This window comes from Christiangramia sp., from assembly GCF_029937855.1.
Lineage (GTDB): Bacteria > Bacteroidota > Bacteroidia > Flavobacteriales > Flavobacteriaceae > Christiangramia.
In genome coordinates this window covers 1-57,671 of the sequence record NZ_JAPYPC010000020.1, presented here as the reverse complement: position 1 = coordinate 57,671, position 57,671 = coordinate 1, and the positions used below count along the sequence as shown (strand labels likewise).

Genomic DNA, 57,671 nt, shown 5'->3' with positions numbered 1-57,671 from the left:
AGGGAATACCTTCTCCTCTATCAAGTTCAAGGATCCAACCCGCGACATTATCTAAAAAGTAACGGTCGTGCGTTACAGCGATTACAGTTCCCTTATATTGAGCTAAATGATGCTCTAACCAATGAACCGATTCTGCATCAAGGTGGTTGGTGGGCTCATCAAGCAACAAAACATCAGGTTCCTGAAGTAAAAGTCGGCAAAGTGCCACTCTCCTTCTCTCTCCTCCTGACAGCACAGAAATTTTCTTGTCAGGTTCAGGAGTCCTTAAAGCATCCATAGCAATCTCCAGTTTGGTGTCAAGTTCCCAGGCATTGCTGGCATCTATCTTATCCTGAAGTTCTGCCTGCTTATCCATAAGCTTCTGCATCTTATCTGCATCCTCATAAACTTCTGGAAGGCCAAACATATCGTTAATCTTATTATATTCATCCAGAATAGCAACTGTTTCAGCAACCCCTTCTTTTACAACTTCCAGTACGGTCTTTTCTTCATCAAGTTCCGGCTCTTGCTCTAACATTCCAACGCTATAGTTAGGGGAAAACACTACATCGCCCTGGTAATTTTGGTCGCGCCCGGCGATAATATTCAATAAAGTAGATTTACCAGATCCATTAAGACCCAGAATTCCAATTTTAGCGCCATAAAAAAAACTGAGGTATATATTCTTTAGAACAGGCGTATTCGCATTTTTAAAAGTTTTGGTAACTCCAGACATGGAAAAGATTACCTTATTATCGTCTGCCATATATTTTTAAATTTTGTTTTTTAATACTAATTTGAGATTGCAAATATCCTGAATTTTTCAGAGAAATCAATTATCATAAACTCCCAATAATCTCTGAATTAATAGCAATTGCCCGGTATGATACGCGGTATGCTCAATTACTAGTAATACTTCACGCAACAGGCTATGCTCCTCTGAATTTTTTACCGGTTTATTCAGGTCATTTTTAGGATCCAGAATATAATCCTTAAACAACCTACGGTCTTCAAAATATTCAGCTATTAGATCTTCCCATTCCTCCTCGTCATCTGGCGCTGGTTTTTCCGGCCAGTAATCATCGGGCCAGTTATGTGTTTTATAATTTGCAGAAATAGTATATTCCAGAATATCTTTTTGCGCAAAAGCAATATGAAAAAACACCTCATAAAATGAATAAGGCAAAGCTTCCGGTCTCACTCCAATTTTATCAAAAGGGATCGCATCCAGAAAACTTTCAATTGAAGCATACGCCAGGCCGCCTTCCAAATGTTTGACTAATTGTTTTCTTTGTTCTTCTTCTACTTTCATCTCTCTTAATAATTAAACCCTTCCTTTCAAAGCATTAAATACCCAGGATATAAAGAAAAATCCTATTCCTGTTACCGAAAAACCTATTGCATAATCTATATATTTCAACACCCCTAAAAGTATCAGGGCGGTTCCTACAAGAAATATTAAAAATGATGCCCATCCAAAAATGGAATTTTTGTTCATTGCCATGAATTCTGTTTTATAACAAATATCGGCTAATTTTTTATTGATTCTTTTAAAGCATAGAATTGATGTGATTTTGTATTTTAGCGGAAACCCATTTCTGGATTGAAATTCATAATATTTCTTCAGAAATCAGATTAATTTATAATTAATCACATTAAAACAATCGAATTCTTATAAATAGTTCAAAATAATGGATATCAACTTCAATAAAAATGATGATCATAATAAGCTTCTAGTTTCATCCTTTAGGCAAAAACTTGCCAAAGTGAAATTGGGAGGTGGTGAAAAGAGAATTGAAAAACATCATGCCAAAGGAAAGATGACCGCGCGAGAGCGCATTGATTTTCTTTTAGACGATAAGGAAAAATCAATAGAGATTGGTGCCTTTGCCGGAGAAGGAATGTATAAGGAACATGGTGGCTGCCCAAGTGGAGGTGTTGTGGTAAAAATTGGATATGTTTCTGGAAAGCAATGTATCGTTGTTGCTAACGATGCCACGGTGAAAGCCGGAGCCTGGTTCCCTATTACGGGTAAAAAGAACCTCCGCGCTCAGGAAATAGCGATCGAGAATAAACTGCCCATTATTTATCTTGTAGACAGTGCTGGTGTTTTCTTACCAATGCAGGATGAGATATTTCCAGATAAGGAGCACTTCGGAAGAATTTTCAGAAATAACGCGGTGATGAGCAGTATGGGAATTACCCAAATCGCCGCGGTAATGGGAAGTTGTGTAGCAGGAGGTGCTTATCTTCCTATCATGAGTGATGAAGCATTGATCGTAGAAAAAACCGGGAGTATCTTTTTAGCGGGAAGCTACCTGGTTAAGGCAGCTATTGGTGAATCTATAGATAATGAAACTTTAGGAGGAGCTACAACACATTCAGAAATTAGCGGAGTGACCGATTATAAGGCTAAAGATGATAAAGATGCCTTAACAAAGATCCAGAATATCATGGATAAAATCGGTGATTTTGATAAAGCTGGATATAGCCATAAAAAACCGGCCAAACCGAAAGAAGATCCTAAAGACATCTACGGAATCCTTCCAAAAAAGAGAAGTGACCAATATGATATGCACAAGATCATTGAAAGACTTGTGGATGATTCAGAATTTGAAGAATATAAAGAAGGTTACGGACAAACCATTATTACAGGTTATGCCAGAATAGATGGCTGGGCTGTCGGAATTGTGGCAAATCAGCGTAAGATCGTAAAGACCCAAAAAGGAGAAATGCAGTTTGGTGGAGTGATCTATTCAGATTCTGCAGATAAGGCTACCCGTTTTATCGCAAATTGTAATCAGAAAAAAATTCCCCTCGTATTCCTACAGGATGTAACCGGATTTATGGTAGGCAGCAAAAGTGAACATGGTGGAATTATTAAAGACGGTGCTAAAATGGTGAATGCCGTTAGTAATTCTGTAGTTCCAAAATTCACCATTATAATAGGAAATTCCTACGGCGCCGGAAATTATGCTATGTGTGGAAAAGCGTACGATCCAAGGCTTATCGCGGCATGGCCAAGTGCAGAACTGGCGGTAATGGGAGGAACCCAGGCTGCAAAAGTACTTGCACAAATAGAAACTGCTTCCCTATCAAAAAAAGGAGAAAAAGTAGACGAAAAGAAAGAAAAGGAAGTTTTCGAAAAAATGAAAGCCCGGTATGATGAGCAAACCTCTGCTTATTATGCCGCAGCAAGATTATGGACAGATGCTATCATTGATCCTCTGGATACCAGAAAATGGATATCTATGGGGATTGAAGCAGCCAACCATGCTCCTATTGAAAAAGATTTCAACATGGGCGTAATTCAGACTTGATTTATGAAAAAAATATTTTTTTGCATTACCGCATTTTTATTTGCGGCAAATATCAATTCTCAAATAGTAGGTTCCAACCATTCCAACTATACCGAAGCGGATACCTTAAGAGGTTCACTTAGGCCTGAACGCACCAATTTCGATGTTCAGAAATATCATTTAAAGCTTAAAATTGAACCGGAAAAGCAATTTATTTCTGGATCAAATACGATCAAATTTAAAGTACAGGAAGATTTACCTGTGATGCAGCTGGATCTTTTTAAGAATATGAAGATTGATTCTATAATTCATGGAAAGAAGTCATTAGCCTATGATCGCAAACATAATGCTGTATTTATTGAATTTGAAGATGCTTTAAAAAAAGGATCTTTAGATTCTATTCATTTCTATTATCACGGAAATCCTCTTATAGCTAAAAATGCACCCTGGGATGGAGGTTTTGTATGGACGCAAGATGAAGAAGGAAATCCCTGGGTAGGCGTGGCAGTCCAGGGAACAGGGGCCAGTCTTTGGTATCCCAATAAAGATCACCAGAGTGATGAGCCGGAAGAAGCGCAAATGGATATCGCTGTCCCTAACGGACTCATGAATGTCTCCAATGGAAGATTAATAGCTGAAAAAGATCTTGGGAATGGCTTCACCGAATGGCGCTGGAAGGTGGTGCACCCCATAAACAACTATAACATAATGATCAATATTGGGAATTACACCCATTTTTCAGATACCTACCAAGACCTTGATCTGGATTATTATGTATTGCCTTACAATCTTGAAAAAGCGAAAAAACAATTCGGTGAAGTTAAGGATATGATGGCCTGTTTTTATGAAAAAATGGGGCCTTACCCATTCCAGAAAGATGGTTTTAAACTGGTGGAAACACCTTATCTAGGGATGGAGCACCAGAGTGCTGTGGCTTATGGAAACCAGTATAAAAAAGGATATTTAGGTAATGATCTATCCGGGACCGGCGTGGGCCTAAAATGGGATTTTATTATTATCCACGAATCCGGCCACGAATGGTATGGCAATAGTATTACCGCCAAAGATATAGCTGATATGTGGATACATGAAGGATTCACAAGCTATACGGAAGCTATTTATATTGAATGCAGATGGGGGAAAGAAGATGCTTTGAAATACCTCAAGGGAATAAGACAGAATATCTCCAATGCCAATAGTATTATTGGCGATTATGGGGTAAATGCAGAGGGATCTGGCGATATGTATTATAAAGGCGCTAATCTTTTAAACATGATTAGAAGCATCTATAATGATGATGAATTGTGGTGGAATACTCTAAGAGATTACACGGAAACTTTTAAACATCAAACGATCACCACCAATGATACTGAAGATTTTTTCAATCAGGCTACAGAGGTTGATTTAAAACCGGTTTTTCAGCAATATTTAAGGAATGCTTCATTACCCGTTCTTCAGCTAAAACAAGGGGATGACCAGATATTGTACCGATGGAAAGCTGATGTTACCGATTTCAAAATGCCCGTAGACGTTTTCATTGATGAAGAAGAAATTAGACTACATGTAACTTCTGAGTGGCAATCCTACAAAACCGGAGAAGAATTAGATGAGCTGGTGGTTAATGATTTTGAATTCTATATTGAGAGCGAGATAGTGCAATAATTAGTCCTGTCGAGACTAAAATTCCAGCTTCATCATTTCTATATTATATTGATTTTTAGTAAATTAATGTAAATTTTCTATTATGTTAAGTATAAAATCACTTAATAAGTGGGCCAATGCACATACTTATTACTGGTTAGATGTATTGAGGGTGGCGCTGGGGGTTTTCTTTTTCATTAAGGGGATTAATTTTATTTCCCAAACAGAGACACTTGTTCAATTAATTGAACCTCTTAAAGGTTTTGGAGGAACGATGCTGGTTGTTCATTATGTCGCATCAGCGCATCTTGTAGGCGGAATTTTAATTGCTTTCGGATTACTTACCAGATGGGCTTTGATCGCTCAATTGCCAATTTTACTGGGAGCAATTCTCATTAATTTTGTGGGGGTTATGAATGCTTCTAACCTAATTCTGGCACTTATTGTATTTGCTTTTACTATTTTCTTTATTTTCTATGGTTCCGGAAAACATTCCGCAGACTATATGATGAAAATGGGATATTAGGCCTTACTTTTTATTAATTCTCTACTTCTTCCGAAGGGATTAGTATAAGATCCCTTTGCCTGCCATTTACATATCTAAAGCCGTCTTCTCCCCAAAAGCCTGCCTCTTCCAGCATGATCCTAATGCTTTTATTCCATTCAGAAATCTCAACTTCAGTATTAAGTTCTATGGCATAAACCGTATTTTCATATAATGGATAATCACCAGCACCGGGCACCCCTTCCTGTTGATCCCACATTCCTATAGTAGGACCGGCAGAATGCCCATACAGGCCAAGCGGATGCGTATATATGGAGGCTTTCAATCCTTCTTTTTGTGCTTCTTCCAGGCTTTGATGTAAGATTTCATTACCACTTAAACCGGTTTTGAAATTAGAAGTAAGAATATCCTGTAGTTTATTTCCTTTATCCAAAGCTTGCTGAAGAAATTCCGGGGCTTCAATTTCATCATTCTTTAAGACATAAGCCATTTGCTGGCAATCGGTATTTAACCGAAGATAGGTAACTCCAAAATCACAATGCAAAAGATCACCGGGAAGAATTACACTACTACCTTTTTCATCTGAAAACGCTGTGATATGATCTACCAGCTCTTCTTCATTTCTCTGAATATCTACCGTAGGATGAAACCAGGTTTCCAATCCAAGCTCCGTAACTTTCTGCCGCATCCACCAAACCACATCATCTGTGGTTGTCACTCCAGGCTGAATAACTTCTAAACTGAAAGCTTCTGCAATAATATCATGGGTGAGTTCTACCAGAGAGCTATAAATCACCATTTCCCGGAGTGTCCTCGTTTCTATCCATCCTACCGACAAATCTTCGGCAGATGTAATTCTACTTTTATATTCCTCGGGTAGTGCGGTAATAAATTCATCATAGTCGGTTTTGACCAGTCCATCTGCGATTCCAAAATTTTCTGAAATATTCAGGGCAATCTTTCCTGGATCACGATCTTTGATAATGTCAATAAGAGCCTGCCATTGATCTGGTTGCTTTTCCTTATTCCAGGCAGATTCAATATTTTCACCAATATTATATCTGGCAATAGCCAGTTTTTCAATAGTATCCTGAGCGGGTGGTTTATAAAAAACCAATATAGTTCTGCGTCTTGCATTTAACCAGGTTGCCGGCAGCATAGTCCTTAAAACCGGGTCTTCATTATATTCCCTAGAGATCAGGATCCACATATCAACATCGGTTCTACCCATAAGTTCTGGTAAAACTTCATTGAAGCGTTCTGCCAGGATCTGGTCTACAACTTTAGCTCTCTCACGTTCTTCGAGGATTTGGCTTTGTATTTTGTTAATACTCAAAAGCACTAAAAGCAGGAGTATTTTTTTCATGTATGTTATGCTTTAACTCACCTTACTTTTCAGGGTATGTTCCCGGTGAATTTTTCCGTTTGGAGTTTCTTCGAATTTTTCCACAAGATAAATCTTCTTAGGTCTTTCATATTTATCCAGCGATTTTAAATCATCAATAGACTTTTTAAGATGATCCAGGGTTTCTTCAGAAAAATCATCTTCTACAAAAAGAACTAATTTCTCACCCAGGGAATCGTCCGGCATGGAAGTTATAAAGAACCGGTGATCCAGTATTTTATTGATCTTTCTCTCGATCTCCTCGGGATACAATTTTATACCTCCTGAATTAATGACGTTATCATATCTACCTTTCCAGATAAATTTCTTGTAGGTAATAATTTCTACCACATCATTGGTAATTATTTCCTGCTCCAGAATATTTGGTGCTTTTATGATCAGGCAACCCCTCTCATCCTGTGCTATACTAATACTGGGAAGCAATTTAAAAGCCTTACCTGGTTTTTTCTTTTTAACAGGGTTTAATCTTCTGGCAGCGATATGACTGCAGGTTTCGGTCATTCCATAAGTTTCATAGATCTTAGCATCTACTTCCGCTAGCATCTTAACAATTCTTGGAGAAACCACTCCACCACCAATAATCATTTTTTTTACCAGATGAAGGCGTGCAATAGAATTATCTAATTGAAAAGGTGTCATTGCAGAAAAGTCATAGACTTTAAAAACCTGATCAAGCGGATTTGAAGATGGTGGAACTGTATCCAATTGCCATCCCAGGAACATCGCCCTTACCAGCATCATTTTACCGGCAATATATTCTGCAGGCAGACACATCAAAGCTTTGGTATGAGCGGGTAGCTTAAAAAATTTAGAGGTAGCCAAAGCAGAATTGATCATATGCTGCTTTTGCAAGCGTATCTTTTTGGGTTTCCCTGTAGAGCCAGATGTGCTAACCTCAATAAAAGAAGTTGACTTTAGCCAATCTAAAAGAAAACTTCCTATTTGTTGTTCGAATGGCTCTCCTTCCTTGATATAACTATAAGCCACTTCTTTTAGTTCTGCATTGGTAAAGTAGCGTTTGTTAAGTCGAAAATGAGGATGGGTTTCAGGAATTTTATACTTATTTGTCATATTTCAGTCCAAGTTGATAAATAACTGATTACTGAAAGTTAACAATTTGTAATGAATTTTTTAAATTTCTTCTGAAACATTTATGAGATATGGCTATTACACCATTTACAGGATTGTTGAAAACTTCGAAAATCAGCATTCAAATCACCATATTTCAAGTCTTCCGAAAATCGGAAATAGATTATTACAATTCAGTTTAAAAATTTTTCATTCTGCACATGTATAATTTCAGGCTTCTCCACTCTTCCGAATAACTTTTCCTTCCAATTGGTCCACTTATACTTTTTGGCCATGATAAAAAGAAATAAAGGATATATTCCCAGAACCGGAATTAGAACATCCCAGCCTGCAGAAGGTTCAGAAATATCTTTAAAGATTGAATTAGTTTGAAATGCGGTCCAGTCGGCAGTCACCAGTAATGCAGTTAAAAGGTTATTTGCAGCATGGAATCCCAGCGAAAGTTCGATCCCTTCATCCATCAGGGCCATGATACCCAGCATAAATCCGGTACCTATATAATAAATCATAATAATGTTACCCAGTTTGGTCACTTCAGGATTAAAAAAATGGAGTCCGCCAAATATTATAGAGGTAATTACCAGTGGCAACCACCTGTTTCTTGCCAGAACACCTATCCCCTGCATTAAATAACCCCTAAAGAAGTATTCTTCAAAACTGGTTTGAAGAGGTACAAAAATAACCGCTATTACTAATAAAATTAGAAATGGCTTCAACTCGAAATTCCACTGATAATCCTGCGGATTACTATAATAATCCCCTACTGTAGTAATAATTATGAACACACTTACCAATGCAAAAGCAAACCAGAATCGGCTCCAATCTATTTTATTTCTAGAAGTGGTGAGCGATCGCAAAGTTTGGCCGTGAACCTGTTTAACTGCGATAAATAAAAATCCCAGCGCTATTGCAAAAGATAACAACATAAGAAACAGGAAATAATTAGAATCTAAGGCTGTCATCATCTGGCTTTCAGTTAATGTTACCGTTTCAGCCACGCCCAGCTCCATAAAAAGTGCTACGGTCAATGGAATCTGACCTATAAAAACTCCTGCCAGCACCATGATTACACCTATGATATATCTCCAGAAATCGTGTTTATAATTAAACGCCTGTGCTATAAACATATATTATATTTAAATTTTTATTTCCCACTCCCTGGCAGGATTATATTGAATTTGCCCATTTTTCACCTCTAGCGGAGACTCAAAGTTATTGGTATATAAACTTCCGGTTCCCAGGCCTTGCGGCAAATCTGAATCTAATGTAAAGGTAAATTGTGAAATCGCATTAAGACCTATATTACTTTCCAACGCACTGGTAATCCACCATTTTACTCCTTTTTTATCACACGCTTTTATCCATTCATTAGTGCCCTTAAAACCACCGATCAAACTAGGCTTAAAAATGGCATATTGAGGCGCAATTGTTTGTATAAGGTTTTCCTTTTCTGTTACATTGGTAAGCCCAATAAGTTCTTCGTCCAAAGCAATTGGAAGTGGAGTTTTCTTACAAAGTATTGTCATTTCTTCTATTTGTCCCTGCCTTATAGGTTGCTCTATACTGTGTAATTTAAGCCGGGAAAGCAGATCGAGTTTCTTCAGCGCATCTTGTGGTGAAAAAGCACCATTGGCATCCACTCTTAATTCAATTTCATCTTCTGAAAAATTACTGCGTATGGCTTTTAGAAGATCCAGTTCAGTCTCAAAATCTATAGCTCCAATTTTTAGTTTAATACAATTGAACCCCTGCTCTATCTTTTCTGAAATTTGCTCCTTCATAAACTGCTTATCTCCCATCCAGATAAGACCGTTTATGGGAATCGCTTTCTTACCTGAAGTAAATTCAGAAGGAAATAATAAGAAAGGGGTTTCAGCTTTTAAGCTTTTAAATGCCATCTCTACTCCAAACTGAATGCTTGGAAATTCCCTTAGCTCTTCCCAAAGCATTTCAGCGCCCATATTGATATTATTACACACCCATTTTAATTTCTCTTCATAATCTGGGCGATCATCATAACTCAGGCTTCTCAGAATTCCACATTCACCTATTCCGAAGTTATTTCCATCTGAAATTTTTAAAAACCAGGTTTCTTTTTCAGTAAGAACGCCCCGGGAAGTTCCGCTGGGGCGTTTAAATTTGAGTATATACTTTTTATAAGATGCTGTCATATTAGAATCTTAGAATTCTTGATATTTAGACGCCCTAGAAGCTCCTTCAGAAATATTGGACGGTATAGAAACACTTGATCGTCTTAGCTGGGTTATTAGCCCGAATCTTTCAGATGCTGGAAAATCAAAAGTTACTTCATAAATATCCTTGCAAAATTCCCGACTTTGTTTCCAAATTTCTAATTCTTTTAATCTGTGCATTTCTTATAGTCCAGTGTTCTAAGTGATCTGAAAATCCAGTTTAAAGTTCTATTGATTCACCAATATCCAGCAACATCAAATCCTTCCCTTTTTCATAAAATTTCTTTTTTGCCTCTTCATGATCTATTTCAATATAACCGAAAGTATCATAGTGGCAGCCAATAATTTTATCACATTCTATAAAATCACTAGCAATAATGGCATCTTCCACACCCATGGTAAAATTATCTCCAATAGGTAAAACCGCGATATCGAGCTTGGTATGAAGCGGGATTAATTTCATGTCCATCGTTAATGCTGTATCCCCGGCAATGTAAATATTTTTATGTTCTCCTTCAATTACGAATCCGCCGGGTTGCCCGCCATAACTTCCATCTGGGAACGAACTGGTGTGAATAGCATTTACATATTTTACTTTTCCAAATTCAAAATCCCAGCTTCCGCCGTGATTCATAGGATGTACTTCAAAGCCTTTGTCTTCGTAATGATTAGCAATTTCAAAATTACTTACGATTACCGCTCCGGTATTTTTAGCGATGGCTTCAGCATCTAAAATATGATCCTGATGGGCGTGAGTAAGCAAGATATAATCAGCTTTTAGATCGTTGATATCCACCTTATCCTTGGAAAGATCATTTCCGGTAATAAATGGATCTATTATAACATTACTATCCCCTATCTCCAATCCAAGGCTGTTCTGACCATAAAAAGTAATTTTCATAATTTAAATTTTTCGGTTTTCTTAAAAATAAGGATTCACATAAAAACCTGCTGAATGCCTCATATATAATTTTGTTAAACTTGTTCTGAGAATCACCAAATCAGGCCAAGGGCAAAAAGCAGTGCAATACCAAAAGTAGAGAGTGCTACAATTTTTAATTCAGGATCGAGTTCTCTGGGATCTTCATTTACCACTACTCGTTTTAAATGAAAAATTAGGGGAATAAACCCTAATAGATAAATAAAATCATTAAGCTCTGATGAGGTTATCGCGGAGTAAATTAACAAACAAAACAAGGCTCCAAGAATAAGTGCATAATGATAATCTTTCCCTTTTTTATCACCCATCTTAACCACCAGGGTAATTTTACCGGCTTTTTTATCTGAAATACGATCCCTTAAATTATTTAAATTTAGAACAGCTACACTTAAAAGCCCCATAGAAATGGCAGGAAAGAGGCTAATAATCTCATGGTCGTGACTATACAGATAGTAGGAGCCGTACACCGCGACCAAACCAAAAAATAAGAAGACAAATAAATCTCCCATTCCTTTATAGCCATAGGCCGAATTTCCCACTGTATATTTAATCGCAGCCACAATCGCGGCAACTCCCAGAATAAAAAATATTAATGCAGAAAACAGTTTTTCACTTCCAAATGATGCATAAATTAGAAGTACTGCCAGAAGCAACGTAGCAGCAGCGGTAATTACCATGGCCTGCAACATATCTTTTTGGGTGATCAAACCACTTTGAATCGTTCTGGCTGGTCCAATCCTATCTTCATTATCGGTTCCCTTAACACCATCCCCATAATCATTGGCAAAATTGGAAAGAATTTGTAAACCAAGGGTTGTCCCCAGTGCCAAACTAAATATGGCTAAATCAAAATAGCCATTGTAGGCGGCTATGCTACTGCCCACGAGGATTCCGGAAATTGATAACGGGAGAGTTCTGAGTCTTGCGGCATTTAACCAGGAGGAAATTCTACTCATTTTTAATGCATTATTTTAACCAGAAGTTCTTTCAATAAATCTCCCTGTGACACATTTGTCGCCCCTACCCCTTTGCTTTTTACGTCTGTTTCCTGAAGCAAACTTATGGCATGACTTACTTTCTTCATAGGATAATTCCTGGCAGCGGTTACGTAATCACTCACAAAATACGGACTCACTTTTAATTGTTTGGCCACAGCTCCCTTCGATTTGTCATTTAATCCATGATATTGTAGAATCTGAGAAAAATAAGAAAACAGTAAGGAAATGGTAACCACCATAGGATTATCTTTAGGATTCTGTGAAAAATAATTCACGATGCGATGTGCCTTTAAAGAATCTTTTTCCCCAATTGCCTTTCTTAACTCGAAATTATTGAAATCTTTACTTATTCCTATATTTTCTTCAATGATTTCCGGACTTATCGTAGTTCCACCGGGACAAATTAACTGAAGCTTTTCAAGTTCATTATCGATTTTTCCAAGATCGGTTCCCAAAAATTCTACCAGCATCTGGGCTGCTTTTGGGGAAATAGAATAACCTCTGCTTTTTAAATTTTTAGTGATCCAATCTCCCACCTGATTCTCATACAATCGCTTTCCTTCAAAGATCACCCCCGCTTTATCTATAGTTTTATAGAGTTTTTTACGCTTATCGATCTTTTTGTATTTATAACAAAGGACAAGTACAGTGGTAGGCTGCGGGTTTTCGGCATAATCAACCAGCTTTTCTATAGTTCTGGATAGATCCTGGGCCTCTTTAACGATCACCACCTGTCTTTCAGCCATCATAGGATACCGCTTGGCATTACTAACAATTTCATCGATACTGGTATCTCTTCCATAGAGCAGCATTTGGTTAAAGCCGCGTTCTTCTTCAGACAAGACATTGTCTTCAATAAAGTCTGAAATCTTATCTATATAATAAGATTCCTCGCCCATGAGGAAATAAATAGGCTTAATATTTCCCTTTTGAATGTCACTAACAATCTGTCTGGCTTCGTCCATACGAAATTATGCGGGGGTTTATGCTGAAAGAAATCTAAACAAGTAACTTGCAAGCCTGTAATATTGTTTATTACTTTTGAAGTATGCAAAAATTGAATTTCCCTCAATATTCATTTCGGTTCAAAAATAATCAAAATAAAATAGCTGTTTTTGATGATCTCAGGAAAAAATTCGTGATCCTTACACCGGAAGAATGGGTGCGCCAACATTGCGTGAAATTTTTGCAAACCGAAAAGAATTATCCCCTCAGCCTGATCAATGTTGAAAAACAACTTAAAATTGCCGGTCTTACAAAAAGATATGATATCGTTGTTTTTGAGCCAGATGGAAACATTCAATTAATTGTGGAATGTAAAGCACCTAAAATAAAAATCACCCAGGAAACTTTTGACCAGATTGCGCGTTACAATTTAAGCCTGCAGGCAAATTTTTTAATGGTCACCAACGGAATGGCTCATTATTTTTGTAAAATGGATTATGAAAATAAAAATTATATTTTCTTAAATGATATTCCTGAATATTCCAGAGCATGAAAATAGCAGTCGTTATATTAAACTGGAATGGCAAGTATCTGCTGAAAGAATTTTTACCTTCGGTAATCACCTATTCCAAAGAAGCTACGATTTATGTGGCCGATAATGCTTCGAGCGATGGTTCAGTAGAATTTTTAAAAAGGGAGTTTCCAGAAGTAAAAATCATTCAGAATAAAAGGAATGCTGGTTATGCAGGCGGGTATAATCTGGCTTTAAAATCGGTAAATGAACCTTTATATATTCTATTGAATAGTGATGTGGAAGTTACCGAAAACTGGTTAAAACCAATTATAGAAGTCTTTGAGAAAGAGCCTGACACGGCTGCAATACAGCCAAAAATCCTGGATTATAAAAAAAGAGATCATTTTGAATATGCTGGTGCTGCCGGGGGATATATTGATAAGTATGGATACCCTTTTTGCCGGGGAAGAATTTTTCAGGAACTCGAAGAAGATCATGGACAGTACAATGAAGATCAATATATTTTCTGGGCGAGTGGAGCTTGTTTAGCTATTAGAGCAGAAGTTTTTGATAAATTAGGAGGTTTAGACGAAGATTTCTTCGCCCATCAGGAAGAAATAGATCTGTGCTGGAGGCTTCTTAACCAGGGATATAAGATCAAATATATTGGCAACTCCAGTATTTTCCACGTGGGCGGCGCCACTTTGCAGGAAATGAATCCTAAAAAAACCTTTTTCAACTTCAGAAATGGCCTTTTTCTTCTTTTAAAGAATGTAGATCCTTCCCGATTATATTATGTTCTATTCATACGCATGATCCTGGATGGAGTTGCCGGGTTTAAGTTTATTTTTGAAGGAAAATTCAATCATTTCTTTGCCATATTAAGAGCTCATGGCAGCTTTTACAGGCAGTTTGGAAAGATGCATAAAAAAAGGCCGCAAGAATTCATCTTCAGAAAATACTATCTGATTTCTTCCGTTGTATATGAACATTTTATACTGAAAAAAAACAGGTTTCATGAGCTTAAAAAATAAATAAAAAAGGAAATGTTAAAATAGCTTTCCAGCTTACTAATTTTTTGATATTTTTGGCTCACCTAACAATTTAAATTTAAGAAACAAGTTATGAGAAAATTCATGCTTTTGTCGGCAACAGCTGCCATTTTGCTTTCTTCTTGTGTTTCACAGAAAAAATACAACGAACTGGAAACCAAGCAAAGAGAAACACAGGATCAATTAAATACCGCTACGGTTAAATTGAACTCTTGCCTGGATGAAAAAGGTAGAATGACTGAGACTATCTCCAGATTAAATAATACAAATGCTGCATTGTTAAATAATGTAGGAGATCTTGCTACCCTTTCTAAGAAAGAAGCTGAGAACCTTGAACGTTCTTTAGAGAGCATTAAAGAAAAAGATCTTGCTATTCGTTCTATGCAAGATGCTTTAAACAAGAAAGATTCGGTAACCCTTGCACTTGTAACCAGCCTTAAAGGAGCTCTAGGAAATATGAGTGATGAAGATATCGAGATCAATGTTGAAAAAGGTGTTGTTTACGTATCTATTTCAGATAAACTTTTATTTGATAGTGGTCGTTACAATATTACACCACGTGCAAAAGAAGTACTTGGAAAAGTTGCAACTGTAGTAAAAAACAAACCAAATATTGAATTTATGGTAGAAGGTCACACAGACAATAAACCAATTAGCACTTCAATGTTTGAAGACAACTGGGATCTAAGTGTAAAACGTGCTACTTCGGTAGTACGGGTTCTTCAGGATGATTTTGGTGTGGAACCAGCTCGTATGACTGCTGCAGGTAGAAGTTATTATATTCCTGTTGCCTCGAACGAAACTGCTGAAGGCAGAGCTAAAAACAGAAGAACAAGAATCGTAGTTCTTCCTAAATTAGATCAGTTCTATAGCATGATTGAAGAAGGAATGGAGAAAGCGACTTCCGGAGAGGAATAAGCATTCGATTTTTATGATAATTGAAAAGCCTCACAAATGTGGGGCTTTTTTATTTTTACTATTTTAAATATTCATTTTCAGTATTTTGTATTATTTTTGAGTATCCCTACACCTAAACATTGAGCGTATGAAGAAGACAGGAATAGGTATCTGGTGTTGTGGTATGTTATTAATTATCTTTGCTTTACAATCCTGCTCGAAAGAAAAAATTGGTTTAGAAGATCAGAAGAAAAATCCTATAACTTCTCAAAAAAGTTTCTCTCCAATATCCAAAAGTTTCTATTCTGAACCAGAATTGGTAACTTATTCGCTAAGCAACAGGTTCTATGATGAATCACTTGTTGCAACTCCTTGTGAAGCCACAGAGTTTGGAAATGTACTTTCCGGATATTTCGAAGATCTTCTCAAGGACCCCCTATTCAATTTTGAACTTTTAAATTATTACTTAGAACTTAACAGGAAATATGTCACTTATTATGTGGGTGATAATTATTACGGGGAAGACGGAGAATTTAATCAACTGGGTAAAAAAAGAATGCGGGAACTTACCAAATTCTGGAATTTAAATCGTGAAATTATATTAAATGGTCAGCATACTGCTTTTCTTAACGACAGGGAAATTCTTACAGATATGATAGAAAGTTTTGACAGATCGGTACGGAATCGTGAGGAAGCTTATGCAAAAGCTGATCTCCTGCTTGCTTTTAATGAATCTTCACCAAACTTTCCAGAAAATCCATATTTCGCATTCGATGCATTTACAAAATCTAATGGATTACTGGTTATTGGTGATGGACTTTTAAAGAGTATTACCGATATTGGAATTGATAGTAAACTGGCATTTACAGCAGTTCTTGCCCATGAATGGTGGCACCAGGCCCAATTTGAATATGATGAAGAATGGGACTATATAGATCAATTCTCAAATTCTGCTGAAATTTCTAAATTTTCAGAATTAGAAGCTGATTTTGCAGCCGCCTATTTTCTAGGCCACAAACGAGGAGCTACCTATAACTGGAAACGGCTCGAAGAATATTTTAGACTATCTTTTAATGTAGGAGATTGCCTCACACAAAGTCCTTCCCATCACGGGACTCCCCAGCAAAGACTTTTAGCTGCAAAATTCGGTTATGAACTGGCAGATTCTGCTCAAAAAAAAGGTTTTATTTTAAGCCCTTCTGAGGTTCATTCTGCTTTTCTAGAATTTTACGAAGCCATGGGTATATAAAATAAGCATGCCCCATTAAATGTTGATATTTTCATTCACTCATCTCCGGTTGAAGAAACTAGACCGCTTCGCTTTTAGATATTAGAAGTTAGACCGGGACTTCACTTCCTGATAAACAAAGCTGATGTTATCGCAAAGACCTCCTACTTTTTTTAGGCAGACTCCTTTATTTTATGATTTTAAAAAGTCCAGTAAAATCTTATTGAATTCTGCAGTGTGAGTCAATACAAGTCCATGTGGAGCTTCTTCGATTACATGATATTCACAATCCGTGATCATATCGGCACTTTTCTTTCCTGAAATTTCTATAGGCACAATTTGATCTGCATCACCGTGCACAACTAAAGTTGGTATATCAAATTTCGTTAAATCTTCCCTAAAATCAGTCAGACCAAAAGAATCAATACATTCCAGGGTAGCATTTGAAGAACCTCTACAGGCAATAGACCAGTAGTAATCGGCCATTTCCTCACTTATTCTATCCCCCACTTTTTCAAAATTCACAAATTTCTTTCCGAAGCCTTTTAAAAATCCTGGGCGATCTTTTTTTATTTCCTCTTTAAAACCTTCAAAAACATCTTTCTCAAGTCCATCTGGATTGTCATCTGTTCGGAGCATAAAAGGCGGTACCGCAGAAATTAATGCAGCTTTAGATAAATTAGCAGTTCCGTATTTTCCAATATATCGTGCTACTTCTCCTCCACCCATGGAAAAACCAACGATAGTCGTTTCAGACAATCCCAATTTGGTTATTATATCGTTAAGGTCCTTTGCAAGACTATCATAGTCATAATTGGTCCAGGGTTTATCACTATCTCCAAAACCTCTTCTATCATAGGCAATACACCTGTAACCAGCTTCCACTATTGTATTAATCTGATATTCCCACATCCGGTGGCTCAAAGGCCAGCCATGAATTAGAATTACAGGTTTTCCTTCTCCGTAATCTTCATAATACAATTTGATGTTTCTTTCTTTTTCCTTACTTGTAGTTTCTATAAAACTCATAACAAATCTATTTTTCACTTAAAATATGATTGTTAATCCTTTTTATAAAATATAAGATATACTTTAATACGCAATTAACTAGAAATGCAGGGATTTTAGCAGGTTTTTACATTATTTCGATACTTCCCTTACCTTCTCTAATTACTTGGGGAGTTTCAGTGGTAAGATCAATAACAGTAGAAGGTATATTATCACCATAGCCACCATCGATGACGATGTCTACCAGATGATCCCATTTTTCTTTTATAAGTTCAGGATCAGTTCCATACTCCAGAACCTCATCATCGTCTCTTATAGATGTAGACACAATCGGGTTACCAAGCCCTGCCACAATAGCTTTGCAAATGTTATTATCTGGCACGCGTATTCCTACCGTTTTTTTCTTTTTAAAAACATTAGGAAGGTTATTCCCCCCTGGCAAAATAAAAGTGTATGGTCCCGGGAGGCAGCGTTTTAAAATTTTAAAAGTTGCAGTGTCTATTTGCTTTACATAATCTGAAAGATTACTCAAATCTTCGCAAACAAAAGAAAAATTAGCTTTTTCTAATTTTACATTTTTGATCTGTGCGATCTTTTCCAATGCAGAAACATTAGTAATATCGCAACCCAAGCCATAAATGGTATCTGTAGGATAAATAATCAGTCCCCCATTCCGAAGGCTTTCAACTATCTTATTTATATGCTTGGGAGCGGGATTTTCGTCGTAAACACGCAGTAATTCAGCCATGATATTATTTTTAGTATTACTAATTTACAATTTTTAAGGAAAGCTTTGAACAAATAAACTTAATCTGCCTTATCAACTTCACTTTCCAGCTTTAATACTTTGCTGCCATCTTCCTGTTCTATAAATAATGCTTTATTACCTTCTTTTCCATCCCGGGTAATCTCGCTCCCCTCTATATGTTTTGTTATTTTCTTAGTATAAGTAGAAACTACTTTTCCTTTTGCTGTTCCATTTCCCCACTTCCATCTTACAATACTGCCTTCTCTAATCATTTTTTCTTTTCAAGATATAAAATAACTTATAGTTGCAGAGTATTATTACCCTCACAGTATCACTTTTAAAAGATTTTTAACAAGTTCTAAATTTAGATAAATAATCAAATAAAAAAAGAGACCTGATTCAGGTCTCTTAAAAACTTTGTTTTTGTTTGATTTTTGAACTTTAAATAATCGGTAGGGCTTTCTTTAAAGCTCGATGCAATATATGTAAAATTTACATTTTTACAAATTACCGATTTAAGAAAGTACCTTAAGCTTGGCAAAACGCAAAAGAAGTTTTTTAATTCCGCCTTTGTCAAAATCAATTTCGGCCTTTCTATCCTGCCCCACGCCTTCTAACTTCAATACTTTACCTTTTCCAAACCGCATGTGTTCTACTTCATTACCCTCAGAAAGATCTAATGTATTCCGAGCCCTGGAAGGCTCTGGAGAGGCAGGTTTCAATTTTCTAAGTTTTCTTAGTTGCTCTTCTGAAGGTTTATGGGCGGGAGGTGGAGTTCCACTTTTAGGCTTGCTTTGTCTGAGCCTACTTTTATCTACCTCGTCACCAAATATATCGGTGTCTATCAGGGGCTTATATTTATAGTCATCCTGAGGCACCATTAAGTCTAAATATTCCTGGTCTATCTCTTCAATAAAACGACTTGGTTCTGCATCTACTAATTTACCCCAGCGATAACGTGATAAGGTATAGGTTAGGTAGGCCTGTTTTTCTGCCCGGGTAAGCGCCACATAAAAAAGGCGGCGTTCTTCTTCCAGTTCACTCCGCGTATTCATACTCATGGCAGAAGGAAAAAGATCTTCTTCCATACCCACGATATATACAAAGGGAAATTCCAGTCCTTTTGCCAGGTGAATAGTCATAAGTGCTACCCTATCATCGTCTCCAGTGTCGTTGTCAAGATCTGTTGCCAGGGCAACATCTTCCAGGAATTCTGCCAGGGATCCGGTAGCATCGGCAAGTTCTTTCTGACCTTCCACAAAATCCCGGATACCGTTTAATAATTCTTCAATATTCTCAATTCTGGCAATTCCTTCAGGTGTTCCATCTTTTTTTAATTCCTGAACCAAGCCGGTTTTTTTGGTAACAGTTTCCGCAATTTGAAAGGCATCACTGGTTTCATTCATGATTGCAAAACTGCGGATCATATGCACAAAATTCTCCAGTTTGGTTTGCGTTCCCCTGTTGATCTTCAAATCGAGTTTATCCAGATTCTGAATTACCTCGAAGATGGAGCGATTATGCTGATTGGCTGCAATGGCCAATCTATCCATCGTAGTTTGTCCAATTCCGCGGGAAGGATAATTAATAACCCGCTTTAAGGCTTCTTCATCTTTAGGGTTTAAAATAAGCCTTAGATACGCCAGCACATCCTTGATTTCCTTTCGCTGATAAAATGAAAGGCCTCCATAAATCCTATATGGAATATCTTTTTTCCGCAAAGCGTCTTCCATTGCCCTGCTTTGAGCATTGGTACGGTAGAGAATAGCAAAATCACCATTGCCCATCTGGTTTTGCATTTTATTCTCAAAGATAGAACTGGCAACATAACGTCCTTCATCCCCATCGGTAAGCAACCTGTTCACGATAATCTTTGGGCCGTCTTCATTCGCAGTCCAGACGATCTTATCCAACTTTGTTTTGTTCTTATCAATTATAGAATTAGCTGCATTTACAATATTTTTAGAAGACCGGTAATTCTGCTCCAGGCGATACATCTGCACGTTATCATAATCCTTCTGAAAGTTGAGAATGTTATTGATATTCGCGCCACGAAACGCATAAATACTTTGCGCATCATCTCCCACCACACATATATTCTGAAATTTATCTGAAAGTGCTCTTACAATCAAATACTGCGAATGATTGGTATCCTGGTACTCATCCACCAGAATATATTTAAAACGGCTTTGATATTTATGCAGTACTTCCGGAAACCTGTTCAGGAGCTCATTGGTTTTTAGTAAAAGGTCATCAAAATCCATCGCTCCGGCCTTAAAACACCTGTCTACATAGGCCTTATAGATTTCGCCAAGACGTGGTTTTTTAGACATCGCATCAGCCTCCTGAAGTTCGGGATTCTGAAAATAAGCCTTTACGGTAATAAGGCTGTTTTTATAAGAGGATATTCGGTTATAAACCTGCTTGTATTTATAAACATCCTTATCTAGCCTCATTTCCTTAATGATCGCTCTTATCACACTATGGGAATCCTGGGTGTCATAAATGGTGAAATTGGAAGGATATCCTAATTTATCGGCTTCAAACCTCAGAATCTTTGCAAAAACCGAGTGGAAAGTTCCCATCCATAGATTTTTTGCTTCACTGCTGCCCACGATCTTCGAGATCCGCTGTTTCATTTCCCGAGCTGCTTTATTGGTAAAAGTGAGCGAAAGGATATTGAAAGCATCTACCCCCTGATTCATCAGGTAGGCTATTCTATAGGTAAGTACCCGTGTTTTGCCAGAACCCGCCCCGGCAATTACGATCATTGGCCCATCTTTTTGCAGCACCGGAGCCCTCTGTGCATCATTCAATTCAGCTAAATAAGCTTCCAAATTTTCTCCGTTTTTAAAAGCTGAAAGGTAACCAAAATGCATAAAAAAGGAAACCGGATGCTTAGCGTTTTTTAAACAATTAATTTATTGGAAGCCACAAAGAATTATAAATTGATATCTTTAAAATCCAAAATTCAGGATTTACAAAATCATTTATGAAGAAAATATTATTTATCCTGCTTGTTTTACTTTCTTCTGCTTCCTTTTCCCAGCAGTTAGAAGCAGGAAATCTAATCCCGGAGTACGGGAAAACATTTAAAATTGCTTCTCCCGGTTTTAAAACAGATACCAGTGCAGTATTCAAAGTGGTTTTTGATGTGGATAGAAGATTTCAAGCTTCAGAACCAAATGCGCTTATTGAAACGGCTGCAAGATTTCTAAATATGCACGAAAAAGCCGGTGTAGATCCCAAAAATATGCAAGTTGCGTTAGTGATACATGGAAAGGCGGTTTGGGACGTCCTGAAAAACGAATATTACCAGGAAAAGAATCATGAAGTGAGACAGAATCCAAATCTGGATTTAATTGAAGCTCTTTCAGAGGAAGGTGTAGAAATAATTATTTGCGGGCAAAGTGCCACTCATTATAATGTTACCAGGGAGAAAGCAAGCGAAAATGTGAAATTTGCGCTTTCCGCGATGACCGCCTTGGTACAACTTCAAAACAACGGATACCAGTTAATCAAATTTTAAAATATGAATATAAAGAACCTCTTTTTAATTACCGGAATGTTAATTACGTTCCTCACTCAGGCACAGCAGAGCATTACTTCTGAAGCTTTTAAAAATATTGAAGACAAGGTTATTGAATGGCGGAGAGATTTTCATGAGCATCCAGAACTTTCCAACCGTGAATTTGAAACTGCAGAAAAGATCGCTGCACATCTCAATTCCCTGGGTATTGAAACGAAAACCGGGATTGCCAAAACCGGCGTAGTTGGGATTTTGAAAGGTGCTAAACCCGGCAAGACACTGGCTTTAAGAGCAGATATTGACGCGCTGCCAGTAACTGAAAATAATGACCTGCCATTTAAATCTGAAGTGAAAACCGAATTCCTCGGTGCTAAAACGGGAGTAATGCATGCCTGCGGCCATGATACCCATACGGCCATCCTGATGGGCGTGGCCGAGATCCTTTCCCAACATAAGGATAAGATCAACGGAACAATAAAATTTATTTTTCAACCTGCTGAAGAAGGACCGCCACCAGGTGAAGAAGGAGGTGCGGCTTTAATGATCAAAGAAGGTGCTTTAAAAAATCCTGATGTGGATGCAATTTTTGGTCTACATATTAATGCGGCGACGCCGGTAGGAACTATTAAATATAAACCTGAAGGCACCATGGCTGCGGTGGAAAGATTTGTAATAAACGTAAAAGGAAAGCAGGCCCACGGTTCAGCCCCCTGGAGCGGAGTGGATCCCATCCTTATTTCAGCTAAGATCATCGACGGACTTCAGACCATTATTAGCCGGAATGCGGAGCTTACAGAGTCGGCTTCGGTAATCACCGTAGGAAAGATCACCAGCGGGGTTAGGTTCAATATAATTCCTGAAACTGCTGAAATGATTGGTACAGTTAGAACCCTTGATCCTGAAAATAAGAAACTTATTCTTTCCAGAATGAAGGAAATGGTGCCTGCAATTGCCGCGGCGTATGGGGGTGAGGCCACTATAGAAATTCAGAATAATACCGCTATCACTTATAACGATCCCGCGCTTACTGAAATGATGCTCCCGAGCCTTAAAGAAGTTGCCGGGGAAGAAAATGTGAATTTGATGAAAGCGACTACCGGAGGTGAAGATTTCTCTTTCTTTCAGGAAGAAGTACCGGGATTTTATTTTTTCCTGGGAGGAATGCCAGCAAATGCAGAACCCACCAGGCACCACACCCCAGACTTCTTTATTGATGAAAGCGGACTATTACTGGGTGTGAAAGCTATGACCCAACTAAGCCTGGATTATTTAAACCAGAATAAATAAAATCAAAATACTGGCAGTATTCCTCATGCAGATTACCTTCGATTTCTTAGTAACTTCATCAGGAATATTGCCATAATAGCATCATCTAAGGAAGGATTTAGCAGTATCTGATACATTTTTTCCTTCTTGGATAAAGTAGATAACAAATCAACCTCAGCACTAAATATATCACAAAAATTTTGGCTGCTGCTTTCTCATACCATATAGATGAAGTACTTTCGGCCCTGTAGGAGAGTTGGTGGAATGTGATTATTTAGGCCAAAACCTTTACCTTGAACATCTGCGAAAATTTAAAAAAACCGTAGATTAAATTTTTATTTTCTGATGAACGAATCTGAAATTCTCGATTTTTTATATGCCATTTTACCGGCAGCCGTTGTTGGACTTATCTCTTTTTATTTTTTTCATTCCTATATAAAGAATGAAGAGAACAGGAGAAGGTTCCTGCTGCTTAGAGAAAAGCAAAAAACTTCTTTACCTATCCGGTTCCAGGCTTACGAAAGACTAGCCCTTTTTCTTGAAAGAATTTCACCCGGAAAAATATTGTTCAGGGTTCAGCCAACTTCAGAAGATGCCGATTCCTACGCTACGTTATTAATTGCCAATATCGAACAGGAATTTGAGCATAACCTTGCGCAGCAAATATATGTTAGCAATGAATGCTGGGATTATATTAAAACAGCCAAAAATGCAACTATCACTTTAATTAGAAATGCAGTAGCCAAAGAAGAAATCAGCACTGCAAACGGACTTCGGGAAATAATTCTGAAAAATTTAATGGAAAAACAGTCTCCAACCGATGCTGCGCTTTCCTACATTAAAAAGGAAGTTAGAAGCCTAGCTTAAACCAGGAAGATTTAGCTGCTTTTTTCTCCATCTCTATTTTCTCAGCATATTCATATCCCTGCTGCCACCATTCTGTCATTGCTTTTTTATTGAAGACCAATGAGTTTTCAGTAAGTTTTGTAGGTGTATAATAGATATTCAACTTCACTTTTTTATTCATTGCAGCCAGTTTTCCTTCTACAATATCATGATATTCCACCTGATCCAGCAAAAATCCAAAAAGGTTCACCATTAATGAAAATGGATTTTTCCCCAGGATCTTATTATATTCCATGTTTTCAGCTTCAAGGATAATAGCATCCACTTCAGTAGCCCCTCTTTTTATCGCTTCCCTAATAGGCACCACACAACCCAAACCTCCATCGGCATATTCAAATCCATCCTTTTTTGCAAGGCTCATAAATGGAATATAATTACAGCTTATCCAGATCCAGTCGCAAAAATCATCATATTCAAAATCATGGATAGACTTATATTCCACCCTGTTTTTTGAGAGGTTAGAAACCGTTACCACCACATCTTTTACTTTACCTTTAAGATCATTGAAATCTTTATGAGAAAAATTCTTCCTGATATTTCGCCTTAATGCCTTACTCTCTCCAAATGTTCTACGCTGCCTTACAAACTGCCAGAACATATTTAAATAATTTATCGTTACAAATTCCCTCCCATCCTTCTTTTTTACTACAAAGGGATTGATGCTGAAGATCGTACGTTGATTTACGTTAGTATAAATATCATATACCTTCTGAATATTTCCTGCCGCCAGGTGAGGTATTAAAAGGCTACCTGTGGAAGTACCCAAAAACAGATCATAATTTCTATTCTTCTCCTGAATTAAATATTGTGCTACGCCACCGGCAAAGGCTCCCTTGCTTCCTCCACCAGATATTACCAATGCTCGCATTAAGGTTCAATTTGGTTTAATTCTTTATTTCTATGCTGGGCAAATTCATAACCACTCTCCCACCATAATTTCATCTTCTCCTTATCAAAAATAAGGGAATTAGTAGTCAATATGGTGGGAGTGTAGTAAAAATTGAGAATAGCATCTTTATTAGCAGCTGAAAACTTTCCGATCTTGATATTTTGCGTTTCGATCCTGTCCAGCATAAAAGCAAATAGATTGGTGATTAAAGAGAAGACGTTTTTTGAAGGCATTCTGTTAAAATAGGTCACTTCTGTTTGTAAGATAATAGCGTCTACCTCTGTAGCACCTCTTTTAATGGCTTCTTCTATTGGAACCATGGATCCCAGGCCACCATCGGCATATTCACATCCATTCTTTTTTACCAGGCTCATAAATGGGGTATAATTGCAGGAAATCCAGATCCATTCTAAAAAATCTTCATACTCATAATCCCGAATAGATTTATATTCTACTTCATTTAGGGATAGGTTAGATACGGTCACCACAATTTCTGTTGAACCTGCCTTTAGTTCTTCAAATTCTTCTTTTGTAAAAGTGTTTTTGATCAGTTTTTTGAGATTCAGACTTTCACCAAAGGTCTTTTTTCCTTTTAAAAAATTGAGAAATACATTAAAATGGTCAATGGTGATATTTTCATAACCATGCTTCTTTTTAATCTGAAAGGGACGGTTACTGAAAATACTGGACTGGTTTACCGAAGTAAAAACCTTTTTAACTTTCCCAGCCTTTCCTAATGCCATGTGAGCGAGTAACAAACTTCCAGTAGAAGTTCCTATTAAAAGGTCATAGTCTCTTTTTAGTTCCGCAGTGAGATATTGAGCCACACCACCGGCAAATACTCCTTTGCTGCCACCTCCAGAAATTACAAGAGCTCGCATATTATCGGTTTATTTTAGATCTCAAATAAGAGGTTTCCTCCGCGGTCATATTCTCTGAAATTTCAACTAGTTGCTGCCGATATTCTTCATTCTTAAGAAGTTCATTTAATAATTCCCTGCAATAATTCCGAAAACCATAGATATGATGCCGGGTTCCTTTGATCAAACTCTCCAGGCTTTCAGGATTGAAGGCTCCAAGCTGATACAAATAACTAAAGGCATTTTCCCTTAACTGAAAAGGTTGCCAGGCGGCTGTATAACCGGCCAGTTCTTCATAATAATCCTGAGTGTGGTTCGGTTCAAATTCCGGAGTCACCAGATTTAAAGTTAACCATAGCATCCTGATATTCTTATTATAAAAACCCTCTAAATTCCTGGTTTCTTCCAGGTATTTTTTCCTTTCTGCCGGAAATTGCTCCCATAGTTTAAATAACGCGGCTTCAATGCTAAGGTAAGATTCGTCTTGAAGTAAAGATTCAAACTCCGGTTTTAGAGATTCCGGAATTTTCTTCATAGTGAGAGCAATAGCCTGACGCACGAAAATATTATTGGTTTCAAAAGCCTTTTTATAAAGCTTAAAAGCCGATTCAGACTGAAGTCCGGCCAATTGATTCACTGCTTCCTGGCCTATATAATCATTTACCGGGAAATCCAGTGCATCTTCTAAAAACTGGAATTTTTGTTCCAGCGAAGTTTCCCTGAGAGCAGCGATATTCAAATAATTTACTATAAATTCAGATTTTCTTAAAGACTCCAAAGATTGGGTGGCTTTAAAAGCAGATTGCTCCAGCCAGTCTTTTACGTACTGTGAAAGATCCATGCCCGAAGCTTTTTCCATTTCCGCAATGAAATTATCGGTCTCCACATTTCTAAAGCTATAAAGTTTTAAATAATTTTTAATACCATTCCTAAAAGCTTCATCGCCTACTCTTTCCCTTAAAATGTGCAACGCCCAGGCTCCTTTTTGATAAAAAGTCAGGGAGCTAGCCTTCGGATTCATCAGCGACTCTCCTTTTCCTGAATCACTTAATTCCTTCAGCTTTTCCGCAGTTTCATAAAGTTTCCAATAGTAATAATCCTCTCCAAAAATTGCCTTTTCTGCCAGTAAAGCATAATAGGTGGCAAAGCCTTCATGTAGCCAGTGATGTTTTCCATTCGTTGCAGTTACGAGGTTACCAAACCATTGATGTGCCAGTTCATGCGCATTTACATTTACATAGTTCCTGTCTTTGAATCCTATGGAATCGGTTAGGAAGCTGGCTGAAAAAATAGTTGCACCCGTATTTTCCATACCACCGTGTAAAAAGTCCATCACCGGAACTTGCTTGTAATTTTGCCATGGATAAGGCATGCCAATTTCCTGCTCTAAAAAATCAAAAATTTCCACAGAATATCTATAGGTAGGCTCAAACAATAAGGAATCCTCCGGATTATAATAAAGCTGAATTTCGTCGCCGCTTGAAGAAGTCAGTCTTTTAGATTTATAATTTCCTGCCGCCATTCCCACCAGATAACTACTCATAGGAACCGTCATATCAAATTTCCAAATTCTCGTACTGTCGGTTTCTTTCACAGTTTTTAATGCGCCATTCGCTATGAGCTGATAATCCCTGGGAAATTCAAAACTGAGATCAAACTCCACCTTTTCAGTCATATCATCAAAACTGGGTAGCCAGGTAGAAGTATATTTTCCCTGGCCCTGCGTCCAAACCTGTTTTTTTGCTTCCTCGTTTTGCGACAAATCCCAATTGATAAAATACATTCCGGAAGTCGGCTTTACCTCGTAATTAAAAGTCAGTTTCTTGTTTTTTGCCGGTAAAAAATCGAAAAGTATATAAATTCTATGTTCATCAGAATAAAATTCGACCGGTTGCTCGTCAAGAAAAACATCGATAAATTCCATATTTCTGCCATCTATACGCAACGTATCTTCCTGTGCCAGTACGTCGAAAGTATAATCAACTTTTCCTTCCACACGTTGAATGGAAGGTAAAATTTGTATATAAGCATCAAGATTCTTAAAATCGAACTTTTCAGTTTGAGGAATTTTGTTTTCCTGAGCCATTAAAGTAACTGAACTGAGGATAAACAGGAAAGCAAGTATTTTTTGCATGTAGATATGAAAAATAACTTCTGCAAAATACAAAATTGGAACTTATTACATAAATATTGGAGTTTAAACATCTTCTGCTTATAGTGGCTATTCAAAAATCAAACGCTTTTAATATCTTCGTTTTATGATCCAGAATCTGCTGCAAACCCCTATTGAGTACTTAAAAGGCGTTGGCCCCAATCGTGCCGAAGTCTTGAAGAAAGAGCTCAATATTCAGTATTACAGAGATCTGATCAATTTCTTTCCTAACCGGTATATAGACAAGACAGGCTTTTACAAAATAAACCAGCTACAGCGAAATTCTTCTGAAGTTCAAATCGTTGGTAAGATCGTACATTTAAAAACTGTAGAACAAAAAAGGGGCAAACGTCTTGTAGCAGATTTTATAGATGATACAGGAAAGATGGAACTTATCTGGTTTCGCGGCCATAAATGGATACGTGAAAACCTTAAATTGAACACGCCTTATGTAATCTTTGGAAAAACCAATTGGTACAATGGCACTTTTAGTATGCCTCATCCCGAGATGGAACTGGTAGCAGATTATAAAAAGAACCTGAGAACTGCCATGCAACCGGTTTATCCTTCCACAGAAATGCTGCTAAAGAAAGGGATTACCAACCGTGTTATCATGAAATTGATGCAGGAAGTTCTTCAGCAAACCGGATTAAAATTTTCTGAAAGCCTCAACAAAGAACTGATTGAGGAATTAACGCTAATTCCAAAAGCGGAAGCACTCTTTAATATTCATTTCCCTAAAAACCAGGAATTATTGGCAAAAGCGCAATTCAGATTAAAATTTGAAGAGCTTTTCTTTATTCAACTACAGCTTCTTCGGAAGAATATGCTGCACAAACAGAAGATCAAAGGATTCAATTTTGACCAGATAGGAAATCATTTTAATAATTTCTACCAGGAGCATCTTCCTTTTGAACTCACCGGTGCCCAGAAACGGGTGATCAAAGAAATTCGTGCCGATATGGGAAGTGGCGCGCAAATGAATCGACTGTTGCAGGGAGATGTTGGTTCAGGAAAAACGATCGTCGCGCTAATGTCTATGCTTATCGCTCTGGACAATGGTTTTCAGGCCTGTTTAATGGCTCCAACAGAAATTTTATCCATACAGCATTATAATGGCCTGCTCGACCTTTGCAAAGATTTGAACATTCAAATATATCTTCTTACCGGCTCTACTAAAACCGCAAAAAGGAGGGAAATTCACGAAAAACTGGAAAATGGTGAGATTGATATATTGATTGGTACTCATGCTCTACTGGAAGATAAAGTAAAATTTAAGAACCTTGGATTGGCTGTAATAGATGAACAGCACAGGTTTGGAGTAGCACAGCGGGCGAAATTATGGAAGAAAAATCATATTCCGCCGCATATTTTGGTGATGACCGCCACGCCTATTCCGCGTACGCTCGCCATGAGTTTATACGGAGACTTGGATATTTCAGTTATAGATGAGCTGCCACCGGGAAGAAAACCTGTTAAAACTGTACATAGATTCGATAGCAATCGGCTTAAAGTATTTCGTTTTATCAGGGAGGAGATTGAAAAAGGAAGACAGATTTATGTGGTGTATCCCTTAATTCAGGAGTCTGAAAAAATGGACTATAAAGACCTCATGGATGGTTACGAAAGTATTGCCCGTGAATTTCCTGATTTTCAAATTTCCATAGTTCATGGCCAGATGAAACCAGCCGATAAAGATTATGAAATGGATCGCTTTGTAAGAGCTGAAACACAGATAATGGTAGCAACAACTGTTATTGAGGTTGGAGTAAATATTCCAAATGCCAGTGTGATGATCATTGAAAGTGCTGAAAGGTTCGGATTATCCCAATTACATCAATTACGGGGAAGAGTAGGTCGTGGTGCTGAACAGAGCTTTTGTATCTTAATGACCGGCCATAAACTCGCCAACGACAGCAAAACCAGGCTGGAAACCATGACCTCCACCAATGATGGATTTGAGATTGCCGAAGTAGACCTGAAGCTGCGAGGTCCCGGTGATCTTATGGGAACTCAGCAAAGCGGAGTACTAAACTTAAAGATTGCTGATATCGTTAAAGATAATTCCATACTTAAATCGGCCAGGTATTATGCTGCAAAAATTTTAAAGGAAGATCCAAATCTTTCCCAGGATAAAAATATCATGGTAAAAAATGCCTATTCCCGACTGGTTAAAAATAAAACGATCTGGAATTATATAAGCTGAATTAGAAAGATCAGCTTTTCCGAAATTTCATTTTATATCATCCTGGAGAATATTATTTTATTTATTGATATACAGCTACTTAAAATGTTTTTATTTATATTTGTCTAACTCCCCATATCTTCCGGTTTAGCCCGGCATATTTTAATTTCGGCTTCCAGATCTCTTTGCTTTTGCCCCCCGAATAACTTCTGAATATTAATTCTTAAAAAATAGAAATTATGGGTGCATTAATTAAATTACGATGGAGCATTTGCTTATTGATACTATGCTTCACTACCTCGCTTCTGGCGCAAAAGGACGCTCAGGGAGATATGATGGAAAGTCTTTATAATGCTTATAAAACTAATGGTGCTAAAGAAGCACTAAAGGTATATGAAAAGAATAATCCAAATAAGGAATATGAAGGAATGGCGGAACCCTTAAATATGTTAGGCTATCGCTTAATGCAGGAAGACGAAGATTTAAAAGCTGCTGAAATTATTCTGAAAGCTCAAATCGAGGAATATCCTGATGAAGCAAATCCTTATGATTCGTATTCTGATGTCCTTTTAGAAATGGGTAAACATGAAGAGGCTATCAAGTACATTGAAAAATCATTAGCAATTGCTGAAAAACATGAACACGAGCAGGACGACCTCATCATCGAAGCCGGAAAAGCTAAAATGGCCATTATGAACAACAAGGACAAACAGCTGAATTTTCTTGTGGGAAACTGGGATAATGAGACTAAAGTTTTTCAGAATGGAGAAGAAACCAATAATTCAAAAAGTTCTAATGAAATATCTTTTGATTCCGCAGGGTCTATGTTAATCGTAGATCATGATACAGCAGGTGATAAACCATGCTGTAAAAGAGTGATGGTATACAATCCTGCCAATGATGAATTTGACGTGGCTTTTATGAGGAAGAATCAGCCTATTGGGATAAGAACCTCAAAAATTCAGGTAACTGAAGTATCTCCAGATCATTACGAACTTATGGAAAACTATATAAATGAAAATGATGAAGAGGTAAAACTAAAACATGATATTAAGAAAAATTCTGATCAGGTGGAGTGGATTACCTATAATTCAAAGGATTCGGGATGGGAAAAAGTTAGCGCTATGAATTTAAAGAAGAAAGATTAATTTTCAAGATCTCATAGTAAATAAAAAGGCTGTCTAAAAAATAAATTCGGCATCATTACAAATTCAGGAAAGTAATCTTAACCTCAGATGGAAACAGAGATTACATCAAACCTTGTAACGCCAATAAACGGATTCTTTTTAGCCAGCCTTTTTGTATGGATATACTCTAAACAAAATTATTTTTCAGATTATGACAAAACCATTCGTAATACTATCTTTGCTGCCTGAAAAAGATTATTCATGAAGATTTCATATAACTGGCTGAAACAGTTTATTAAATTACCTGAAAGCGCTCAAAAAACAGGTGAGCTACTAACCGACCTTGGGCTTGAAGTTGAAGGTATTTCTGCATTTCAAAGTGTGAAGGGTGGCCTCGATGGTGTTGTGGTTGGTCATGTTTTAAGCTGTGAGTCACATCCTAATGCAGACAGGCTAAAATTAACCAAAATAAATCTTGGTAATGGCGAAGAGGTGCAAATAGTTTGCGGTGCGCCCAACATTGGCGCCGGACAAAAAGTACCTGTGGCGACCATTGGAACTGTACTTTATGATGAAAAGGGAGAATCCTGGGAAATTAAGAAAGGGAAGATTCGTGGTGAAGCTAGTTATGGAATGATCTGTTCAGAAAAAGAATTAGGCCTTGGCCAGAGCCATGAAGGCATTATGATCATGAATGATGAACTGCTGCCTGGAACTAAAGTGGCAGATATTTTTGAAGTAGAGAATGACGAGATCTTTGAAATTGGACTCACACCTAATAGGGCCGATGCGATGAGCCATTGGGGCGTGGCCAGGGATCTAAAGGCTGGTTACCAGCAAATGGGAAAACACCTGGAATTGATCACCCCTTCGGTAAGTAGTTTTCATGTGGACAGCCGTAGTCTCAAAATCCAAATTAAAGTGGAAGATTCTAACCTGGCTCCGAGATATTGCGGAGTTACTTTATCTGACATTAAAGTAGGAGAATCTCCAAAATGGCTTCAAAATAGATTAAAGGCGATTGGTCTTACACCAAAAAATAATGTCGTGGACGCGACAAATTATGTAATGCATGAACTGGGACAACCCCTTCACGCCTTTGATGCAGGTAAAATTGCCGGCAATGAAATAAACGTTAAGACCCTAAAAGCAGGAACAAAGTTTACTACTTTAGATGATATTGAAAGGGAATTGCATGAAGAAGACCTTATGATCTGCGACGCTGAAAAACCTCTGGGTATTGCAGGAGTATTTGGTGGTATAGGAAGCGGAGTTACTGAAGACACTACAAATGTGTTCCTGGAAAGCGCTTATTTTAATCCTGTTAGCGTTCGTAAAACAGCAAAAAGACATGCAATAAATACAGACGCTTCTTTTAGGTTTGAAAGAGGTATCGATATAAATTCGGTAGAATTTGCCCTGAAACGTGCAGCGCTTTTAATAAAAGAAATTGCCGGTGGCGAGATTACAAGTGACATTGACGATCTATATTTTAAAAAAATTGAGGATTTTCAGGTTTTTCTCACCTTCGAAAAAGTAAACAAGCTTATTGGTGAAAATCTGGAAGAAGAAACCATTAAATCTATTCTGGCTTCCCTGGAAATTCGAGTGAATAATATTACTGAAACAGGAATGGGTCTTACCATCCCTTCCTACAGGGTAGATGTTCAGCGTGAATCTGATGTTATAGAGGAAATTCTAAGGGTTTATGGATATAACAACATAAAAATTGGTGATAAGCTTAGTCTTTCTGTGGCAAATTCATCAAAATATGAAGATTATAAGATTCAGAATCTAATTGCAACTCAATTAACTGCTCAGGGATTCTACGAAACAATGGCCAATTCTCTTACCACGGCCGCTTATAATAATTTAAGTGAAGAGTTAAAAGAGGAATATCAGGTTGAAATGCTCAACCCCTTGAGTCAGGATCTTTCAGTGTTACGGCAAAGCATGATATTTTCAGGGCTGGAAGCGATTAGTTATAACCTGAATAGAAAAAGGAATAATATCAAAATCTTTGAATTTGGGAAGACATACCATTCTTATGTAAGTGGAAGAGAGGAAAACAAACATCTTTCTTTATTTATTTCAGGTGAAAGAATGGCGGAAAGCTGGAATAGCATTCCTGAAAATGGAAACTTCTTTTTTCTAAAGGGAACGATAAATTCAATTTTTGAAAAACTGGGAATCCGTGGATTGAAAACTAAAACGGTAAAGTCTGATATTTTTTCCGAAGGATTACAATTGAGTAGTTCCAAAGCTAAACTTGTAGAATTTGGAGTGGTAAAAAAATCCCTGTTAAAAAAGTTTGATATTGAACAGGAAGTAATTTATACAGACTTTAATTGGGATGAAGTGCTTGAAATGACCAGGCAACAAAAAATAAACTTTACTTCTATTCCTAAGCATCCAAGTGTAAGAAGGGATTTTGCCCTGCTCTTAGATCAATCTGTTAGTTATGATGAGATTAAACAAATTGCCAGGCAAACCGAAAAGAAAATGCTTACCAATGTAAATCTATTTGATGTTTACGAAGGTAAGAACCTCCCGGAAGGCAAAAAGAGTTATGCTGTTAGTTTTATTTTTCAGGATGAGAATAAAACCCTTACCGATAAACAGGTAGATAAAATGATGAAAAAACTTCAGCATAGATTTGAAAAAGAACTTAATGCTGAATTAAGATAAAAAAAACCGTGTGAAATTTCACACGGTTTTTCTATTGCTAAAGTTATAATAACTTTAAAATAGTTCTTTAAAAATATCGTCAATATATTCTCTGGTTTCACGTTCCAGTCTTCTGGTTCCGATCGTTTCGTCTAGAGTACCCCTCCATAAAATCTCATTAGACCTTCTGTCTATAAAATCTATTACAATAGATCTTTCCTTATAAGGCACCTGATCTACTCTTGGGCCATTAATACGTTGAATGGTAAAATAATTGTCATACATAAAATCCCTGTAATAAGGACCTACATAAATACCGGGACGATAATATGAATAATTGGTATACACGGGATTTGCATTTACCGAGACCTTCTCATCAAACATAGGGTGAACATACAATAAAACATCTGGCAAACGCTTATCCAGGCTAAAGCCATTCTCACGCATGTTTGCGTTAATGGTTTCAATGATCGTTTGGTTAATTGCATCATTATCATAATCCCTGCTTATAATAGTATCATTATTAGGTAAATAGGCATAGGTGTCGTAGGATTTTAATTTTTTTACATCATCCTTAACTGTTGGCCCACTGGATCCACAAGAGGCCATTAAAATGGTTATTATAAGTAAAATATTTACTTTTATAAATTTCATAGCTTTAAATTTTTTCATTTTAGACAAAATAACCTCTAACCTGGCAATAAAAAAGAAACCCCGGGTTATTTGACTTTTATTTAACGGAAAAAGCGGCAAAGAGCCGCTTTTCCTAAATTCTATTCACAAATGTTCTTATTTTCCTGGTAAAAGAACCGTATCTATTACGTGAATTACTCCGTTAGACTGATTTACATCAGCGATAGTTACCGTTGCAACGTTTCCAGCCGCATCTTTAAGCTTTACTTTTTCGCCATCTAACATTGCTGTAACTTCTCCTCCACTTACCGTTTTGAAAGTCGCTTTTCCCTTACCTTTATTTATAGCGGCCACAATTTCTGCTGCTTTATAATTTCCGGTCAATACATGGTAGGTCAATACCGTTTGTAATTTTTTCTGGTTTTCCTTTTTCAATAAAGTTTCTACCGTTCCTTCTGGAAGTGCTTCAAAAGCAGCATTAGTTGGAGCGAAAACTGTGAAAGGACCATCACTTTGAAGAACCTCTACCAATTCTGCCGCTTTAACGGCAGCTACCAGTGTGGTGTGATCTTTAGAATTCACAGCGTTCTCAACAATATTTTTAGTGGGATACATTTCTGCACCTCCTACCATTTTAGTTTTAGCCATTCCATTTTGACCAAATGCTACTGTTCCCACAAAAAGAAACATACTTAAAACAGTTAAAAATCTCAGATTTTTCATAATTATAGTTTGATTATTTATACTGAAAATTACGAGCAGGAGGCTTGCGTGGTTTTTAAAAAGTATGCAATTGGGATAGAATTAACAATTGTGGTATTAGGGGGAGATGTTTTTTAAAGTTTTGATCATTGCTATTTTGAGCATAAATGTCTAATTTAGTGTAGCTAAAGAAACGATCATGAAGTTGAAAATTCCCCGCACCAATATCGAACAACAACTGCTTAAAGTTCGAAATAAAAGCCTTACTGAAAATAAAATATTAAACGATGTTCATTCCATTTTAGATCAACTGGATATTCGGGATGAAGTTATTCAGAAGGAATTAAACCAGGGTAAAAACATCAGTAGAAATAATTTTGATCCAGATCTCCTGGAAACCAATCGAATATTTCACCTGGACGATATTTATAATATATGTGTAACCTATAGATTAAGATTTCTTGACTCTCGCTTTTTCAAAGCTGAGATTCCATATGAGGCTCTCATGGAAATTAAGAAGCTTGAAAAAGCTCATAACACCAGTCTTAGAGGCTTTAAAATTATCGCCCCTTCTAAACTTTTTAAGCTGGAAAATGCAGATGACCCGTTACTTTTTGTGCCTATAGGTAACAATTACTATTATCTTGTACATAAATGGGGAAATGATCTTCATCCTTTAAGAAAGATAATGATGTGGCCATTTAAAACTTTGGAAAACTTTGTTTCCTTTTTGCTGGTTACAAGTTTTTTAACTGCCTTATTTATTCCTGAAGGCTTATTCTCTCCGCAACAGTCTACAACTCAATTTTTAATGATATTCTTCTTTATATTCAAATGGTTTGCGGGACTTTCAATTTTTTATGGCTTTAAAATGGGCAAAAATTTTAGCACTGAAATTTGGAACAGTAAATTTTATAATGCATAAGTTAATTTCAGACTAAATTATTGCAAGAGACAGCTGCTTATTTGTAATTTAGTTAGCTAAACTAACAATTATGAGTGACGAACAAAGCTATAAAAGAGTTTATACAGGTCCTGAAACGAATGTCCAATACCTTCAGGAACTATATGAAGAAGCGGGAATAACTTTCAGAGTCCGGAATGATTTCGAATCAAGTCTCCGCGCAGGTTTTGGATCTACACCCGGGCAGGTTTTATTATTCGTTCTAAAAAAGGATTACGAGGAAGCTTTAAAAATTGCCATGACCACGTTCCCAAAAGATTTTACAGATGAGTAATCAGGAAATTAACGAAGAAGAACCTCAACCGCAAAAGAATATCTGGAACTTAGTATTGGGGATTGTTTTTTTGGGATATGGAAGCTTCAGGCTTTATCAGAAATCTCAACTTGATGAAGCTGATACCTTCGGGATTATCTTGGCTATAGGTTTTATAATTTTCGGCATTTATGATCTCTATAAATATTTTAAAGGAATATAAAAAAGCTGTCTAAAAAAATTAAAGTCCGGGTAAAGAGACTAGACCGCTTCGCTTTTAGATATAAGAAGTTAGGCCTGAACTTAACTAACTGATAAACAAAGTACGTTTGAAATTGTGTTTTTCAGTGAATGCCACAATTCAACCATTTGTAAAAGCAGGGTATAGAAAGTAGTAAAATCCTTTTAACTATTAAAAATACCGCGTTCAGGGTCGTTCTTTAAAATTTCTCTCAGACATCACTTGCCTAGAAAGTGAAAACATATCTTTTTAGACTGACTTTATTTTTTACCATTTTATAATAGCGCTCCCCCAGGTAAATCCACTACCAAAAGCAGCCAACACGACTACATCTTCATCTTTGATCTTACCTTCTTCCCAGGCTTCAGTTAGCGCAATAGGAATAGAGGCGGCCGTAGTGTTACCATATTTCTGAATATTATTATATACCTGATCGTCTGAAAGTTTAAACTTTTGCTGAACAAATTGCGAAATCCTGAGGTTCGCCTGATGCGGGATCAACATATCCATATCTGAAACCTCCAGGCCGTTTTCTTTTAAGCCTTCATTAATTACTTCAGAAAAACGCTGAATGGCATTTTTAAAGACAAACTGCCCATTCATGTATGGATAATAAGGAATATCATCACCCTGCGGATTATCTGCAATGATTTCTGGCACCCAATAATTAGTACTGGGACCTTTTAAGGATAATTCCAAAGCATGTTTCCCTTCAGAATGTAAATGGGTAGAAAGTATACCCTGCCCGTTATGGTCACTTCTGGTAAGCACCGCCGCTCCCGCACCATCTCCGAAGATCACAGAAACCGAACGACCCCTGGTGCTAAAATCCAGTCCGCCACTATGGTTTTCACTTCCAATTACCAGAACATTTTTATACATCCCGGTTTTTATAAATTGATCTGCTACAGAAATGGCATAGATAAATCCGCTACACTGGTTACGTACATCCAGGGCGGGACAGGTATCTATCTCAAGCATTTCCTGCACCTGCACACCACATCCGGGAAAATAATAATCGGGACTTAAAGTCGCGAATACTATTAAATCTATATCATCTTTTGAAATACCCGATCTTTCTAAAGCTATCTTTGCAGCTTTTACTCCCATGCTGGCCGTAGTATTACCATCTCCTTTCTTGATATGCCTGCGTTCCCTAATCCCGGTTCGTTCTATAATCCACTCATCATTGGTGTCCATCATTTTAGACAGATCGTCATTGGTAACAATATTTTCGGGTACAAATTTTCCTAATCCTGCAATTTTAGTTTGATACATGGAAGGTTTTTATGATTTTAAAAATTATTCTTATTAAATTTAAGCAATTTGTAAAAAAACGGACGCGCAATATAAGAAACATTAACATTCCTTCTATTCCCGCTGTCCTTAAAATTTCAACTAAAATTACATTTATGAACCGACTTTTTATGTGTCTTTCGGCAATGTTCCTTTTTATTTCAGGAGTATATGCCCAGGAAAATCTGGATTACCAGAAACCACCCCAGGAAATCCTGGAATTAATTGATGTACCACTGGCACCTACCACTATCCTTGATAGTGATGCAGAAATGATGATTTTTTTATATAGAGATCAATTTAAAAGCATTGCAGAATTAAGCGAGGAAGAAATGCGCCTTGGTGGATTAAGGATCAATCCTGTGACCAATATTAATAGTAGAGCGAGATATTACAACGATTTAAAAGTAAAACCTGTAGAAGCAGACCAGCCTATCAACGTTAAAGGTTTACCCGAATCTCCCCGGTTAACAAATTTTAGCTGGTCCCCTGATGAATCTATGATTGCCTTTACCCACACTACAAACAAAGGTGTAGAGCTTTGGGTCCTGGATATCGAGAAAGCTACAGCCACAAGGTTGACTGAAGGAACTCTCAATGCCAATATGAGAAGTACTTTAAATTGGTTTAGGGACAATTCGGCTTTGCTGGTAACGATGTTGCCTTCAGACAGAAAAGAACTCATAGATACTGAAACTTCAGTTCCCACAGGCCCTACAGTTTCTGTTAGTGACGGTAAAGAAGCTCAGAACAGAACCTATCAGGATTTATTAAAGAACCCTAACGATGAATATAATTTTGAACAACTCGCAAGATCTGAGCTGGTTAAAGTAAATCTTGACGGAACCACTTCCAAATGGATGACTCCTAAAATGTACAGCGATGTATCCTTTTCACCCGATGGAAATTATGTGATGGTTACTAATATTAAAAAACCTTTCTCATACCTGGTACCATACTACAGATTCCCTTCAGAAACAAATATTTATGATGCTTCCGGTAATCTGGTTAGTATGATCAACGATGTTCCTTTGATAGAAGATCTTCCAAAAGGTTTTATGGCAGAACGTGAAGGAAAAAGGGATTTCCAGTGGCGTGATGATAAACCGGCCACTTTAGTGTATGTTACGGCCCTTGATGGTGGCGATCCTGAAGTTGAGGCAGAATACCGGGATGAATTTTTCCAATTAAAAGCTCCCTTCACAGGAGAAGGAACTTCAATGCTGAAAGTTAAGAACCGGGGAAGTAGCATTCTTTGGGGAAATGATGAAATGGCCATAGCGACAGATTACTGGTGGAACGATAGAAATACCAAAACTTATGTTTTTGATCCTTCAGACTCTTCAGAAGATCCAGAGATCATATTTGACAGGAACTATCAGGATGTTTATAGTGACCCCGGAAATTTTGTAACTACCAAAAATGATTTTGGCAGAAGTATCCTGAAACTTGATGGTGAAGATGCTTTTTTACTAGGTTCAGGCTTCACTGAAGATGGTCAGTACCCATTTGTAGATCAGATAGATCTGGAAGACGGAGACACTAAACGCCTATACCAGTCTAAATTAGAAGATAAAAAAGAGAGTCTTGTAGAAGCAATAGATATCGAAGAAGGAAAGATCCTGGTTCGTATTGAGGCTGCTACCGAATATCCTAATTATTATATTAGAGATATAAATGCCGATGATAAATTAACCCAGATCACTTCATTTAAAAATCCCTTTAAAAGCCTGGAAGAAGTAAGTAAAGAAGTGATTACGTATAAACGTGATGACGGATTAGAGCTAAATGCCACTCTTTATCTTCCGGCAGGTTATGATAAAGAAAACCCTAAAGAACTCCCAATGTTTATGTGGGCTTATCCCCGGGAATTTAAAGACAAGAATTCTGCCTCACAAAACACTTCAAACGCGAACGATTTCACCTATCCTTATTATGGGTCTCCAATTTACTGGGTAAATCGGGGATATGTTGTGTTAGACGATGCTTCTTTCCCAATTGTAGGTGAAGGAGATGAAGAACCAAATGATTCTTTCAGAAAGCAATTAGTAGCCAACGCCAAAGCCGCTATAGACGCGGTTGCTGAAAAGGGTTATGTAGACAGAGACCGTGTGGCTGTGGGCGGCCATAGTTATGGCGCATTTATGACTGCCAATCTTTTGTCACATTCCGATCTTTTTGCTGCCGGAATTGCCAGAAGTGGTGCCTATAACAGAACCCTTACTCCATTCGGATTTCAAAGTGAGGAAAGAAGTTATTGGGAAGCTCCCGATGTTTACAACACCATGTCGCCTTTTATGCACACCGATAAGATGAAAACTCCTCTCCTATTAATTCACGGAGAAGCAGATAATAATTCAGGGACCTATCCTATGCAAAGTGAACGATATTTCAATGCTCTGAAAGGCCTTGGTGCTACTGCCAGACTGGTAATGCTACCTAAGGAAAGTCATGGGTACAGCGCCAAGGAATCTGTATTGCATGTTTTATGGGAGCAGGATCAATGGCTGGATAAATATGTGAAAAATAAAAATGCCGATTCCATTAATACGGAACCGGAGGAAGAATTTCAAAATTAATTAATAGCATAAAAAAGGCCGTCTCAAAGTCGAAGTTGTCATTCCAGGAACAAAGTAAAGATTAAACTTTGATCGCAAATGATGCCTCTTCATAATTAGACGGCCTTTTTATTTTTATTATGCTAATTCCTTCCGGAATCATTCCTGTTCATTTTAGGGTTTTCTGTGCCATAATAAGAAGAATAAAGCTGGTATTCACGCTGATTTATTGAGCCATCCTGATCTTCATCCATCCTGTTATACACTCCTGAATTCAATTCTTCACGGGTTAAATTACCATCGTTATCCTTATCATAACTACTATAGAAGTCGGTATTTTTGAAACCCTCATAATATTCATCATTATCAATATAACCATCCCTGTCCGCATCAAACTGATTATATTTATTGGTATCTAAATGATCCCCATACATACGCTCATATCCATCATCCCACTCTTGCTGAGATAGACGATTATCCTGATCTCTATCCAAATTTCGGTATGTACTATCATAGAATTCCTTATCGTTTATAACCTCATCCCTATTGGAATCCCAATCAGAAAAACCGGTATTATACATTTCATCGAATTCTGTTCTATCCAAATTTCCATCAGAATTTGCATCAAAATTTCTGTAATTCTCATCCTGACAAATTCCGCTGGTAGCAGCAAGTAATAAAATACCTAAAACACCTAAAGTTCTTGTTTTCATAATCCTATATTTTATGGTTAATAAAACGAATATAAAATATTAAAATGCTGATTATAATCACTTTATAAGTGTTTAACAGCGAGGTGTTTATTTTTAAATTATTCCTAACAAAGAAGAAAAAAATCGATAAAATTATATTAAAGAACAGGGTTGGAATAGAAGTAAATAAAAAAGCGTAGCTAATGTAGGGATCAGCCACGCTTTCAATCTAACCAATTAACCAAGCATTAGAGATACACTCTAAATTTATTAATTTCAACATTTGCTTTAAGATCATGTAATAGATTGTAAAGGCCAAAAAAGGTCCTACTCATATAGAGAAAATGCCTGCTTCCCCTATTTCCATTCATTCTACGTAATTCAGGGTCTTTTGAATATTTTTCACTTAGTTCCGTAAGATGTTGCCAGAATCTTTCATCGGTAAAATCAAAGGTTTCCGATTGATAAGGTGTAGAAAACATCGTGAACATTTCGTGGAACATTTCCGAAAAGAATTTCTTCTCTTTCTCCGAATCCTTTTCATTCAGAATTTCAAGCTCATTAAGCCTACTATAAAAGAATTTTTTATCGTTTAGATTTTTTCTATTAGTTAATGAAAAATATGGTTTATAAAAATCTTCCGGAATTTGTTTTATACATCCAAAATCTATAGCGATGAGATTATTCTCTTCATCAACCATAAAATTTCCCGGATGAGGGTCTGCATGCACCTGTTTTAATCCGTGTATTTGAAACATATAGAAATCCCACAATGCCTGGCCGATTCTATTTGCCAGCTCCTGATCTTCATTCTGCTTCGCAAATTCGCTTAGATGAATACCTTCCATCCAATCCATCGTGATAATGCGTTCGCTGGATAGCTCTTCGTAATATTTAGGGAACTTTAAATTTGGAATGTGTGAGCAGGCTTTAGAAATCTCTTTACTCTGCTTAACCTCCAGAATATAATCTGTCTCTTCCAGAAGCTTCCCTTCTACTTCTTTAAAATATTTTTCAGAATCTTTTGCCTGCATATTGAACATCTTCAAAGCAATTGGCTTTACCATGGCCAAATCTGAACTGATACTATCTGCAACCCCCGGATATTGGATTTTCACAGCAAGTTTTTTCCCATCTTTTGTAGCCTTATGCACCTGACCGATGCTGGCCGCGTTGACCGATTGGGTTGCAAATGTATCATATAAATTTTCAGGATATTCCCCGTTATACTTTTTGAATGTTTTCCTAACAAGCGGAGCTGACAATGGCGGTACGCTAAATTGCGCCAAACTAAATTTTTCTACGTATGCTCCAGGTAATAAATTCTTTTCCATGGATAGCATTTGGGCAACTTTTAGAGCACTCCCCTTTAAACTTTTTAGCCCGTCATATATATCACTGGCATTATCTTTATCCAGCTCATCCCTTGTCAATTCAGAATTAAATGCTTTTTTGCCATAATATTTAAGGTAATTACCCCCAATTTTGACTCCGGTTTGAACCAGTTTACCCGTTCTGCCAATTTTGCCCGTAGGTATTTTATCTATAGTTTTCATATATTTTCCCGCCTTATGCCTTTCTTTCTTTCCATAGAAATTTACCTAAATCAACTACACGCTCCAGAGGGGTATTCTCAAAAAGATCAAATACCGTATTCACTGATTTCTCAATCGCTATATCTGTACTCTCAAAACCTGCAGAATTGTCGTCCATCCAAAATTTCAGGAGGAATAAAAATTGTACCCACACCCCTTCAGAGAATATCATTTCATTTTGCTGAAAAAGTTTTAAGGATTTCTCAACATTGCCATCCTGAATAAGTGTTTTAGCATAATTTTTCATTCTTTTTCTAAGCGTTTTAAGCTGTTCTAAATTTTTCATAGAGTTTCTATTTTCACCTAGAACGTATAGAACATAGCTTCGGTTGGCGGTAAGCACTTCAAAAAATGTATAAAAGAATGTGAGCAATTTTTCGCGATTTGAGAAAGCTGTATATTCTTTAGATTTCTCCATCACGTTAATACTATTCTCAAAAAACTTATCCCAAATCGCTTTTCGCAGGCCTTCAAAACTCCCAAAATATTGATAGAAGTCGTGCTCGCTCATATCATTAAGCTTTGCAAACTTATATACGCTTTTGGGCGTTTTTTCGTGCTCCAGAACATAATCCATATATATAGCTATTAGTTCATCTGCATCTGGTTTCTGCTTCACTTTGCTATTTCCCATTTTCTTCGCCATAACTTTATCTTCTAATCAAAAATACAACTTTGTTTATGTTTTATTTAAAAACATTAAACAAAGTTATGTTAAAAATGATTTCCTTTTAGTTACCGATCGATCTTTTAGACGAATGGCATATATAAAAATTACAGGAATGCCAGTTTGGCAGCGAATCGTGAATGGTATTTTTTTTGAAATCAACTGGACGAATCAAAATTTTAAAATTTACAATATGGCAACCGGAAAAATAAATGTATCTGTTGAAAACATTTTTCCGCTCATCAAGAAGTTTTTATACAGTGATCATGAAATCTTTTTGAGGGAGCTTATATCAAATGCAACCGATGCTACTCTAAAACTTAAGCATTTAAGTCAGTTAGGGGAAGCGAATGTAGACTATGGTAATCCTTATATCGAGGTGAAGATCAATAAGGAAAACAATACGCTTCACGTAATAGACCAGGGAATTGGGATGACAAAAGAGGAAGTTGAGAAGTACATCAACGAAGTGGCTTTCTCTGGCGCAGAAGAATTCCTTGAAAAATATAAAGATTCTGCTAAAGACAGTGGCATTATTGGCCATTTTGGTCTTGGTTTTTATTCTGCTTTTATGGTAGCAAATAAAGTAGAAATAATTACCAAATCACATAAAGACGAACCGGCAGCCCACTGGATATGTGAGGGAACTACTGAATTTACGTTAGAAGATGCCGATAAGAAAGAGCATGGTACCGAGATCATTCTTCATATTAATGAAGAAGATAAAGAATTCCTGGAAGAGAATAGAATTCAGGAATTGCTAGTGAAGTATAACAAGTTTATGCCTATTCCGATCAAATTCGGAACTAAGGAGGAAACTTTACCACTTCCAGACGATGCAAAGGAAGACGCTAAACCGGAAACCCAAACCGTTGATAACATCATCAACAATCCAGAGCCGGCCTGGACCAAACAACCTACAGATCTTGAAGAAAAAGATTATAATGAGTTCTACAGGGAATTGTACCCTATGCAATTCGAGGAGCCTCTTTTCCATATTCACCTAAACGTAGATTATCCTTTCAACCTTACCGGAATTCTATATTTTCCAAGGATGACTCAGGATATGAATATTCAGAAGGATAAAATTCAGCTTTATCAAAACCAGGTTTTTGTAACCGATAATGTTGAGGGAATTGTTCCCGAGTTCCTAACCATGCTTCGTGGTGTAATTGATTCTCCAGATATTCCTTTGAACGTTTCAAGATCATACCTTCAGGCAGATGGTGCTGTAAAAAAGATCTCTAGCTATATTACCAGAAAAGTGGCAGATAAGCTGAAGAGTCTTTTCAATAACAATCGTGAAGATTTTGAGAAGAAGTGGAACGATATTAAGATCGTTATTGAATACGGTATGCTTTCCGAAGATAAATTCTTTGAGAAAGCCGAAAAATTTGCACTTTATCCAACAACCGAGGGAGACTATTATACCTTTGCTGAATTAGAGGAAGCAATTAAAGAGAATCAAACCGATAAAGACGGTAAGATGGTAGTTCTTTATGCTTCTAACGAGAATGAGCAGCATAGCTATATTGAAGCTGCAAAAGATAAAGGATATAAAGTTTTATTACTGGATTCTCCTATTGTTTCCCATTTGCTTCAAAAACTGGAAACCTCGAAAGAAAAGATATCTTTTGTAAGAGTAGATTCAGATCATGTGGATAATCTTATTAAAAAAGATGACGAGAAGATCTCCAAGCTTTCCGACGAAGAAAAAGAAAAGCTGAAGACGGATTTTGAAAAGGTAATTCCTGCTGAAAAGTATACGATCCAGATGGAAGCAATGGATAGCAACGCTGCACCATTGATCATAACCCAACCGGAATTTATGCGTAGAATGAAAGAAATGCAGCAAACCGGTGGCGGCGGAATGTTTGGAATGGGCAATATGCCAGAAATGTATAATCTGGTGGTGAATACCAATCATGACCTGATCAATACTATTTTAAACACGAAAACTGAGAAAAAACAGCAACGTCTTATAAAACAATCCCTGGATCTTGCCAGATTATCTCAAAACCTTCTGAAAGGAGAAGAACTTACCAGCTTCATTAAAAGAAGTTTTGAAATGGTTAAATAATCAAATCCCGAATAATTTTTTTAAACCGCTTTCTTTTTTGGAAGCGGTTTTTTTACACCCCTTTCTTTCGTACTTTTAAAAAAATTTCCTGTTATGAAACCTTGTATGTTGTTATTGATTTTCCTTTCCATCATAAGTTGTAAACAGAATAATTCTGAAGAAAAAATCCCTGTAGAACCAGATAATGGTATTGGCGATGGAGCGACACCTCCAAAAGTTTTTTCTTTTTCAGAAAATATTGAAGAAGCACACAACAAAACAGCTTTTATGATGAAAGAGGCTGTTTCATATGATATTAATTTAGAATTTGGAGGAAAAACAAGACTTGAAGGAACGGTAAGTATGACTACAAATTCTTCTAAAGTGAGATTGGATAAAGCGAACGGGACTTCGGTGATTTATGATGGCGAACAGGTTTATATCACCCCAGACACTGCAAAAGCTGATGGCGCTAGATTCGATATTTTCACATGGCAGTACTTTTTCGCCATGCCTTTTAAACTGACAGATCCGGGAACTGTATGGGAAGAAAAGGAACCTAAAATGTTAGACCGTACAAAGTATGATACTTCCAGGCTTAGTTTCGAGTCGAATGTTGGAGATTCCCCAGACGATTGGTATTTAATTTATAAAGATCCTGATACAAACCGCCTAAAAGCAGCTGCATATATCGTAACTTTTGGTACAGCTCAGGAAAAGGCTGAAGAAAATCCACATGCCATCGTATATTCAGATTATAAAAATATCAAAGATGTGGTTATGGCAACCCGCTGGAGTTTTCACAATTGGGATAGCGAAGAAGGTTTTGGAAAAGAACTTGGAGAAGCTCAAATATCAAATATAAAGTTTTTCTCTCCTGAAGATGATTTCTTTAAAGCCCCTAAAAAGGCCAAAAATATAACGAAGTAATATTATACTTCCTCTGGCATTCTTTTCATACTCAGATTCTTATAAATAATTTGGTAGAATTGCTGAACATCATAAGGTTTGATGATAATCCCCGTCATTCCAGCTGCCTGGATTTCCTCGCGAATTTCTTCCACCTCTACTGCTGTTAAGGCGAGAATTGGAATTTCTTTATTAAATTCCCTAATCTTTTTCGAGGCTTCCAGTCCTGAAATACCAGGCATATTTACATCCATTAAAACCAGATCAAAACTGGCATTTTTCACAAGTTCTATAGCCTTCATTCCATCTCCTGCCACTTCACAAATAAATCCTTTCTTTTCTAATATTCTGCGGGTTACCACCTGATTAATACGATTATCATCTACAATAAGTATCACCTTTTGATCTGAAAATTCTTTCATTGCCAAATCCCCCTTTATTTTAACATTTTCTGTCTTTGTAGTATCTACATCAAATAAAATGCTGAAACTAAAGCTGGAGCCTTCTCCTTCTTTACTCTCAAGCTTTATTTGGGAACTAAAAAGCTTTAACAATCTTTTTACAATAGGAAGTCCCAACCCGGTTCCCTGATAATTATAATTTGAATTATCTAGCTGGGAGAACTCTTCAAAAATTACTTTTCGTTTGCTTTCAGGAATGCCGGGACCATCATCCTTAATTTCAAAAAATATTTTAGATTGATCATTACTGGCTTTTAGCTGTTTCACCGTGAAATGGATATTTCCCCTTTCAGTAAATTTCATGGCATTTCCCACCAGATTCATTAAAACCTGGGAAAGCCTAATAGAATCTCCCATCAAAAATTCCGGGATATTCTCATCATATTCGAGATGTAATTGATTTTTATTCTGTACCCGGGTAAATTCAAAACTTTTTAAAATACTCTTTACCTGATCCCGAAGACTAAATGAGACTCTCTCCAGTTTCATTTCATTAGACTCCATTTTATTCATTTGAAGTACATCATTAATAAGGGCTAAAAGATAATCTGCAGAAAACTTCAGGGATTTTAAATCTGATTTATGTTTCCCGAGGCTTTCTTCTTCCAATAATAATGAGGTAATGCCTATCACACCATATAAAGGGGTTCTAATCTCATGACTAACCGTACTAAAGAAACGGGTTTTCATGAGCGAAAGGTTCTCAGCTTCTACCTTTGCTTCTTTATACTGCTTATTTTTATTCTTTAATTTGCTAATAAGATTTCTACGGTCACGGTTTATTTTATAAAGAAACACCAGAATAAAAACTAAAATAATGGAAGAAATCACCATCACTGCCATTTTCTCTTTAGATTTTTCTATAATATTTTCCTGATAAATCTGTTCCCGTTCGGCTATCTCAAGGTTTTTTCTATACTCACTTATATTGAACCTGGCATTAGCAATCTCCATCTGCCTTAGCTTCTCACTTTCAAAAACTTTAGAATTGTATTCATTAAATTTTAGCTGAGCCTGGTAAGCTCCTTCATAATCCCCTTTTTCTCCTAGCATTTTTGCATAAGCCTTAAAAGATTCTGCCGCCGGAAGAATCAGAGAATCCTTTACAGCAAGCTCAATAGACTTATCGAAAAAATAAGTTGCAGTGTCATAATTTTGTGTATGAGCAAAATATCTGCCATGCAACATATAAATCTGGGAGTATAAATAATCCTGTTGGTTTAAAGTCTCATGTTTATTTGAAGAATTTAAAGATTCTAATATTTGTAGAGCTTCTTTAATGTATGGATAAGCTTCTTTGTATTTTCCATTATCCAAATAAGTCCAACCAATATTGGATTTGGGAATTATAAGTTCAGAAGAATCATCTATTTTTTTTGCCAGCCTAATTACCTCATTATAATATTCAATACCTCTATTGATGGTTTCAGGAATTTCAGAGTAAATATTTCCTAAATTATTATAAGATCTCATCAGGATAGTATCATTTTCTACCATCTGCGCATATTCCAGACCAAGTGTATAGTTTTTTCGAGCACGCGCACTATCCTTTAGGTCTAAATAGACATGTCCTAAAGTGTTATAGGCATGGGAAACATAATAATTATTACTATCCTCTTTTGCTTCATTGAGCAGATGATGAGCATCTTCAATGGCCTGTTCGTAATGATATTCCTTAATGTGGCCAATAATTTCTTCCAGAATAGCCTGCAGAGAGTCCTTAGCTACGGAATGTTTTTCCTGCGCAGAACTGATGCTGCAGCAAAAAAATAATATTAGAAAAAAGCCAGGATATTTTATTATCAATGATTATAATTAGGTTAAATAATTAGATTTTGGACGCTGAAATTACTCTATTTAAAGAACTTACACAACATTTTTTTATTATAGACATTGATTCTGCAGAGTTTTTCTTAATTGCATAATTACCTTATATTGAAAAAAATTGCTCTGTATGATTTTCCCCTGGCACTTATATTTAATGGCTGCTATGTATATTTTCGCGGGTATATTTCATTTTATCAAACCCAGAATGTATATGCGAATAATGCCACAATATCTCCCCGCCCATAAACTGTTGGTATATTTAAGTGGTCTTGCGGAAATTGGCCTAGGGATAGGACTCTGTTTTCCCGAAACCAAAGATTTCGCCATTTATGGGATCATTCTGATGCTTCTGGTATTCCTACTGGTACATTTCTATATGTTATCTTCCAGGAAAGCTGCAGCCGGACTGCCAAAATGGGCTTTAGTTGTAAGATTACCCTTACAGTTTTTACTGATTTGGTGGGCCTGGTTCTATTTGCAATTCTAAGCTATGGAAAACGAAATTATTCATTTACCAGATGCTGAATTAGCGTATTTTCCGAATTTTCTGAATAAAAAAGAAGCTGATCATCTATACCATCACTTATGGAATTATACCGGGTGGAAGCAGGATACCATTAAACTCTTTGGAAAAGAGCTTTTGCAACCAAGATTAAGCATTTTATTTGGGGAAGCTGGTAAAGTCTATAAATATTCCGGACTCCGAATGCATCCTCAGGAATTTTCAGAAGAATTAAAAATGATCCAAACTAGATGTGAGACACTGTTTGCTCCCGTAAAATTTAATGTCTGCCTGGCAAATCTTTATCGTGATGGAAACCATAGCATGGGCTGGCATGCAGATGATGAAAAAGAATTAGGCGTAAATCCAGTAATTGCATCTATAAGCCTTGGAGCTGAAAGAATTTTTCATTTGAAACATACAAAGATTAAAACCGCCAGATATAAAATAAGGCTGCAACATGGCAGCCTTTTATTAATGAAGGGAACTACACAGGAATTCTGGAAACATCAGCTCCCTAAAACCCGGAAAATAGATTCCCCCAGGATTAATCTCACCTTTCGAAAATTACTTTAAGAATAAATGTTGTTCAAAATTTTTGCCAGACGAATGCCTCCTTTTTGTAATTGTCCCAATACGGTAGGCATATGCTCATACATATAGGAATATCCTAATTTATCACCATTTTCAACCCCCGCATAAAGATCTTCGGCCATGGCTCTGGACTCATAAACCCAGTCCAGTAATTCTCCTTTCTTAATAGATTGAATTTCAGATTTGGAAAGATTTTTTGTATTTATGGCCAATTCTGTATAACTCATTTGGTAAAAGTTGATCATTTCACTATCCCAAACCCTATGAATATTAGAACCTTCCTTAAACCATCTAACCTGAATATCATTTCCCCCTTTATCTTCTGCATGACCCGTATGAAATGGCTGATGCAAATCTCCTACAAAATGAACCAGCATTTTTAAGTAAAATTGCTTCTCTTGTCTGGAAGAATTTTCATCTTTTAAGACCTCTACACATTTTTTAATAGCCTGTACCAGATCCCCACTTTCGCTAGCTCTTTCAATTTCATATTTTTCAGACTCCGGATCTATATTTACGTAATGCCAGGGACCAAATTCCCTGTATTCAGGATCACTTTTAATATCATCGGCATAATTCGCTACAAATGCCAGCCCGTAACCATTTAAAAGCTCATCTATAGCTTTTTTAGCCTTCTTGTTCAAATGGTTTTCAGCAATTTCAGCCGTGGCGCGGTGTCCCGTTTTACCCCAGTCAGCATCATTCGCAAAAGAAATATTTATAAGAAATACAGCAATTAAAGATAGAAGCAGTTTTTTCATGTTCATTCAAATTTGATGCAAATATAATCAAGCTAATAAAAAAACCAGCGAAAATATTAAAAGCGTAATTTATTATTATATATTTATAATATCATTTTAATATCAAACACTATTTCAATTATGACACAGGAAAAATCGATGAAAGCTTTTAACGGCTATATAATGCTATTTGTATTTATTATATTCTTAATAGGAAGTATTGTAGGATTTACAGCTACTGGAAGTCCTATTTGGGCGATCACATTATTTATAGCGCTCCTAATATTACCGGGATTAATTTTGGTGAACCCCAATGAATCAAGGGTTTTATTGCTTTTTGGAGACTACCGGGGAACTGTAAAACGGAATGGTTTATTCTGGGTGAATCCTTTTTTTACGAAGAAAAAAATTTCACTAAGAGCTAGAAATTTTGATAGTGAGCGCTTAAAAGTAAACGATAAGTTGGGTAATCCGGTAATGATAAGCACTATATTAGTATGGAGGGTAATGGATACTTTCAAGGCTTCTTTCGATGTTGATAATTTTGAAAATTTCGTAGTTGTGCAAACAGATGCCGCCGTGAGAAAACTTGCCAGTCTCTATCCTTATGATAATTTTGCTGATGAAGGCCTGGATGAAGACATTACCTTGCGTTCAAGCATGAATGAGGTGAGTGACGCATTGGAAAAAGAACTGGAAGAACGACTGAATATCGCTGGAATCGAAGTACTGGAAGCCAGGATTGGTTACCTCGCCTATGCCAATGAAATTGCAAGTGCCATGCTTAAAAGACAGCAGGCCACCGCCATCGTTGCTGCAAGGCATAAAATTGTTGAAGGAGCTGTTAGTATGGTTGAAATGGCTCTGGAGGAACTCAGCCGGAAAAAGGTTGTAGATCTTGACGCGGAAAGCCGTGCAGCTATGGTAAGCAATCTTATGGTGGTATTATGCGGGGATAAAGATGCCACCCCGGTAGTTAATGCTGGAACACTTAATCACTAGAATGCGGAAATTTAGCGAAAATCAGGCCTTTAGACAATGGTGGATGCTCTTCATTATGGGCCTCGCCTTGATCGGTAGCTGCCTGGTTCTTATTAATAGTTACGATAAATTGGCTCCAGTAACTTCAAAATTTATTGCATTTGGAGTGGTGGTACTTATTATTATCCTTTTCTGGGTCTTACAACTAAATACAAAGATTGACGGTTCTGGAATTAAAGCAGAATTTGAACCTATTAATATTTCAGAAAAGATTTTAAATGGAATGAAATTAGCAAATGCTATGTAAGGAAATATTCCCCTATTGCCGAATATGGAGGTTGGGGAATACGTGGCTTAGGTAATTCCAAAGCCTACAACGTCTCTGGAAATATAGGAATTCAAATGGTTACAAAAGACGGAAAAAAGTTCCTTATAGGAACTAATAAACCCGAAGAAGCAAAAAGGGTATTGAAGCATTATCAGGAAAATTTAGGGAATTATGAGTAAATATATATTGAAGGTTATTTTTTTAATCGTTTTCCAAACAGGATTTGCACAAAATATTAATTATGATGAGGTGGAATTAAAGATTAATGAGGTAACCGAAGGTACACTCACCAGCCCTTCAAATACAGAAGCTAAAAACCTGGTTATTTTCATCCAGGGTTCTGGCCCTACAGATCGGGATGGAAATCAGTCCATGGCCAAAAACGACGGTATTAAGAAGATAGCCCGTGAACTGGCAGAAAACGGAATTGCCTCTTACCGTTTTGACAAACGTATTTTTAAAATGCATGAACTGAAGCTTAAAGAAGAAGATCTTCATTTTAATGATTTTGTAAGCGATGTAGAAGACATCCTGGATTATTATAGAGAAAAAAACACTTATAAAAATTTAATAATCGCCGGGCACAGTGAAGGTTCCCTGGTAGGGATTTTAGCAGCAAAAGGAAGAGCAGACGCTTTCATTTCCTTAGCAGGTGCAGGGGAACCTATAGACAATATTATAGTAGAACAGGTTAATAAAATGGCTCCACAATTAGGAGAAAATGCCAGGAAGGCATTTAACGAACTCAAAGAACAGGGAAAAACGACCGGTTATAATCCTATGCTGGAATCACTCTTTAGATCCAGCGTACAACCTTATATGCTTAGCTGGATGCAGTACGATCCTTCCGAAGAAATAAAAGAGCTTAAGATACCTGTTTTGATCATCAATGGAACTTCAGATATTCAAACAGAACCTAAACAAGCCGAAATGCTCCATGCTGCAAGTGATAATTCTGAATTGGTGCTGCTTGAAAAGATGAATCATATTTTCAGAGAGGTGGAAAGTAACGATAGATTGGTAAATACTAAATCTTATAATGAACCAAACAGACCACTACATCCTGAATTGATCCCGATTATTACCGAATTTATCAAAGAACTTGAGTAAATTATGGGCAAAAAGAAAGCATTCGCATTAAGAGTAGATGAAGATATGCTAAAAGCTATTGAGAAATGGGCTTCTGATGAATTTAGAAGTACCAATGGACAGATTGAGTGGATGCTGAACAAAGCACTTAAAGAAGCCAAAAGAAACCCTAAAACCAAAAAGCAAGAAGAATAATGTTTAAGATTATTTTCTCCGACATAGACGGCACCCTGCTAAATGCCGACAGAGATCTTTCCGAATATACCATTGAAACCATTAAAAAACTTTCAAAAGAAGCGATCCCGTTTATTCTGATTTCGTCCAGAATGCCCGCTGCGATGAAACATCTTCAGAAAAAAATGGAGATTGAACACCTTCCTTTGATAAGTTATAACGGAGGTTTAATCCTTGTTGATGGCAAACCGGTGAGTTCAACCGAAATTCCTATCGAGATCCTTTCTGAACTTCATAAATTTAACCAGAAGCTTGATGTACATCTAAGCCTGTTTCATCATGATGAATGGTATGTTCCCAGAGATGATTTTTGGACACAGCGAGAGATTAATAACACAAAAATTCAACCAGAATTTAAAAGCAATCAACTTGTAATAGAGAAATGGCGAAAGGAAAATAAAGGAGCACATAAAATAATGGCCATGGGTGAGGAAGAAAAAATAGATGCTATTAAGGAGTTTCTCAAGGAGAATTTCCCTGATCAGCTACACCTCTATCGTTCCAAACCAACCTATTTGGAAATTGCACCAAGAACAATCTCGAAACTTACCGCTGTTCAGCATTTATTAGACAACCACTTTAAACTACCACTTTCTCAAAGCATGGCATTTGGAGATAATTATAACGATGTGGAAATGATAAGAGGGGTCGGAATGGGAATCGCAGTAGGAAATGCCAAACCAGAAGTTCTGGAAATAGCCCATATGGTTACTACTCCAGGGAAAGAAGATGGAGTTGCCAAAAGCATCATCGAATTACTCAAATTATAACTTCAAAATCTGGTATAGCAGGATATAATAAAAATTGTATTTTGCCGGCCAACCTATTCTAATTATATATGGAAACTACTACCGTCTTCACTAATGACGCTATAGTCTTTGGTTTGCTAATGATTGCGCTTGGATTTGTTTTTTACACCTCATCAAAAAAAGAGGGTTTTTGGAGCAAGTTCTATAAAGTGGTGCCTGCACTCTTAATGTGCTATCTCATCCCGGCAATCTTTAATTCTCTGGGTCTAATAGATGACGACATATCACAACTCTATTTTGTAGCCAGCAGATATCTCTTGCCCGCAGCACTGGTCTTAATGACCTTAAGTATAGATTTGAAAGCTATTTTTAACCTGGGTCCAAAGGCATTGATCATGTTCTTTGCCGGTACCATAGGGATTGTATTGGGTGGTCCCATTGCAGTTTTAATCATCTCTGCTATTTCTCCTGAAACCGTTGGCGGCGTTGGTCCTGATGCGATCTGGAGGGGACTTTCCACTATTGCCGGTAGCTGGATTGGCGGAGGAGCTAACCAGGCAGCAATGCTCGAAATTTATGAATATAACCCAGATCTCTACGGCGGAATGGTGCTGGTAGATATTGTGGTAGCAAACCTCTGGATGGCCATTATCCTTATGGGAATTGGTAAAAATGAAAAAATAGATTCCTGGTTAAAAGCTGATAATTCTGCTATTGAAGAATTAAAGGTAAAAGTTAGCGACTATGCTAAAAGTGTGACAAGAGTTCCGGAATTACCTGATTTCATGATTATGCTGGCACTGGCCTTCGGTGCCGTGGGGATTGCCCATTGGGGAGCTGATAATATTTCAGAATATCTTCTTGCCACTTTTGATGTTTTTAATGATTCAAAAAGTGCGCTCTCGTCTTTCTCTTCCCAGTTTTTCTGGATGATCACTATTGCTACTGCCATAGGTATACTCCTATCATTCACTAAAATGAAGAAATATGAAGGAGCAGGAGCAAGTAAAATTGGAAGTATTTTCATTTATATCCTGGTAGCAACGATTGGTATGAAAATGGACCTTACCATGATCCTGGATAACCCGGGCTTGATTGCCATAGGACTTGTTTGGATCTTAATTCATGTTATCGTACTTCTTGTAACTGCTAAAATTATTAAAGCACCATACTTTTTCCTTGCAGTGGGAAGCCAGGCAAATGTTGGCGGAGCGGCATCGGCACCAGTGGTAGCAGCAGCATTCCATCCATCTTTAGCTACCGTAGGTGTACTACTCGCCGTATTTGGATACGTGGTTGGAACCTATGGTGCTATCCTGTGTACAATTTTAATGCAAATAGCTGCCGGCAGTTAGTATTAAAAAGAAAATTATAAGATATTTGCGCTCTTTAAAATCTGAATTCGAAAATGAAAAAATTAGCTCTTCTTTTAATCATCCTGATCAGTATTACTTCCTGTTCTGAAAAAGAAAGCAATCTGGTGGTGAGTGGTGAGGTTAAAGGACTGAAAAAAGGAACATTGTACCTGCAAAAGATCGATGATACAAGTTTAGTGATTTTAGATTCGGTAGTGGTAGATGGAGACCCAATGTTTTCTATGGAAACCTATATAGAGAGTCCACAGATCATGTATTTATATTTAAATAAAGTAGATAACAATAAATATGATGACCGCATAAGTTTTTTTGCAGATGAGGGACAGGTAACCATCAATACAAAACTGGAAAAATTTGAAACCGGCGCAGAGATAATTGGTTCTGTAAACCAGGAGAAGTTGATGGAATACCGTAAAATGATCAGCAGGTTCAATGATCAGAATCTAGAACTTATCAAAGCTAGTTTTGAAGCTGAAAAAGCGCAGGATGAGGAGAAATTAATGGAAATCGATAAAAAATACGAAGGCCTCCTGAAAAGAAAATATCTATATACGGTGAACTTTGCAATTAACAATAAAGAGCACGAAGTAGCCCCGTATCTAGCACTTTCCGAAGTATTTGATGCTAATATTAAATATCTCGACACCATCTATAGTTCTTTAGCACCAAAGGTTAAAAAGTCTAAATATGGTAAAGAGCTGAAAGATTTTTTAAAAGAACGGCGTAAAGAAGAAAAACTGGAAGACAAAGTAGAGGCACAGTCTCAGAAAGATAACTAGGTAGCTAATTAATTCTGCCAGTAATATATTTAAAAGAGGAGCCAAATGGTTCCTCTTTTTATTTGCAGCAGTTTTTTATTTTGAATAAATAAAACAGCAATCAAGTTAGATTTCTGTTAATAAAAACTTATCATTGTTTCTATTTTTCATAAAATTTAGTCGAAACAACAATGATTAAAGGCAAAAAGAAGGAAAGAAATCTTAAAAACCGTTGGCTTATTGCCGCATCAGCGATAGCCATTCATGTTTCTATTGGTGCAGCCTACGCTTATAGTGTTTACACCCAACCATTAGTTGAAACCAAAGGCTGGTCTGTAGCTTCGGTCACCACAGCATTTACTATTATGATGGTTTTGGGGGGTGGTTCGGCAGCATTATTCGGAAGATTTGTTGAAAGAAGCGGTCCCAGAAAATCAGCCATGCTCGCTGCAATTTTATTCAGTTTAGGTCAGGCAGGTTCGGGTTTTGCCATTTCTATGGACTCCCTCACTCTTTTTCTACTTTCATATGGCCTCCTAAGCGGACTTGGCTTAGGAATTGGATATATTTCACCGGTATCAACCCTGGTTAAATGGTTTCCGGATAAACGAGGCCTGGCTACCGGGATGGCAGTTTTAGGCTTTGGAACAGGGGCTTTAGTTACTGCTCCGGTTGCGGCAAGTTTGATCCAGTCTATCGGAATAAGCTATACCTTTTATATCCTGGGAGTTTCTTATTTTTTAATGATGATGCTGGGAGCTCTATATATCGCTCCACCTCCTAAAGACTGGATGCCTGCAGATATGAAAGCAGCTGTTCTTGCGGGAACTCAAAAAGTGAAGAAAGATCTAAGACAGGCCACTGGCGGTGAAGCTGTAAAAACGAAACACTTCTGGATGTTATGGGGCATGATGCTTATTAATACCAGTGCAGGGATCATGATGATTTCTGTAGCTTCCCCTATGGCGCAAAATATCGTGGGCCTTTCCGCCGGAGCAGCAGCTACCATGGTAGGTTTAATGGGTATATTTAATGGTGGAGGAAGAATCGGCTGGGCCGCGGCTTCAGATTATTTAACCCGTCCAAAAATTTTCATCATTTTCTTTATCATTCAATTAATCGCGTTTATCACGCTCCCCATCACAAGCAGTGCCTTAATCTTTCAAGTGCTGATATTCCTGGTGGTAAGCTGCTATGGCGGAGGATTTTCTAATCTTCCAGCTTTTATAGGAGATCTCTTCGGAACAAAAGAGTTGGGAGCCATTCACGGTTATCTGCTCACCACCTGGTCCCTGGGAGGCTTGATTGGCCCTACCCTGGTTTCTCAGATCTACACGCGAACGGGGAGTTATATTCCAGTGTTCTATGTTTTTACCGGCGCGATTATCCTTGCGCTAATCTTAAGTTTATTGCTAAATAGAAGCATCAAAAAGGCAAAACAA

55 protein-coding genes (1 of these 55 running past the window's edge) are annotated in these 57,671 nt (G+C 37.1%); 29 read left to right on the top strand and 26 right to left on the bottom strand.

Annotated elements, in window-relative coordinates; translation table 11 throughout:
• From ettA to Q1K34_RS11450, 3 genes are all read right to left on the bottom strand, one after another.
• On the bottom strand, positions 1–745 hold the 5' end (the start) of the coding sequence (ettA, locus tag Q1K34_RS11460) for an energy-dependent translational throttle protein EttA (RefSeq protein ID WP_300438766.1). Its footprint begins 947 nt before the window's first position; 745 of the gene's 1,692 nt are visible here — the first part of the coding sequence; the start codon lies at positions 743–745; its stop codon lies beyond the left edge, outside the window.
• A gap of 66 nt (positions 746–811) precedes the next feature.
• Positions 812–1,291, bottom strand: a complete 480-nt coding sequence (locus Q1K34_RS11455) for a DinB family protein (RefSeq protein WP_300438763.1) — start codon at positions 1,289–1,291, stop codon at positions 812–814.
• Between the two features lie 12 nt (positions 1,292–1,303).
• Complete coding sequence (locus Q1K34_RS11450) at positions 1,304–1,483, bottom strand: CAL67264 family membrane protein (RefSeq protein WP_300438760.1); 180 nt, start codon at positions 1,481–1,483, stop codon at positions 1,304–1,306.
• A gap of 187 nt (positions 1,484–1,670) precedes the next feature.
• Between Q1K34_RS11450 and Q1K34_RS11445 the strand changes: the two genes are divergently transcribed.
• From Q1K34_RS11445 to Q1K34_RS11435, 3 genes are all read left to right on the top strand, one after another.
• Positions 1,671–3,299 carry an acyl-CoA carboxylase subunit beta gene (locus Q1K34_RS11445; protein WP_300438756.1) on the top strand — a complete coding sequence of 543 codons (1,629 nt, stop codon included), beginning with the start codon at positions 1,671–1,673 and terminating at the stop codon, positions 3,297–3,299.
• Between the two features lie 3 nt (positions 3,300–3,302).
• On the top strand, positions 3,303–4,940 hold the full coding sequence (locus Q1K34_RS11440; RefSeq protein ID WP_300438753.1) for a M1 family metallopeptidase: 1,638 nt from the start codon (positions 3,303–3,305) through the stop codon (positions 4,938–4,940).
• A gap of 82 nt (positions 4,941–5,022) precedes the next feature.
• Positions 5,023–5,445, top strand: a complete 423-nt coding sequence (locus tag Q1K34_RS11435; RefSeq protein ID WP_300438750.1) for a DoxX family protein — start codon at positions 5,023–5,025, stop codon at positions 5,443–5,445.
• A gap of 13 nt (positions 5,446–5,458) precedes the next feature.
• Here Q1K34_RS11435 and Q1K34_RS11430 read toward each other — a convergent pair whose 3' ends face one another.
• The 8 genes from Q1K34_RS11430 to holA form a co-directional block, all read right to left on the bottom strand.
• Positions 5,459–6,790, bottom strand: coding sequence for a M24 family metallopeptidase (locus Q1K34_RS11430; protein ID WP_300438747.1), 1,332 nt, complete (start codon positions 6,788–6,790; stop codon positions 5,459–5,461).
• A 12-nt stretch (positions 6,791–6,802) separates the two neighbouring features.
• Positions 6,803–7,900 carry an AMP-binding protein gene (locus Q1K34_RS11425; RefSeq protein ID WP_300438744.1) on the bottom strand — a complete coding sequence of 366 codons (1,098 nt, stop codon included), beginning with the start codon at positions 7,898–7,900 and terminating at the stop codon, positions 6,803–6,805.
• 191 nt (positions 7,901–8,091) lie between these two features.
• Positions 8,092–9,045 (bottom strand): CPBP family intramembrane metalloprotease, encoded by a 954-nt coding sequence (locus tag Q1K34_RS11420; protein WP_300438742.1) that lies wholly within the window; start codon positions 9,043–9,045, stop codon positions 8,092–8,094.
• 9 nt (positions 9,046–9,054) lie between these two features.
• A complete protein-coding gene (locus tag Q1K34_RS11415; RefSeq protein ID WP_300438739.1) occupies positions 9,055–10,089 on the bottom strand; it encodes an o-succinylbenzoate synthase in 1,035 nt (344 codons plus the stop codon).
• 9 nt (positions 10,090–10,098) lie between these two features.
• On the bottom strand, positions 10,099–10,290 hold the full coding sequence (locus Q1K34_RS11410) for a four helix bundle protein (protein WP_300438736.1): 192 nt from the start codon (positions 10,288–10,290) through the stop codon (positions 10,099–10,101).
• Positions 10,291–10,330: 40 nt separating this feature from the next.
• Positions 10,331–11,011 carry a metal-dependent hydrolase gene (locus tag Q1K34_RS11405; protein ID WP_300438733.1) on the bottom strand — a complete coding sequence of 227 codons (681 nt, stop codon included), beginning with the start codon at positions 11,009–11,011 and terminating at the stop codon, positions 10,331–10,333.
• Positions 11,012–11,103: 92 nt separating this feature from the next.
• Entirely contained in the window at positions 11,104–12,006 is a 903-nt protein-coding gene (menA, locus tag Q1K34_RS11400) for a 1,4-dihydroxy-2-naphthoate octaprenyltransferase (protein ID WP_300438730.1), read from the bottom strand.
• A gap of 2 nt (positions 12,007–12,008) precedes the next feature.
• Positions 12,009–13,013, bottom strand: coding sequence for a DNA polymerase III subunit delta (gene holA, locus Q1K34_RS11395; RefSeq protein WP_300438727.1), 1,005 nt, complete (start codon positions 13,011–13,013; stop codon positions 12,009–12,011).
• A gap of 83 nt (positions 13,014–13,096) precedes the next feature.
• Here holA and Q1K34_RS11390 point away from each other — a divergent pair, with 83 nt between their 5' ends.
• The 4 genes from Q1K34_RS11390 to Q1K34_RS11375 all read left to right on the top strand — a co-directional run bounded on the left by Q1K34_RS11390 (position 13,097) and on the right by Q1K34_RS11375 (position 16,705).
• Complete coding sequence (locus Q1K34_RS11390; RefSeq protein ID WP_300438724.1) at positions 13,097–13,546, top strand: type I restriction enzyme HsdR N-terminal domain-containing protein; 450 nt, start codon at positions 13,097–13,099, stop codon at positions 13,544–13,546.
• Complete coding sequence (locus Q1K34_RS11385; RefSeq protein ID WP_300438721.1) at positions 13,543–14,541, top strand: glycosyltransferase family 2 protein; 999 nt, start codon at positions 13,543–13,545, stop codon at positions 14,539–14,541. The genes Q1K34_RS11390 and Q1K34_RS11385 overlap by 4 nt, the downstream gene beginning before the upstream one ends.
• Before the next feature lie 90 nt (positions 14,542–14,631).
• Positions 14,632–15,477: an OmpA family protein gene (locus tag Q1K34_RS11380; protein ID WP_300438719.1), complete on the top strand. Its 846-nt coding sequence runs from the start codon at positions 14,632–14,634 to the stop codon at positions 15,475–15,477.
• 127 nt (positions 15,478–15,604) lie between these two features.
• Positions 15,605–16,705 (top strand): hypothetical protein, encoded by a 1,101-nt coding sequence (locus tag Q1K34_RS11375; RefSeq protein ID WP_300438716.1) that lies wholly within the window; start codon positions 15,605–15,607, stop codon positions 16,703–16,705.
• A 171-nt stretch (positions 16,706–16,876) separates the two neighbouring features.
• Here the strand turns inward: Q1K34_RS11375 and Q1K34_RS11370 are convergent, their stop codons facing one another.
• The 4 genes from Q1K34_RS11370 to Q1K34_RS11355 all read right to left on the bottom strand — a co-directional run bounded on the left by Q1K34_RS11370 (position 16,877) and on the right by Q1K34_RS11355 (position 21,277).
• The gene (locus tag Q1K34_RS11370; protein WP_300438713.1) at positions 16,877–17,713 is read right to left on the bottom strand and encodes an alpha/beta hydrolase; all 837 of its coding nucleotides are present in this window, start codon (positions 17,711–17,713) and stop codon (positions 16,877–16,879) included.
• A gap of 106 nt (positions 17,714–17,819) precedes the next feature.
• Complete coding sequence (locus Q1K34_RS11365) at positions 17,820–18,440, bottom strand: L-threonylcarbamoyladenylate synthase (RefSeq protein WP_300438710.1); 621 nt, start codon at positions 18,438–18,440, stop codon at positions 17,820–17,822.
• A gap of 59 nt (positions 18,441–18,499) precedes the next feature.
• The gene (locus tag Q1K34_RS11360; protein ID WP_300438708.1) at positions 18,500–18,712 is read right to left on the bottom strand and encodes a DUF2945 domain-containing protein; all 213 of its coding nucleotides are present in this window, start codon (positions 18,710–18,712) and stop codon (positions 18,500–18,502) included.
• A 243-nt stretch (positions 18,713–18,955) separates the two neighbouring features.
• On the bottom strand, positions 18,956–21,277 hold the full coding sequence (locus Q1K34_RS11355; RefSeq protein WP_300438705.1) for an ATP-dependent helicase: 2,322 nt from the start codon (positions 21,275–21,277) through the stop codon (positions 18,956–18,958).
• 155 nt (positions 21,278–21,432) lie between these two features.
• On the opposite strand from Q1K34_RS11355, the gene Q1K34_RS11350 reads away from it, so the two are divergent.
• The 3 genes from Q1K34_RS11350 to Q1K34_RS11340 all read left to right on the top strand — a co-directional run bounded on the left by Q1K34_RS11350 (position 21,433) and on the right by Q1K34_RS11340 (position 24,102).
• The gene (locus tag Q1K34_RS11350; protein WP_300438702.1) at positions 21,433–21,969 is read left to right on the top strand and encodes a DsrE family protein; all 537 of its coding nucleotides are present in this window, start codon (positions 21,433–21,435) and stop codon (positions 21,967–21,969) included.
• Positions 21,970–22,005: 36 nt separating this feature from the next.
• Complete coding sequence (locus Q1K34_RS11345) at positions 22,006–23,256, top strand: amidohydrolase (protein ID WP_300438820.1); 1,251 nt, start codon at positions 22,006–22,008, stop codon at positions 23,254–23,256.
• A gap of 324 nt (positions 23,257–23,580) precedes the next feature.
• On the top strand, positions 23,581–24,102 hold the full coding sequence (locus Q1K34_RS11340; RefSeq protein WP_300438699.1) for a hypothetical protein: 522 nt from the start codon (positions 23,581–23,583) through the stop codon (positions 24,100–24,102).
• Here the strand turns inward: Q1K34_RS11340 and Q1K34_RS11335 are convergent.
• Genes Q1K34_RS11335 through Q1K34_RS11325 form a run of 3 tightly spaced genes read right to left on the bottom strand, consistent with a single transcriptional unit; the run spans position 24,086 to position 28,024 of the window.
• On the bottom strand, positions 24,086–25,009 hold the full coding sequence (locus Q1K34_RS11335) for a patatin-like phospholipase family protein (RefSeq protein ID WP_300438696.1): 924 nt from the start codon (positions 25,007–25,009) through the stop codon (positions 24,086–24,088). The two genes, Q1K34_RS11340 and Q1K34_RS11335, sit on opposite strands and share 17 nt — an antisense overlap.
• Entirely contained in the window at positions 25,009–25,911 is a 903-nt protein-coding gene (locus Q1K34_RS11330; protein WP_300438693.1) for a patatin-like phospholipase family protein, read from the bottom strand. The genes Q1K34_RS11335 and Q1K34_RS11330 overlap by 1 nt, the downstream gene beginning before the upstream one ends.
• A gap of 1 nt (position 25,912) precedes the next feature.
• Complete coding sequence (locus Q1K34_RS11325) at positions 25,913–28,024, bottom strand: M1 family metallopeptidase (protein ID WP_300438691.1); 2,112 nt, start codon at positions 28,022–28,024, stop codon at positions 25,913–25,915.
• Positions 28,025–28,148: 124 nt separating this feature from the next.
• Here Q1K34_RS11325 and recG point away from each other — a divergent pair, with 124 nt between their 5' ends.
• From recG to pheT, 3 genes are all read left to right on the top strand, one after another.
• Entirely contained in the window at positions 28,149–30,248 is a 2,100-nt protein-coding gene (gene recG, locus Q1K34_RS11320; protein WP_300438689.1) for an ATP-dependent DNA helicase RecG, read from the top strand.
• A gap of 218 nt (positions 30,249–30,466) precedes the next feature.
• Positions 30,467–31,375, top strand: a complete 909-nt coding sequence (locus Q1K34_RS11315) for a tetratricopeptide repeat protein (protein ID WP_300438687.1) — start codon at positions 30,467–30,469, stop codon at positions 31,373–31,375.
• 240 nt (positions 31,376–31,615) lie between these two features.
• The gene (gene pheT, locus Q1K34_RS11310) at positions 31,616–34,042 is read left to right on the top strand and encodes a phenylalanine--tRNA ligase subunit beta (RefSeq protein ID WP_300438685.1); all 2,427 of its coding nucleotides are present in this window, start codon (positions 31,616–31,618) and stop codon (positions 34,040–34,042) included.
• 54 nt (positions 34,043–34,096) lie between these two features.
• On the opposite strand, the gene Q1K34_RS11305 is transcribed toward pheT, so the two are convergent.
• Both Q1K34_RS11305 and Q1K34_RS11300 read right to left on the bottom strand, forming a co-directional pair.
• Positions 34,097–34,675 (bottom strand): DUF4136 domain-containing protein, encoded by a 579-nt coding sequence (locus Q1K34_RS11305; protein ID WP_300438682.1) that lies wholly within the window; start codon positions 34,673–34,675, stop codon positions 34,097–34,099.
• A 135-nt stretch (positions 34,676–34,810) separates the two neighbouring features.
• Complete coding sequence (locus Q1K34_RS11300) at positions 34,811–35,377, bottom strand: fasciclin domain-containing protein (protein ID WP_300438679.1); 567 nt, start codon at positions 35,375–35,377, stop codon at positions 34,811–34,813.
• A 178-nt stretch (positions 35,378–35,555) separates the two neighbouring features.
• Here Q1K34_RS11300 and Q1K34_RS11295 point away from each other — a divergent pair, with 178 nt between their 5' ends.
• From Q1K34_RS11295 to Q1K34_RS11285, 3 genes are all read left to right on the top strand, one after another.
• On the top strand, positions 35,556–36,281 hold the full coding sequence (locus Q1K34_RS11295) for a hypothetical protein (RefSeq protein ID WP_300438676.1): 726 nt from the start codon (positions 35,556–35,558) through the stop codon (positions 36,279–36,281).
• A gap of 70 nt (positions 36,282–36,351) precedes the next feature.
• A complete protein-coding gene (locus Q1K34_RS11290) occupies positions 36,352–36,594 on the top strand; it encodes a DUF2007 domain-containing protein (protein ID WP_300438674.1) in 243 nt (80 codons plus the stop codon).
• Positions 36,587–36,796: a hypothetical protein gene (locus tag Q1K34_RS11285; protein WP_300438672.1), complete on the top strand. Its 210-nt coding sequence runs from the start codon at positions 36,587–36,589 to the stop codon at positions 36,794–36,796. Before Q1K34_RS11290 ends, Q1K34_RS11285 begins: the two co-directional genes overlap by 8 nt.
• A 285-nt stretch (positions 36,797–37,081) precedes the next feature.
• Here Q1K34_RS11285 and Q1K34_RS11280 read toward each other — a convergent pair whose 3' ends face one another.
• Positions 37,082–38,092 (bottom strand): beta-ketoacyl-ACP synthase III, encoded by a 1,011-nt coding sequence (locus tag Q1K34_RS11280; protein WP_300438669.1) that lies wholly within the window; start codon positions 38,090–38,092, stop codon positions 37,082–37,084.
• Between the two features lie 134 nt (positions 38,093–38,226).
• Here Q1K34_RS11280 and Q1K34_RS11275 point away from each other — a divergent pair, with 134 nt between their 5' ends.
• Entirely contained in the window at positions 38,227–40,689 is a 2,463-nt protein-coding gene (locus tag Q1K34_RS11275; protein WP_300438666.1) for a prolyl oligopeptidase family serine peptidase, read from the top strand.
• A gap of 122 nt (positions 40,690–40,811) precedes the next feature.
• Here Q1K34_RS11275 and Q1K34_RS11270 read toward each other — a convergent pair whose 3' ends face one another.
• The 3 genes from Q1K34_RS11270 to Q1K34_RS11260 form a co-directional block, all read right to left on the bottom strand.
• On the bottom strand, positions 40,812–41,381 hold the full coding sequence (locus Q1K34_RS11270) for a hypothetical protein (RefSeq protein WP_300438663.1): 570 nt from the start codon (positions 41,379–41,381) through the stop codon (positions 40,812–40,814).
• 227 nt (positions 41,382–41,608) lie between these two features.
• A complete protein-coding gene (locus Q1K34_RS11265) occupies positions 41,609–42,916 on the bottom strand; it encodes an AarF/ABC1/UbiB kinase family protein (protein ID WP_300438660.1) in 1,308 nt (435 codons plus the stop codon).
• Between the two features lie 13 nt (positions 42,917–42,929).
• Positions 42,930–43,601: a TetR family transcriptional regulator C-terminal domain-containing protein gene (locus Q1K34_RS11260; RefSeq protein WP_300438657.1), complete on the bottom strand. Its 672-nt coding sequence runs from the start codon at positions 43,599–43,601 to the stop codon at positions 42,930–42,932.
• A gap of 214 nt (positions 43,602–43,815) precedes the next feature.
• Here Q1K34_RS11260 and htpG point away from each other — a divergent pair, with 214 nt between their 5' ends.
• Together htpG and Q1K34_RS11250 are read left to right on the top strand one after the other, a co-directional pair.
• Positions 43,816–45,702 (top strand): molecular chaperone HtpG, encoded by a 1,887-nt coding sequence (gene htpG / locus Q1K34_RS11255; protein WP_300438817.1) that lies wholly within the window; start codon positions 43,816–43,818, stop codon positions 45,700–45,702.
• Positions 45,703–45,807: 105 nt separating this feature from the next.
• A complete protein-coding gene (locus tag Q1K34_RS11250; protein ID WP_300438654.1) occupies positions 45,808–46,611 on the top strand; it encodes a DUF6503 family protein in 804 nt (267 codons plus the stop codon).
• 2 nt (positions 46,612–46,613) lie between these two features.
• Here Q1K34_RS11250 and Q1K34_RS11245 read toward each other — a convergent pair whose 3' ends face one another.
• Entirely contained in the window at positions 46,614–48,857 is a 2,244-nt protein-coding gene (locus tag Q1K34_RS11245; protein ID WP_300438651.1) for a response regulator, read from the bottom strand.
• Positions 48,858–49,005: 148 nt separating this feature from the next.
• Between Q1K34_RS11245 and Q1K34_RS11240 the strand changes: the two genes are divergently transcribed.
• A complete protein-coding gene (locus Q1K34_RS11240; RefSeq protein WP_300438648.1) occupies positions 49,006–49,365 on the top strand; it encodes a MauE/DoxX family redox-associated membrane protein in 360 nt (119 codons plus the stop codon).
• Between the two features lie 3 nt (positions 49,366–49,368).
• Positions 49,369–49,956: an alpha-ketoglutarate-dependent dioxygenase AlkB gene (locus Q1K34_RS11235; RefSeq protein ID WP_300438645.1), complete on the top strand. Its 588-nt coding sequence runs from the start codon at positions 49,369–49,371 to the stop codon at positions 49,954–49,956.
• On the opposite strand, the gene Q1K34_RS11230 is transcribed toward Q1K34_RS11235, so the two are convergent.
• Entirely contained in the window at positions 49,953–50,735 is a 783-nt protein-coding gene (locus tag Q1K34_RS11230) for a S1/P1 nuclease (RefSeq protein WP_300438642.1), read from the bottom strand. The genes Q1K34_RS11235 and Q1K34_RS11230 overlap by 4 nt on opposite strands.
• A 120-nt stretch (positions 50,736–50,855) precedes the next feature.
• Here Q1K34_RS11230 and Q1K34_RS11225 point away from each other — a divergent pair, with 120 nt between their 5' ends.
• From Q1K34_RS11225 to Q1K34_RS11190, 8 genes are all read left to right on the top strand, one after another.
• Positions 50,856–51,716, top strand: a complete 861-nt coding sequence (locus Q1K34_RS11225; protein ID WP_300438639.1) for an SPFH domain-containing protein — start codon at positions 50,856–50,858, stop codon at positions 51,714–51,716.
• Between the two features lies 1 nt (position 51,717).
• The gene (locus tag Q1K34_RS11220; RefSeq protein WP_300438636.1) at positions 51,718–52,002 is read left to right on the top strand and encodes a hypothetical protein; all 285 of its coding nucleotides are present in this window, start codon (positions 51,718–51,720) and stop codon (positions 52,000–52,002) included.
• A gap of 192 nt (positions 52,003–52,194) precedes the next feature.
• Positions 52,195–53,133, top strand: a complete 939-nt coding sequence (locus Q1K34_RS11215) for an alpha/beta hydrolase (RefSeq protein ID WP_300438633.1) — start codon at positions 52,195–52,197, stop codon at positions 53,131–53,133.
• A 3-nt stretch (positions 53,134–53,136) separates the two neighbouring features.
• Positions 53,137–53,307, top strand: coding sequence for an Arc family DNA binding domain-containing protein (locus Q1K34_RS11210; protein ID WP_300438631.1), 171 nt, complete (start codon positions 53,137–53,139; stop codon positions 53,305–53,307).
• Complete coding sequence (locus tag Q1K34_RS11205; RefSeq protein ID WP_300438629.1) at positions 53,307–54,116, top strand: HAD family hydrolase; 810 nt, start codon at positions 53,307–53,309, stop codon at positions 54,114–54,116. Before Q1K34_RS11210 ends, Q1K34_RS11205 begins: the two co-directional genes overlap by 1 nt.
• A gap of 68 nt (positions 54,117–54,184) precedes the next feature.
• On the top strand, positions 54,185–55,450 hold the full coding sequence (locus Q1K34_RS11200; RefSeq protein ID WP_300438627.1) for a DUF819 family protein: 1,266 nt from the start codon (positions 54,185–54,187) through the stop codon (positions 55,448–55,450).
• A gap of 53 nt (positions 55,451–55,503) precedes the next feature.
• Positions 55,504–56,250 carry a DUF4369 domain-containing protein gene (locus Q1K34_RS11195; protein ID WP_300438624.1) on the top strand — a complete coding sequence of 249 codons (747 nt, stop codon included), beginning with the start codon at positions 55,504–55,506 and terminating at the stop codon, positions 56,248–56,250.
• A gap of 170 nt (positions 56,251–56,420) precedes the next feature.
• Positions 56,421–57,671: OFA family MFS transporter (locus Q1K34_RS11190; protein WP_300438621.1), on the top strand; the 1,251-nt coding region annotated here is incomplete at its 3' end.

Bases quoted from the DNA above. Each gene is read 5' to 3' on its own strand.
- Q1K34_RS11350 (WP_300438702.1), top strand. From the start codon at position 21,433: ATGAAGAAAATATTATTTATCCTGCTTGTTTTACTTTCTTCTGCTTCC.
- Q1K34_RS11380 (WP_300438719.1), top strand. From the start codon at position 14,632: ATGAGAAAATTCATGCTTTTGTCGGCAACAGCTGCCATTTTGCTTTCT.
- Q1K34_RS11420 (WP_300438742.1), bottom strand. From the start codon at position 9,045: ATGTTTATAGCACAGGCGTTTAATTATAAACACGATTTCTGGAGATAT.
- Q1K34_RS11250 (WP_300438654.1), top strand. From the start codon at position 45,808: ATGTTGTTATTGATTTTCCTTTCCATCATAAGTTGTAAACAGAATAAT.
- Q1K34_RS11360 (WP_300438708.1), bottom strand. From the start codon at position 18,712: ATGATTAGAGAAGGCAGTATTGTAAGATGGAAGTGGGGAAATGGAACA.
- Q1K34_RS11230 (WP_300438642.1), bottom strand. From the start codon at position 50,735: ATGAAAAAACTGCTTCTATCTTTAATTGCTGTATTTCTTATAAATATT.
- Q1K34_RS11415 (WP_300438739.1), bottom strand. From the start codon at position 10,089: ATGACAGCATCTTATAAAAAGTATATACTCAAATTTAAACGCCCCAGC.
- holA (WP_300438727.1), bottom strand. From the start codon at position 13,013: ATGGACGAAGCCAGACAGATTGTTAGTGACATTCAAAAGGGAAATATT.
- Q1K34_RS11425 (WP_300438744.1), bottom strand. From the start codon at position 7,900: ATGACAAATAAGTATAAAATTCCTGAAACCCATCCTCATTTTCGACTT.
- Q1K34_RS11290 (WP_300438674.1), top strand. From the start codon at position 36,352: ATGAGTGACGAACAAAGCTATAAAAGAGTTTATACAGGTCCTGAAACG.
- Q1K34_RS11430 (WP_300438747.1), bottom strand. From the start codon at position 6,790: ATGAAAAAAATACTCCTGCTTTTAGTGCTTTTGAGTATTAACAAAATA.
- Q1K34_RS11260 (WP_300438657.1), bottom strand. From the start codon at position 43,601: ATGGCGAAGAAAATGGGAAATAGCAAAGTGAAGCAGAAACCAGATGCA.
- Q1K34_RS11240 (WP_300438648.1), top strand. From the start codon at position 49,006: ATGATTTTCCCCTGGCACTTATATTTAATGGCTGCTATGTATATTTTC.
- Q1K34_RS11195 (WP_300438624.1), top strand. From the start codon at position 55,504: ATGAAAAAATTAGCTCTTCTTTTAATCATCCTGATCAGTATTACTTCC.
- Q1K34_RS11265 (WP_300438660.1), bottom strand. From the start codon at position 42,916: ATGAAAACTATAGATAAAATACCTACGGGCAAAATTGGCAGAACGGGT.
- menA (WP_300438730.1), bottom strand. From the start codon at position 12,006: ATGAGTAGAATTTCCTCCTGGTTAAATGCCGCAAGACTCAGAACTCTC.
- Q1K34_RS11305 (WP_300438682.1), bottom strand. From the start codon at position 34,675: ATGAAATTTATAAAAGTAAATATTTTACTTATAATAACCATTTTAATG.
- Q1K34_RS11390 (WP_300438724.1), top strand. From the start codon at position 13,097: ATGCAAAAATTGAATTTCCCTCAATATTCATTTCGGTTCAAAAATAAT.
- Q1K34_RS11215 (WP_300438633.1), top strand. From the start codon at position 52,195: ATGAGTAAATATATATTGAAGGTTATTTTTTTAATCGTTTTCCAAACA.
- Q1K34_RS11405 (WP_300438733.1), bottom strand. From the start codon at position 11,011: ATGAAAATTACTTTTTATGGTCAGAACAGCCTTGGATTGGAGATAGGG.
- Q1K34_RS11345 (WP_300438820.1), top strand. From the start codon at position 22,006: ATGTTAATTACGTTCCTCACTCAGGCACAGCAGAGCATTACTTCTGAA.
- pheT (WP_300438685.1), top strand. From the start codon at position 31,616: ATGAAGATTTCATATAACTGGCTGAAACAGTTTATTAAATTACCTGAA.
- Q1K34_RS11210 (WP_300438631.1), top strand. From the start codon at position 53,137: ATGGGCAAAAAGAAAGCATTCGCATTAAGAGTAGATGAAGATATGCTA.
- Q1K34_RS11455 (WP_300438763.1), bottom strand. From the start codon at position 1,291: ATGAAAGTAGAAGAAGAACAAAGAAAACAATTAGTCAAACATTTGGAA.
- Q1K34_RS11440 (WP_300438753.1), top strand. From the start codon at position 3,303: ATGAAAAAAATATTTTTTTGCATTACCGCATTTTTATTTGCGGCAAAT.
- Q1K34_RS11285 (WP_300438672.1), top strand. From the start codon at position 36,587: ATGAGTAATCAGGAAATTAACGAAGAAGAACCTCAACCGCAAAAGAAT.
- Q1K34_RS11410 (WP_300438736.1), bottom strand. From the start codon at position 10,290: ATGCACAGATTAAAAGAATTAGAAATTTGGAAACAAAGTCGGGAATTT.
- Q1K34_RS11275 (WP_300438666.1), top strand. From the start codon at position 38,227: ATGAACCGACTTTTTATGTGTCTTTCGGCAATGTTCCTTTTTATTTCA.
- Q1K34_RS11270 (WP_300438663.1), bottom strand. From the start codon at position 41,381: ATGAAAACAAGAACTTTAGGTGTTTTAGGTATTTTATTACTTGCTGCT.
- Q1K34_RS11375 (WP_300438716.1), top strand. From the start codon at position 15,605: ATGAAGAAGACAGGAATAGGTATCTGGTGTTGTGGTATGTTATTAATT.
- Q1K34_RS11205 (WP_300438629.1), top strand. From the start codon at position 53,307: ATGTTTAAGATTATTTTCTCCGACATAGACGGCACCCTGCTAAATGCC.
- Q1K34_RS11340 (WP_300438699.1), top strand. From the start codon at position 23,581: ATGAACGAATCTGAAATTCTCGATTTTTTATATGCCATTTTACCGGCA.
- Q1K34_RS11385 (WP_300438721.1), top strand. From the start codon at position 13,543: ATGAAAATAGCAGTCGTTATATTAAACTGGAATGGCAAGTATCTGCTG.
- Q1K34_RS11280 (WP_300438669.1), bottom strand. From the start codon at position 38,092: ATGTATCAAACTAAAATTGCAGGATTAGGAAAATTTGTACCCGAAAAT.
- Q1K34_RS11335 (WP_300438696.1), bottom strand. From the start codon at position 25,009: ATGCGAGCATTGGTAATATCTGGTGGAGGAAGCAAGGGAGCCTTTGCC.
- Q1K34_RS11225 (WP_300438639.1), top strand. From the start codon at position 50,856: ATGACACAGGAAAAATCGATGAAAGCTTTTAACGGCTATATAATGCTA.
- Q1K34_RS11450 (WP_300438760.1), bottom strand. From the start codon at position 1,483: ATGGCAATGAACAAAAATTCCATTTTTGGATGGGCATCATTTTTAATA.
- Q1K34_RS11330 (WP_300438693.1), bottom strand. From the start codon at position 25,911: ATGCGAGCTCTTGTAATTTCTGGAGGTGGCAGCAAAGGAGTATTTGCC.
- htpG (WP_300438817.1), top strand. From the start codon at position 43,816: ATGGCAACCGGAAAAATAAATGTATCTGTTGAAAACATTTTTCCGCTC.
- Q1K34_RS11200 (WP_300438627.1), top strand. From the start codon at position 54,185: ATGGAAACTACTACCGTCTTCACTAATGACGCTATAGTCTTTGGTTTG.
- Q1K34_RS11365 (WP_300438710.1), bottom strand. From the start codon at position 18,440: ATGGCTGAATTACTGCGTGTTTACGACGAAAATCCCGCTCCCAAGCAT.
- Q1K34_RS11300 (WP_300438679.1), bottom strand. From the start codon at position 35,377: ATGAAAAATCTGAGATTTTTAACTGTTTTAAGTATGTTTCTTTTTGTG.
- Q1K34_RS11315 (WP_300438687.1), top strand. From the start codon at position 30,467: ATGGGTGCATTAATTAAATTACGATGGAGCATTTGCTTATTGATACTA.
- Q1K34_RS11435 (WP_300438750.1), top strand. From the start codon at position 5,023: ATGTTAAGTATAAAATCACTTAATAAGTGGGCCAATGCACATACTTAT.
- Q1K34_RS11325 (WP_300438691.1), bottom strand. From the start codon at position 28,024: ATGCAAAAAATACTTGCTTTCCTGTTTATCCTCAGTTCAGTTACTTTA.
- Q1K34_RS11445 (WP_300438756.1), top strand. From the start codon at position 1,671: ATGGATATCAACTTCAATAAAAATGATGATCATAATAAGCTTCTAGTT.
- Q1K34_RS11235 (WP_300438645.1), top strand. From the start codon at position 49,369: ATGGAAAACGAAATTATTCATTTACCAGATGCTGAATTAGCGTATTTT.
- Q1K34_RS11295 (WP_300438676.1), top strand. From the start codon at position 35,556: ATGAAGTTGAAAATTCCCCGCACCAATATCGAACAACAACTGCTTAAA.
- recG (WP_300438689.1), top strand. From the start codon at position 28,149: ATGATCCAGAATCTGCTGCAAACCCCTATTGAGTACTTAAAAGGCGTT.
- Q1K34_RS11220 (WP_300438636.1), top strand. From the start codon at position 51,718: ATGCGGAAATTTAGCGAAAATCAGGCCTTTAGACAATGGTGGATGCTC.
- Q1K34_RS11370 (WP_300438713.1), bottom strand. From the start codon at position 17,713: ATGAGTTTTATAGAAACTACAAGTAAGGAAAAAGAAAGAAACATCAAA.